The following is a 55470-nucleotide window of genomic DNA, read 5'->3' on the forward strand; positions in this document are numbered from 1 at the left end:
CTTCTCCTGACGCGGCCCGGGCAGTCGGTCTGCTGGGCGGCCTGTTCGTCACGGCGCTGAAATCCATCGCCCCGATTCTGGTCTTCGTGCTGGTGGCCGCCTCGATCGCCAATCATCAGCGGGGCGCCCAGGCGCGGCTGGGACCGATCCTGGTCCTGTATCTGGCCGGTACCTTCGCGGCAGCGGTGGTTGCGGTGGTGGCCAGCTTCATGTTTCCTCTGACCATCCGCCTGCAACTGGGCGAGGTCGCGATCAACCCGCCCGGCGACGTGACCGAAGTCCTGCGCAATCTGCTGCTGAGCGTGGTGGACAACCCCGTGCGCGCGCTGGCCGATGCCAACTACATCGGCATCCTGGCCTGGGCCATCGGTCTTGGGATCGCGCTGCGTCACGCCAACGCATCCACCAGGCATGTCATGGCGGACCTGTCGGTGGGGTTGTCGCATATCGTCAGGGTCGTCATCCGCACGGCCCCGATCGGGATCTTCGGGCTGGTCGCCTCGACCATCGCCGCGACCGGATTCAGCGCGCTGCTTGACTACGCCCGCCTGCTGACGGTGCTGCTGGGCTGCATGCTGTTCGTGGCATTGGTGGTCAACCCGCTGATCGTGTTCCTGCGGCTGCGGATCAATCCCTATCCGCTGGTCTTCACCTGTCTGCGCGAATCCGGCGTGACGGCTTTCTTCACGCGCAGCTCGGCGGCCAACATCCCGGTCAACATGGCCCTGTGCCGCAAGCTGGGCCTGGATGAGGACACTTATTCCGTATCCATTCCCCTGGGCGCCACCATCAACATGGCCGGTGCCGCTGTCACCATCACGGTGCTGACGCTGGCGGCGGTCAACACCCTGGGAATCGCCGTGGACTTGCCCACGGCGCTGCTGCTGAGCCTCGTGGCGGCGGTCTGCGCCTGCGGGGCGTCCGGCGTGGCCGGCGGGTCGTTGTTGCTGATCCCGGTGGCCTGCAGCCTGTTCGGCATTTCCAACGACCTGGCGATGCAGGTCGTCGGGGTGGGCTTCATCATCGGCGTGCTGCAGGATTCCGCCGAGACGGCGTTGAATTCCTCGACCGACGTGGTGTTCACGGCCGCGGGGGCAGGCCTCCCTCGGTCCAGCGCTCGATGAGGGGCCAGAGGGCTTCCGGAGAGTCGGCGATGGCGTCGGCGCCCCAGCGGGCCGGGTCGTCCAGCGAGCAATAGCCGTAAGCGGCGGCCACGGTCGCCATGCCGGCCGACTGGCCGGCCACGATGTCGCGTTCGTCGTCGCCGATGTAGATGCAGCGTTCGGGTGCGACGCCGGCCTGGCGGGCGGCGTGCAGCAGCGGCTCCGGATGCGGCTTGGTGTGGGGCGTGGTGTCACCGCCCACCGTCACCAGACAACGTTCCTGCAGGCCCAGGTGGCGCACGATGGGCAAGGCCAGCGATTCGACCTTGTTGGTCACGATGCCCCAGCCGTAGGCCTGGCCGCCCAGCAGATCCAGCAGTTCCGGAATGCCCGGGAACAGCCGGGTGCGCACCAGCATGGCTTCGGCGTAATCGCGCAGAAATTGTTGGCGCACGGCTTCGTATTCCCCGGACCGGGCGTCGAGATCCAGGGCGGCCTTCAGCAGACCGCGCGCGCCGTGCGAGGCATGCGGACGCAGGGCTTCGTAGGGCAGGGGGGGCAGGCCCCGATAGTGGCGCTGGCGGTTGGCGGCGGCGGCCAGATCGGGCGCCGTGTCGGCCAGGGTGCCGTCGAAATCGAACAGGACGAGGCGGCGCATCGTGGTCATTCCGGGCGGCGCGCGGCCATCAGGTAGTTGACGCTGGTGTCTTGCGTCAGGCTGTAGCGCCGGGTCAGCGGCTGGTAGCCCATGCCGGACAGTCCGACGACCTCCAGCCCCGCCCCGCGCGCGGCGGCGGCCAGTTCGCTGGGCGTGATGAAATGTTCGTAGCTGTGCGTGCCGCGCGGCAGCATGCGCATGACGTATTCCGCCGCCACGATGGCCAGCAGGAAAGATTTCGGATTGCGGTTCAGCGTGGAGAAACAGACCAGGCCGCCCGGGCGGACCAGCCGGGCGCAGGCGCCGACGACCGAAGCCGGGTCGGGCACGTGCTCCAGCAGCTCCATGCAGGTGACCAGGTCGAACCGGCCGGCCTGATGTTGCGCGTAGTCCTCCGCGCTGACGCATTCGTACTGGACCTGGACACCCGACTCGTGGCCGTGCAGACGTGCGATCTTCAGGGACTCCTTGGCCAGATCGATGCCCGTGACCTGGGCGCCTTCGGTCGCCATGGCTTCGGCCAGCAGGCCGCCACCGCAGCCGACATCCAGCGCCCGCAGGCCGTCCAGCGAGCCGGCCTGGGCACGGATCCAGTCCAGGCGCAGGGGATTGATGTCGTGCAGGGTCTTCAGTTCGCCTTGGGGATCCCACCAACTGGAGGCGAAGGCGCTGAATTTGTCGAGTTCCGCCGGGTCGGCGTTGGCTGCGTGCATGGGGCGGGCTCCAGGGGATCCAGAAATGAATAGGGCTCCGTTGAACGGAGCCCTATTGTAGCCGCCGAGCGATGTGCGCGGCGGCCTCGTGCGGCCAGCGGAATTACTTGCGGGTACCGACGATTTCGATTTCCACGCGGCGGTTCTGAGCGCGGCCCTGGCGGGTCTTGTTGGACGCGACAGGTTGCAGTTCGCCCTTGCCTTCGGCGTAGATGCGGTCGGCCGGCACGCCCTTGCTGATCAGGTATTGCTTGACCGTGTTGGCGCGACGCTCGGACAGCTTCTGGTTGTAGGCTTCGGTGCCGATGGAGTCGGTGTGACCGGTGGCGATGACCGTTTCCAGATTGACCGAGCCGGCTTGCTGGGCGACTTGATCCAGCACCTGCTTGCCTTCGGGCTTCAGGGTGGCCTTGTCGAAGTCGAAGAACGTGTCGGCGTTCAGGACGACCTTGCTGGCGGTCGGGGCGACGACGGGGGCTTCGGCGACGGGCTTGCCGCAGCCTTCGGCGGCAGTGGCCGGCGTCCAGAAGGCATCACGCCAGCAGTTCTGGCCGCTCGCGTCCTTCCAGACGTGGCCGTCCACGTTGGTCCAGTTGTCGGAGGCCGAAGCGGTGCCGACGGCGGTCATGGCAGCGATGGCGAGTCCAATAGCGATTTTGGAGGGTTTATTCATGTTTCTCCTCGTTTGAGCATGATGCTTGAAAGTGACCGCAGCGAACCCCCGCCGCATATCGAAAGAACGCTTCCAGTATAGCAATGTCGAGTTGGAATGCTCAGAGTTGCGCTGGGTTTCATGCGTGTTAGGCGAAATCTTAAGGCATTTCCCCCGTCGGGTTAAGCACAAATCCCTTCGTGCGCTCTCTAGGGCGTATTTACGCGGATGGATGCGTCCGGGTGTAGGCTTTTTGCAACATCCGCGCCGGGGCGGGGGTGTGCCCCGGGAACCGCCGAGGTTGGAGAGGCCCGCCGTCCAGGTGCGCCCGGGCGCATAGGAGCGCCTGGGCGAATGATAGAATCACCGATTGGCCAGGGTGCCGGATCAACGGGTCATCCGTCGTGCCGGGCGCCGTCCGGTCCAGTCATTCAAGCCTGAAAGGTTTTTCGGATACGCCATGGATTCTTTCGCCAAAGAGACCCTGCCCATTTCGCTCGAAGACGAAATGCGGCGCAGCTACCTGGATTACGCAATGAGCGTGATCGTGGGACGCGCCCTGCCGGACGTGCGCGATGGGCTCAAGCCCGTGCACCGGCGCGTACTGTTCGCCATGCACGAGCTGAACAACGACTGGAACCGCGCCTACAAGAAGTCGGCGCGTATCGTCGGGGACGTGATCGGTAAATACCACCCTCACGGCGATTCCGCGGTGTACGACACCATCGTGCGCATGGCCCAGGACTTTTCGCTGCGCTACATGCTGGTCGATGGCCAGGGCAACTTCGGCTCGATCGATGGCGACAACGCGGCGGCCATGCGTTACACCGAAGTCCGACTGTCGAAAATCGCCCACGAATTGCTGGCCGACATCGACCAGGAAACCGTGGATTTCGGCCCCAATTACGATGGCAGCGAACAGGAGCCCCTGTTGCTGCCGTCGCGTCTGCCGAACCTGCTGGTCAACGGCAGCGCCGGGATCGCGGTGGGCATGGCGACCAACATTCCCCCGCACAACCTGTCCGAGGTCGTCGAGGGCTGCCTGTACTGCCTGCGCAATCCCGATTGCACCATCGACGAACTCATCGAACGCATCCCCGCGCCGGACTTTCCCACCGGCGGCATCATCTACGGCATGGCCGGCGTGCGCGAAGGCTACCGCACCGGGCGCGGGCGGGTGGTCATGCGCGCCAAGGTCCACTTCGAGGACATGGAGCGCGGCAACCGCCAGGCCATCGTCGTCGATGCCATTCCCTATCAGGTGAACAAGAAATCCCTGCAGGAACGCATCGCCGAACTGGTCAACGAAAAGAAGATCGAGGGCATTTCCGACATCCGCGACGAATCGGACAAGGACGGCATGCGCCTGGTCATCGAACTCAAGCGCGGCGAGGTGCCCGAGGTCGTCCTGAACAACCTCTACAAGAATACCCAGCTGCAGGAAACCTTCGGCATGAACATGGTGGCCCTGGTCGACGGCCAGCCACGCCTGCTGAACCTGAAACAGATGGTGCAGTATTTCCTCCAGCACCGTCGCGAAGTCGTCACACGGCGCACCATCTTCCAACTGCGCAAGGCCCGAGAGCGCGGCCACGTGCTGGAAGGCCTGGCGGTGGCCCTGGCCAACATCGACGATTTCATCGCCATCATCAAGGCCGCACCCACCCCGCCGGTGGCGCGCCAGGCCCTGATGGACCGCAGCTGGGATTCCTCCCTGGTGCGCGAAATGCTCGAACGCGCCGACGCCAACATCGCTTCGGGCGGGCGCGCGGCCTATCGTCCGGAAGGGCTGGATGCGCATTTCGGCCTGCAGGCCGACGGCCAGTACCGCCTGTCGGAAGTCCAGGCCCAGGAAATCCTGAACATGCGCCTGCAGCGCCTGACCGGGCTGGAGCAGGACAAGATCGTCGGCGAATACCGCGAGATCATGGACACCATCGCCGACCTGCTGGACATTCTGGCGCGTCCGGAACGGGTCACCGCGATCATCGGCGACGAGCTGCAGGCGATCCGCGTGGAATTCTCCAACGCCAACAACGACCGGCGCCGTTCGGAAATCGAATACAACGCCACGGAACTGGAAACGGAAGACCTCATCACCCCCATGGACATGGTGGTGACCTTGTCGCGCAGCGGTTACATCAAGAGCCAGCCGTTGTCTGAATACAGGTCGCAAAAGCGCGGCGGCCGCGGCAAACAGGCCACCGCCACCAAGGAAGACGACTGGATAGACCAGCTCTTCATCGCCAATACGCACGACTACCTGTTGTGTTTCTCCGACCGGGGGCGCGTCTACTGGCTCAAGGTCTGGGAAGTGCCCCAGGGTTCGCGCAATTCGCGCGGCCGGCCCATCGTCAACATGTTCCCGCTGGTCGACGGCGAGACCATCACGGTGGTGCTGTCGGTCAAGGCCTTCAGTGACGATCACTTCGTCTTCATGGCCACCTCGCGCGGGACGGTCAAGAAGACTCCGCTGTCGGATTTCTCCAATCCCCGAAAGGCCGGCATCATCGCCGTCGGCCTGGACGAGGGCGATTTCCTGATCGGCGCCGAACTGACCGACGGCCAGCACGATGTGATGCTGTTCTCCGACGCCGGCAAGGCCGTGCGTTTCGACGAGAACGACGTGCGTCCGATGGGGCGCACGGCGCGCGGCGTGCGCGGCATGTCGCTCGAGGACGGCCAGGCCGTGATCGCCCTGCTGGTGGCGGAAGACGAGACCCAGAGCGTGTTGACGGCCACCGAAAACGGGTACGGCAAGCGCACGCCCATCGTCGAATACACGCGTCATGGGCGCGGCACCAAGGGCATGATCGCCATTCAGACCTCGGCGCGCAACGGCAAGGTCGTCAGCGCCGTGCTGGTGCAGCCCGAGGACGAGATCATGCTCATCACCACCGGCGGCGTGCTGGTGCGCACGCGGGTCTCCGAGATCCGCGAGATGGGACGCGCCACCCAGGGGGTCACACTCATCAACGTGGACGAGGACAGTCTGTTGTCCGGTGTGCGCCGCGTGGTCGAAAGCGATGCCGACGAAACGGAAGAAGAGGCGGCCGGCGCCGCCGTTGAATCGCCGGACGGCGGATCCGCTCCGGCATCCGATGACCCGGCCGGTTCGTCCACAGACGAGGATCAAGCATGAACCGTCCCTGGAATTTCGCCGCGGGTCCATCCACCCTTCCCCTCGAAGTCCTGCGGCAGGCCGCCGCCGAAATGTGCGACTGGGGCGGCAGCGGCACCTCCGTCATGGAAATGAGTCATCGCGGCAAGCACTACAGCCGCATCCGCGACGAGGCCGAGGCCGATCTGCGCACCCTGTTGTCTGTGCCGGACGACTTCGAGGTGCTCTTCATGCAGGGTGGCGCCTCGGCCCAGAACGCCATCGTGCCGCTGAACCTGATCGGCCGCGCCGGCCTGGGCCGGGCGGACTATGTGCTGAGCGGCCACTGGGCGCGCAAGTCCTTCAACGAGGCCGCGCGTTACGGCGACATCTCCGTCGCCGCCACGGCCGAATCCGATGGCGTGATCGATGGCCGTTCCTACGGCCCCTGGTGCTGGCTGCCCGACCATACCGAATGGCGGGTCCGCCGCGACGCGGCTTACCTGCACCTGTGCGCCAACGAGACCATCGGTGGGGTCGAGCAGGCCGACATGCCCGATATGGCCGCCCTGGGAGCGCCCGATGTGCCGCTGGTGGCCGACATGTCGTCCAACATTCTGTCGCGTCCCATCGATTTTTCACGTGTCGGCATGGTCTACGCCGGCGCACAGAAGAACGCCGGGCCGGCGGGGGTGACGCTGACGTTCGTCCGCAAGGATCTGATCGGCCATGCGTTGCCCTATTGCCCGTCGGTGTTCGACTACGCCAACGTGGCCGGCGCCCAATCCATGTTCAATACGCCGCCCACCTATGCGATCTATGTGGCGGGGCTGGTCTTCAAGTGGCTGCTGCGCCAGGGCGGGGTGGCGGAGATGGACGCCGCCAGCGAACGCAAGTCGCGCGCCCTGTACGATTATCTCGATGGTTCGTCCCTGTACGAAAATCGCATCGCTCCGGCGTGCCGTTCACGCATGAACATTCCGTTCTTCCTGCGCGACGAGTCGCTGAACGCCGCTTTCCTGGCCGAGTCCGAGGCCGCCGGGCTGCTGGCGCTGAAGGGCCACAAGGCCGTGGGCGGCATGCGGGCGTCGCTGTACAACGCCATGCCCATGGAAGGCGTGCAGGCCCTGATCGATTTCCTCAAGGATTTCGAGGCCCGCCATGGCGGATGATACCCTCCAGGCGCGGCTGGAGCCCCTGCGCGAACGCATCGATGCGCTGGATACGCGCATCCTGGACTTGCTCAACCAGCGCGCACAGGCGGCCCTGGAGGTCGGCGAGATCAAGAAGGCCTTCGACGCCGCCGGTCCGATCCTCAAGCCCGAGCGCGAAGCCCTGATCATCCGGCGGCTGCAGTCGGACAATCCCGGGCCGATCCCCGAAGAGGCCGTCGGCGCCATCTGGCGCCAGATCATCTCCACCTGTCGCGGGCTGGAAAGTGTGTTGACCGCCGCTTTCCTGGGGCCGCAGGGCTCGTTCTCCGAGCAGGCGGCCTACGAGCATTTCGGCCATGCCATCAACGGCCTGCGCTGTGAATCATTCGACGAAGTCTTCCGCGCCGTCGAGGCCGGCCAGGCGGACGTCGGCATGGTTCCGGTGGAAAACTCCACCGAGGGCGCGGTCAACCGCAGCCTGGACCTGCTGCTGAATTCCTCGCTGAAGGTTCTGGGCGAGCGCACCATCCGCATCCACCATAATCTGCTCACGTTGACCGGCGGGCTGGAAGGCGTCACCCGGGTGCTGGGCCATCCTCAGGCCCTGGCGCAGTGCCAGGCCTGGCTCAGCCGCAATCATCCCGGGCTGGAACGCCTGCCGGTGGCCAGCAACGCCCAGGCGGCGCGCATGGCCTCGGAAGACCCCGCCTGTGCGGCGATCGCCGGCGACGCCGCCGCCGCCGCCTGGGGGCTGAGCGCCGTGGCCAGCGGAATCCAGGACGATCCGCAGAACCAGACGCGCTTTGTGGCCGTCGGGCCGCGCGACGCCGGTCCCACCGGCCGCGACAAGACCAGCCTGGTGCTGGCGGTGCCGAATCGCGCCGGCGCGGTCTACGACATGCTGGCGCCGCTGTCCCGGCACGGCGTGTCCATGACGCGCCTCGAGTCGCGGCCCGCCCGCACCGGGCAATGGGAATACTATTTCTACGTCGATCTGCTGGGCCACCGGGACGATGAACCCGTCGCCCAGGCCCTGGCCGAACTGCGTCAGCAGGTCGCCTTCTTCAAGGTGCTGGGCTCCTATCCCCGGCAATGAGGTCCGTTTCCATGACAGACATCCCGGCGCCCGCCCACATCCGGGCCATCGCCCCCTACCAGGCCGGCAAGCCGATCGAGGAACTCGCCCGTGAATACGGGCTGGATCCCGAGGGCATCATCAAGCTGGCTTCCAATGAGAACCCGCTGGGCTGCTCCGATCGCGTGCGCGCCGCGCTCGCCGAGGCCGCCGGCGCGCTGCACGGCCGTTACCCGGACGCCAATGGCTTCGACCTGAAGGAGGTGCTGGCGGCGCGTCACGGAGTGCAGGCGAACTGGATCACGCTGGGCAACGGGTCCAACGACTTGCTGGAACTCGCTTCCCTGGCCCTGCTGGACGAAGGGACGTCGGCCGTTTACGCGCAGCACGCTTTCGTGGTCTACCGCCTCAGCACCCAGGCCCGGGGTGCCCGCCACCTGATGGTGCCGGCGCGCGATTACGGTCACGATCTGGACGCCATGCTGGCGGCGATCGCCGACGATACGCGTCTGGTGTTCATCGCCAATCCGAACAATCCCACCGGCACTCATCTGTCGGGCCCTCGCGTGCGAGCCTTTCTGGAATCCGTCCGGGCCCGGCACGGGGACCGCGTCGCCGTACTGCTCGACGAGGCCTACGACGAATATCTGGACCCCGAAGAGCGCGCGGACAGCACGCAATGGGTGCGCGAATTCCCCAATCTGATCGTCACTCGCACTTTTTCCAAGGCCTATGGCCTGGCCGGGCTGCGGGTCGGGTATGCGTTGGCGCAGCCGGCGCTCACGGACTTGCTCAACCGGGTGCGCCAGCCCTTCAACGTCAACGTCCTGGCCCAGATCGCCGCGCGTGTCGCTCTGGACGACACCGACTTCCTGGCCCGGACCTATGCCCTGAACCGGGCCGGCCGGGTGCAATTGCAGGACGGTTTCGCCGCCCTGGGCCTGGATTTCGTGCCCAGTCACACGAATTTCGTGCTGGTGCGTGTGGGCGACGCCGCGCGCGTGAACGGCGAACTCCTGCGCCGGGGCGTCATCGTGCGGCCGGTGGCCGGCGACGGCTTGCCGGAACACCTCCGGGTCAGCATCGGCCTGCCCGAGGAAAACGCCCGCTTCCTCGACGCCCTGAAGGCCGTGCTGCAAGGATGAGCGAGCCTGGCTCTCCATTGGTCCGCGTTCTGGCCGTTGTTGGCACGGGGCTGATCGGCGGTTCGTTCGCGGCGGCCCTGCGCCGGGTGGGGCAGGTGGGCCGGGTACTGGGGGTCGGCCGCAATCCGGTCTCGCTGCAACGCGCGCGCGAACTGGGGCTGATCGACGAGGTTGCCGGTCTTGATCAAGCGGCGGCCGAGGCCGACCTGATTTTCCTCGCCACGCCGGTGGGCGCCATGGCACCGATGCTCCGTGAGCTGGCGCCCCGGTTGCGGCCCGATACCCTGGTCACGGACGCCGGCAGCACCAAGGCCGATGTGGCCGCCTTGGCGCGTGACATTCTGGATGAACGCTGCGCGCAGTTCATCCCCGGCCACCCCATCGCCGGATCGGAAATGACCGGACCCGAGGCGGCCGACCCCATGCTGTATCACGGCCGCAAGGTCGTGCTGACCCCGTTCGAGGATACCCCCGGCCTGTTGCTGCATCGCCTGATCCGGATATGGGAAGCCTGCGGCGCACGCCTGTCGTTGATGACACCCGAGGCCCACGACCGGGCGTTGGCGGCCGTCAGCCACGTGCCGCATTTCCTGGCGTCCGCCTACATGGCCGGGGTCGTCCGGGCCGAGGACGCCGATACGCGTCTGAGCCTGGCCGGCACGGGGTTCCGGGACTTCACCCGGATCGCGGCGGGTTCCGCCGAGGTCTGGCGCGACATTTTTCTTTCCAACCGGGCGGCGGTGCTGCGCGAACTGGACGATTTCGACCAGGCGCTGCGGCTGTTGCGGGCAACCCTTGAAGGTGATCCCGACCCTGCCGCGCTCGAAGCCCTGCTCGAACAGGCGGCGCTCGCCCGCCGGTTCTGGGGCGGCAGGAGCCAGATGCAATGAATACGATCGCCGCCGACGCGCGCGAACCCTCCCTGCGGCTGGAGCCGGCCGCGCATGCGCGCGGCACGGTGACGCTGCCAGGCTCCAAGAGCATTTCCAACCGTGCGCTGTTGCTGGCGGCGCTGTCCGAAGGGACGACCGAACTGGACGGTTTGCTGGATTCCGACGACACGCGGGTCATGCGCGCGGCTCTGCAGGCCCTGGGCCTGGATCTGCGTGAGGCCGGCGCGGGCGGGGTGAGCCTGGACGGCGCCGCCGACTGGCCGCAAAAACGAGCCGACCTGTTTCTTGGCAACGCCGGCACGGCCTTCCGGCCGCTGACGGCCGTCCTGGCGATGATGGGCGGCGACTATCGGCTGTCCGGCGTGCCCCGCATGCACGAGCGGCCCATCGGCGACCTGGTCGATGCGCTGCGCGGCCTGGGCTGCGAGATCGAGTACGAGGGACAGGACGGCTATCCGCCGTTGCGTATCGGCGGGGGATGCCTGGAAGTGCGCCGGCCCATCCGGGTGCGCGGGTCCGTGTCCAGCCAGTTCCTGACGGCGCTGCTGATGGCTGCGCCGATCGCCGCCCGGCGTACCGGCCGCGATGTGGTCATCGAACTGGACGGTCCGCTGATCTCCAGGCCATACATCCTGATCACGCTGAACCTGATGGAACGCTTCGGCGTCCGGGTGCGGCGCGAGGGCTGGGAACGTTTCACCATCCCGGCCGACGCGCGTTACCGCGCCCCGGGCCGCTACCGCGTCGAAGGCGACGCCTCGTCCGCCTCGTACTTCCTGGGGCTGGGCGCCATCGCGGGCGGTCCGGTCCGCATCGAAGGCGTCGGCGGCGACAGCATCCAGGGCGATGTGGCCTTCGCCGAAGTGGTCGAGGCCATGGGTGCCCGGATAGAACGCGAGGCCGACGCCCTGGTGGTGCGGGGCCGCGTGGTGGCCGAGGGGGAACGGCTCAGGGCCTTCGACCGGGACTTCAACCTGATTCCCGACGCCGCCATGACCGCCGCCGTGCTGGCCTTGTACGCCGACGGCCCCTGCCGGCTGCGCAACATCGCCAGTTGGCGTGTCAAGGAAACAGACCGCATCGACGCCATGCACGCCGAACTCGCCCGCCTGGGTGCGCGCGTGGAGTCCGACGTCGACAGCCTGACCGTGCATCCTCTGCCGGCCGACGGCTGGCGTGCCGCCGAAATCCGCACCTACGACGACCATCGCATGGCGATGTGTTTCTCGCTGGCGGCCTTCGGGCCCGTGCCGGTGACCATCCTGGACCCGGGCTGCGTCAGCAAGACCTATCCGGACTATTTCAAGGACTTCCGCCGCCTGCTCGGGGCGGCCCTGGGCGCGAGACCCGCGCCGGTCATTACCATCGATGGCCCGACGGCCTCGGGCAAGGGCACGATCGCCCTGCGTGTGGCGCGGGCACTGGGTTGGCACGCCCTGGACAGCGGCGCGCTTTACCGCCTGACCGCCCTGGCGGTGCTGCGCGAGGGGGGCGACGGGGCCGACGAGGCGCAGGCGGCCAGGCTGGCACGCCACCTGGACGTGCGTTTCGAGGGGGAGGCCATCCTCATGAACGGCGAGGATGTCGGCGGTCTGATACGACAGGAAGAAGTCGGCAACCTGGCCTCGCGCGTGGCCGCCTGGCCGGCGGTGCGCGAGGCGCTGCTGGCGCGCCAGCGGGACTTTTGCCGGGAGCCGGGGCTGGTGGCCGACGGACGCGACATGGGTACCGTGGTCTTCCCCGACGCCCCCCTGAAGATCTTTCTCGACGCGGACGTCGAGGTGCGGGCGCGGCGGCGCCATAAGCAGTTGAAGGACAAGGGTTTTTCTGCTAATCTAGACGACCTTTTGCAAGACCTGCGGGCGCGCGATGCGCGAGACCGGGGCCGGGCGCATGCGCCGCTTGTCGCGGCGGCGGATGCGGTCACCGTGGATTCGTCCCGTCAAGGGATCGATGACGTGGTGCGACAAGTGCTGGATCTCTGGTCCGCACACGGGCCTGCCTGACGGGGCGCCGATTCCGGCGTTTCTTTCGGACGGGATGTTTTTTCACTCCGCCGGGCGTTTTGCCTGGCGTGTCATGATTGCCCCTCGGGGCGTATGGATCTATCGTTCATGTCCACCCTTACCACTGAAGCCGCCCTGGGCGGCGAAAGCTTCGCTGATCTGTTTGCCGCCAGCATCAAGGATCAGAACATGCGTTCCGGCGAAGTCATCTCCGCCGAAGTCGTGCGCGTCGACCACAATTTCGTCGTGGTCAACGCCGGTCTCAAGTCCGAAGCTTACATCCCCCTCGAAGAATTCCTGAACGACCAGGGCGACCTGGAAGTGCAAGGCGGCGATTTCGTCTCCGTCGCCATCGATTCCCTGGAAAACGGCTACGGCGACACCATTCTGTCGCGCGACCGCGCCAAGCGCCTGTCGGCCTGGCTGCAACTGGAACAGGCACTGGAATCCGGTGAACTGGTCAACGGCACCATCACCGGCAAGGTCAAGGGCGGCCTGACGGTCATGACCAACGGCATCCGCGCCTTCCTGCCGGGTTCGCTGGTCGACCTGCGTCCCGTCAAGGACACGACCCCCTACGAAGGCAAGACCCTCGAATTCAAGGTCATCAAGCTCGACCGCAAGCGCAACAACGTCGTGCTGTCGCGCCGCGCCGTGCTCGAGGCCAGCATGGGCGAGGAACGCGAAAAGCTGCTCGAAACCCTGCGCGAAGGCGCCATCATCAAGGGTATCGTCAAGAACATCACCGACTACGGCGCGTTCGTGGATCTGGGCGGCATCGACGGCCTGCTGCACATCACCGACATGGCCTGGCGCCGTGTCCGCCACCCGTCCGAAGTGCTGCAGGTGGGCCAGGAAATCGAAGCCAAGGTCCTCAAGTTCGACCAGGAAAAATCCCGTGTCTCGCTGGGCGTCAAGCAACTGGGCGAAGATCCCTGGATCGGCCTGGGGCGCCGCTACCCGCAGGGCACCCGCCTGTTCGGCAAGGTCACCAACCTCACCGACTACGGCGCGTTCGTCGAAGTCGAAGCCGGCATCGAGGGTCTGGTGCACGTCTCCGAAATGGACTGGACCAACAAGAACGTCGATCCGCGCAAGGTCGTGACCCTGGGCGAGGAAGTCGAAGTCATGGTCCTGGAAATCGACGAGGACCGCCGCCGCATCTCGCTGGGCATGAAGCAGTGCCGCCCGAACCCCTGGGAGGATTTCGCCTCCAACTTCAAGCGCGGCGACAAGGTCCACGGCGCCATCAAGTCGATCACCGACTTCGGCGTGTTCGTCGGCCTGCCCGGCGGCATCGACGGCCTGGTCCATCTGTCCGACATCTCCTGGTCCGAGACCGGCGAAGAGGCCGTGCGCAACTTCAAGAAGGGCGACGAGATCGACGCCGTGGTCCTGGGCATCGACACCGACAAGGAACGCATCTCCCTGGGTGTCAAGCAGCTCGAAGGCGATCCGTTCAACAACTTCGTGGCCACCTATGACAAGGGCGCCGTCCTGTCGGGCACCGTGAAGTCCGTCGAACCCAAGGGCGCCGTCGTGACGCTGTCCGTGGACGTCGAAGGCTACCTGCGCGCTTCGGAAATCTCCGCCGGCCGCGTCGAGGACGCCACTACGGTCCTGAACGCCGGCGACCAGGTCGAAACCATGATCATCAACATCGACCGCAAGGCGCGTTCGATCCAGTTGTCGATCAAGGCGCGCGACAATGCCGAAACGGCTGAAACCATCCAGCGCATGACCGAAGCCAGCGCCTCCTCGGGCACCACCAATCTGGGCGCCCTGTTGAAGGCCAAGCTCGACCAGCACCGCGACGAGTGATGCCCGGCCTGACCAAGTCCGAACTTATCGCCATGTTGGCGGGGCGCTATCCGCAGTTGGCGGCCCGCGACATGGACTTTGCGGTCAAGACGGTCCTGGATGCGATGGCCGATGCGCTGGCCCAGGGCCAGCGCATCGAAATCCGTGGCTTTGGCAGCTTTTCCCTTTCGCGGCGCCAGCCGCGTGTGGGCCGCAATCCGAAGTCCGGTGAAAAAGTGCATGTGCCGGCCAAGTTGGTGCCGCACTTCAAGCCGGGCAAGGAATTGCGTGAACGCGTGGATCAGGGGCCCGACGGCGGTGACGCCGACGAGCCCGCCACCGTGGCCGATCTGTATCACGCCAGGATGATGGACTGAGTCGCGTCATCGCCAGTAAAAAACAAGCGGGGCCTCTTTGGAGGCCCCGCTTGTTTTTGGCGGCGGGACCGTCGTGTGTCGTATGGCGGTGCGGTCTCAGGCCTGGCCGGTGGCGAGGCTGACCGGAATTTTCAGGTAATGCACGCCGTTGGATTCGGCCTTGGGCAAACGGCCGGCGCGGATGTTGACCTGGATGGCGGGCAGCAGCAGCGTGGGTGCCGGCAATGAGGCGTCGCGTTGTCGGCGCATCTCGACGAATGCCTCGATACCGATGCCGTCGTGCACGTGCACGTTGTCGTGGCGCTGTCGCGCCACGGTCGACTCCCAGGCGTATGCGGTGCGCCCGGGGGCCTTGTAGTCATGGCACATGAACAGGCGCGTGTGCGGCGGCAGCTCGAGCAGGCGTCGAATCGAACGGTAGAGTGTCCGCGCGTCTCCGCCCGGGAAATCGGCGCGTGCGGTCCCGTAGTCCGGCATGAACAGGGTGTCTCCGACGAACACGGCGTCGCCGATGCGATAGGACACGCAAGCCGGTGTATGGCCGGGCGTGTGCAGCACCTCGACGGGCAGCGAGCCGAGGTCGAAGATATCGCCATCCTGAAACAATCGGTCGAATTCGCTGCCGTCTCCCGGTACGTCGTCCAGATTGAAGACGGGGCGAAAGATCCGCTGCACGTCACGGATGCGCTCGCCGATGGCCACGGTCGCATGCGTCCGCGTCTTGAGGTAAGGGGCCGCGCTCAGGTGGTCGGCATGCGCATGTGTTTCGAGAACCCAGGTGATTCGCAGCTTGCGCGTGCGGGCGGCGGCCAGGATGCGGTCTGCCGAAGCCGTGGTGGCCTTGCCGCTGGCATGATCGTAATCCAGTACCGGATCGATGATGGCCGCCTGGCAGGTCTGGGGGTCGGAAACCAGATAGCTGACCGTGTGGGTGGCTTCGTCGAAGAAGGCTTGAATGTCGGCGCAGGAAGGCATGGCGTGCCCATGTAAGGTTGCGGCATTTCGCGGATGAGTCAGTGTATGCCAAAGCGGTGCACGTTGATTCCGCCGCCCGTGGCCCGCGCGCCACGGGCGGCGCGAGGGCGCTTTCCGTTTACAATGAACGGATTGCCCCAAGGAGCTTGTCGCATGCGCTATCTGGTCTGGATTCTGCGGCTGGTGATCTTTGTCATCGTGCTGCTTTTCGCCCTGAAGAACACGGCCCCGGTGGACGTCGGCCTGTTCGCCGATCACGTCCTCAGACAGATCCCGCTGATCGTCGTGATGTTGACCGCCTTCGTCCTGGGGGTGGCCTTCGGACTGCTCGTGGCGGCCACGTCCATACTGCGCCGCCACCGCGAAATCAATCGCCTGCGGCGCGAGCTCGCCCGCGCCCAGGACGCCCTGGATCATCCGCAGAGCGCATCCGCCCCGGTGATTCCCGAAACCGTCGCGCCACTGGCGCCCCTGTGATTTTTCTGGAGCCGTCGTGGATTTCGAGCCCTGGTGGCTGATCATCGTCCCGGTGCTGTTCGGCCTGGGCTGGCTGGCGGCGCGCTTCGACTTCCGCCAGATTCTGTCGGAAACCCGGGCGCTGCCCGATTCCTACTTCAAGGGCCTGAATTTCCTGCTCAACGAGCAGCCCGACCGTGCCATCGACGCTTTCATCGAGGTCGCCAAGCTCGATCCGGAAACCACCGAGCTGCATTTCGCCCTGGGCAGCCTGTTTCGCCGCCGGGGCGAAATCGAGCGTGCCATCCGTGTGCACCAGAGCCTGCTCTCGCGCGAGGATCTGCCCCTGTCGGATCGCGAAAATGCCCAACTGGCCCTGGCACAGGATTTCCTCAAGGCCGGCATGCTGGACCGTGCCGAACAAGGGTTCCAGGCGGTGCTGCGGACGCGCCACGTGCTGGAGGCCCTGCGCGCCCTGGTCCGCATCCATGAGTCCGAGCACGACTGGGACAAGGCCATCGACACGGTCCAGCAGTTGCGTGGCCGCACCGACGAGCCCGTCCCCCAGTTGGCGCACTATCACTGCGAGCGGGCCCAGGCGTGGATGGAATCCAGGACGCCGGACTTCGACGCCGCAGCCCAGGCGCTGGACGCCGCCGAGAACGCCGCTCGCCAGAATGGCGCCACCCCGGCCTCCGAGACCCGCGTGCGCATGCTGCGCGCCCGCTGGGCGGCCCTGCGCGGCGACCTGGAGTCCCAGCGTGCCCAGCTCCAGGACGTCCTGTCCACGGCGCCCGAATTCTCAGGCCTGGTCGCCCAGCCGTTGCTTGACTGTCATGCGGCCCTGGGGCGCGCTCCAGAAGGCCTGTCGCTGCTGCGCGACCAGTATGCCCGGCTGCCGACGCTCGACCTGTTCAACGTGATCTTCCGGGCGCTGCGCTTGACGGAGGGCGCCGTGCCGGCCTGGGCCTTCGCCCGCCAGGCGTTGCGCGCCCATCCCTCGCTGCTGGGGCTGGACCGCCTGCTCGAAGTCGAACTCGGCCAAGGTGCGGAAAATCTGCCGGATGAGCCCCTGGTGCCGGGCGCCGACCTGGGCCTGCTTCGCAGCATGATCCACAAGCACACCCAGCGCCTGGACCGCTACGCCTGCGGACAGTGCGGCTTCGAAGCCCGGCGCTATTACTGGCAGTGTCCGGGCTGCAACGCCTGGGAAACCTATCGGCCCCGTCGCCTGGAGGAAATTCGATGACGCCATTCCCGGCCCGGGCGGCCGCCGCCGCCCGGATCCTCGTCGCCGGAGACATCATGCTGGACCGCTACTGGTTCGGCGAAGTCGATCGCATCTCGCCCGAGGCACCCGTACCCGTGGTGCGGGTCGCCCGCCGGGAAGATCGCCTGGGCGGCGCGGCCAACGTCGCCCGCAACATCGTCGCGCTGGGCGCCAGCGTGGGCCTGTTGGGCGTGGTCGGCGCCGACGAGGCCGGCGCCCGTGTGCGCGCCCTGGCGCGCGAGGCCGGCGTGCGCGACCATCTGGTCGTGGACGCCGAGGGCATGGACACCACGCTGAAGATGCGGGTGCTGGGGCGCCAGCAACAGTTGCTGCGGGTCGATTTCGAGCAGGGGCCCGGTGCGCGCGCGCTGGATGCGCTGGACACCGGTCTGGCCGATGTCCTGGCAGACTACGATCTGCTGGTGCTGTCGGATTACGCCAAGGGCGCCCTGTCCCGGGTCGAGCCCATGATCCGGGCAGCCCGCGAGCGCGGCATTCCGGTGCTGGTCGATCCCAAGGGACACCGCTATCCGCGCTATCGGGGAGCTAACCTGGTCACGCCCAATCGCAGCGAAATGCAGGACGCCGTCGGCCGCTGGGATTCCGAGGACGACCTGACGCGCCGGGCCCAGGCCCTGCGCCGGGAACTGGATCTCGAGGCCCTGCTGATTACCCGTTCCGAACAAGGCATGACCCTGTATACCGCCGAAGGCCGCCGGCACGTGGACGCCCAGGCGCACGAAGTCTTCGATGTGTCCGGCGCGGGCGATACCGTGCTGGCCACGCTGGCCGTCGCCCGGGCCGCCGGGCTGGACTGGTTCGATGCCATGACGTGGGCCAACCGCGCCGGTGGGATCGTCGTCGGCAAGCTGGGCACCTCCATCGTTACCGCAGAGGAATTGACATCATGATCGTGGTCACCGGCGCGGCCGGATTCATTGGCAGCAACCTGGTCCGCGGCCTGAACGCGCGCGGCGTCACCGACATCCTGGCGGTCGACGACCTGACCGACGGCGACAAGTTCCTCAATCTGGCCGACCTGGAGATCGCCGACTACCAGCACAAGGACGAGTTCCGCCGCCGCGTCCTGGCGGGCGAACTGCCGCGTCCCGACGCCGTGTTCCACCAGGGCGCCTGCTCCGACACGACGGAGCGCGACGGCCGCTTCATGATGGACAACAACTTCCGGGTCACGCTGGAACTGTTCGAATACTGCCAGGCCCGTGAAGTCCCCTTCCTGTACGCCTCGTCGGCCGCCGTGTACGGGGCTGGCCCGCGCTATGTCGAGGAACCGGCCTGCGAGGCGCCGTTGAACGTCTACGGCTATTCCAAGCTGCTGTTCGACCAGGTCCTGCGCCGTCGCATGGACCGCCTCACGGCCCAGGTCGTGGGCCTGCGCTATTTCAACGTCTACGGTCCGCGCGAACAGCACAAGGGCCGGATGGCGTCGGTGGCCTTTCACAACATGAACCAGTACGCGCGCGAGGGCCACGTGCGGCTGTTCGGCGGCTGGGACGGCTACCCGGACGGCGGCCAGCAGCGGGATTTCATCTTCGTCGACGATGTGGTCAAGGTCAACCTGCACTTCCTGGATCACCCGGAGGTCTCCGGCATCTTCAACTGCGGCACCGGGCGCGCCCAGCCCTTCAACGACGTGGCCCAGACCGTGGTCAACAGCCTGCGTGCGCACCAGGGGCAACCGGCCCTGCCACTGTCCGAACTGGCGGCGGGCGGGCATCTGCGGTACATCCCGTTCCCGGATGATCTGAAGGGCCGCTACCAGAGCCATACCCAGGCCGATCTGACCCGGCTGCGCGCCGCCGGCTATACGGAAACCTTCAGCGACGTGCAAACAGGCGTGGGCGCCTATGTCGGCCGGCTGCTGGAATCGGGGCGACTGACGGTCGGCTGATGTTTTTCCGGACGGACATTCCGGATCAAGACCTCCTCCATTCCCCGTCCTCTCAAGGCATCATGACCGGACCCTCACACCACAGGAGTCGCTCATGAATCCTTTTCTGCACGAGACAGCCGGTCGCCCGGCAGGCGGGTCTTCCGGCGCCATGCGCGTCCTCGCCTCAGTGGCCGGAGCACCGCTCCCGGATCAGGTGGCCGGCCGGGCGCACGCAGCGGCGCGCGACAGGCCGCGCCCGGCGTATCGACGCGGGCGCGGCCTGTCGCGCCTGCTGACGGCGGCCGGCATCGCCGCACTGACCTGGGTCGGCACGGCGGGTGCCGTGGATCTGAACACCGCTACGCTGGATCAGTTGCGGGGGATTCGAGGCATCGGTCCCAAGACCGCCCAGATCATCCTTGACGAACGCGCGCGGGGCGGGCGCTATCTGTCGTTCGCCGACCTGTCGGACCGGGTGCGCGGCATCGGCCCGCGTCGTGCCCAGTCCCTGCAGTCGGCGGGCCTGACCATCGACGGCGGCGGTACGCGCCTGTCAGGGAAGGGTGCAGATGCCCGGGCCGGCGGTCCGGCCGGCTCGCCCAGGGCGCCCTCGACGGGCGGTCGCTGAGTCCCCGCGGCTTGTTTCCGGTGCCGGAATATGCTTATGAAAAGAAGGCATGTTCCGGCCAGGGGGCAAGCCCGGCACTGCGGGTGGGCGGGTGTATGATTTCGTCCATGAAAACCTACCCCACCATCGAAGACATCGTCGGTTCCACGCCTCTGGTGCGGCTGCGGTGGTTGCCAGGCGACGTCGGCGAACCGCGCGGCAACGTGATCCTGGCCAAACTGGAAGGCAACAACCCGGCCGGCTCGGTCAAGGACCGCGCCGCCCTCAGCATGATCCGCCAGGCTGAATTGCGTGGCGACATCCGTCCCGGCGACACCCTGATCGAGGCGACCAGCGGCAACACCGGGATCGCCCTGGCCATGGCGGCCGCCGTGCGCGGCTACCGCATGGTCCTGATCATGCCGGACAACTCGACCCAGGAACGCTGCGCCGCCATGACGGCGTATGGGGCGGAGCTCATCCTGACGCCCGCGCAGGGCGGGGGCATGGAATACGCCCGCGATCTGGCGTTGCGGATGCAGTCCGAAGGCAAGGGCAAGGTCCTGGACCAGTTCTCCAACGCCGACAACCCCCGCGCCCATTACGAGACCACCGGTCCGGAAATCTGGGAGCAGACCGGCGGCGAGGTCACGCACTTCGTCAGCGCCATGGGCACGACCGGCACCATCATGGGGGTGGGCTCGTACCTGCGGGAACGCAATCCAGGCGTGCGCATCATCGGCGCCCAGCCGGCCGAAGGCGCTCATATCCCCGGCATCCGCAAATGGCCGGAAGCCTATCAGCCCAGCATCTACGACCCGGCGGGCGTCGACGCCTTCGAACCCATCACCCAGGAGCAGGCGGAAACTATGGCCCGTCGCCTGGCCGCAGAGGAAGGCATCTTCGGCGGCATTTCCGCCGCTGGCGCGGCCGTGGCCGCGCTGCGCGTGGCCGCCACGGTGCGCGACGCCACGATCGTCTTCATCGTCTGCGACCGGGGCGACCGCTACCTGTCTTCCGGCGTTTTCAACTGAACGCCGCTGCACGCGGCGCCTAGGCCCCCGGTCCGCCGAAGCGGTTCGGGTCGCCGTAACCGATGCGGTCGGCGATCTCGTGCGCCAGGTCCGCCACCGATGCCGCGTAGAAATAGCTGCGGTTGTAGTGGGTGATGGCGAAGAAATTGGGTGTGGCGCAGCGTACATCGTGGGTGCCGCGGATTTCGTCGCGCAGGTCGATCACCCCCAGCGCCTGAGTCTGCCAGGCCTGGCCGGCGCCAGGCCGCGCACGGGCGCCGGAGGCTTTCAGCGTGGCCCAGTCGCTTGCCGGTTTCAGCCCGTCCTGGGCCAGACGCTCGGCGCCGGCGGGCAGGGCCACAGGCGCGAAGACCGGCACGTTGCGTACCCAGCCGTGGGCCTCAAGGAACGCCGCCACCGAGGCGATGGCGTCGTCCGTATTGCCGGCCAGATCCACGCGGCCGTCGCCGTCGCCGTCCACCGCATAGCGCATCAGACTGCCCGGCATGAACTGCGGCAGCCCCATGGCGCCCGCGAACGAGCCTTCCACGATGCGCGCGTCCAGTTTCCCCTGGTGGTCCAGCACGATCAGATCGGCCAGTTGCTCGCGGAACATTGCCTGACGCTCCGGCCTGTTCGGATCGGGGTAACGGAATCCCAGCGTGGTCAGGGTGTCCAGCACCCGGTGATCGCCGGTGTAGCGGCCGTAAACGGTTTCGATGCCGATGATGGCGACGATGATCGAGGGCGGCACGCCTGTCCGGGCGCTGGCCCGGTCGATCGCGGCCTGGTGTGTCCGCCAGAAGGAGACGCCCTCGCGGATGCGCACCGCGTCGACATGGCGCTGGCGGTAGCTGTTCCAGGCGCGGCGGATGCGGCCCGTGCGTGCCGGCGGCGCCATCAGGCGGGCCGCCGTGGCGTTGTAGCGGGCCTCGGCCAGCAGGGCCTCGACATCTTGCAAGGGGATGTGGTTCGCCCGGGCGGTTTCCCGGGCGAACGTCCGCACTTCCGGCAGCAGTCCGCCATCGGGGCCGAGGAAATCTCCCCGCACTGGCGGTGTTCTGCTAGAATTAATACGATCGTTTGAAACAATCGTTTGATTTGTTGCGCCCGCAAGGGCGGCGGCGGGCGGCTCGGAACCGCTATGGCTGCTGGCGCAGCCGGATATAAAAAGCGACGCTACGGCAACTTGCAAAATACGGGTTGGTCTGAACATAATCGCCCTTATGGAGACACTCTATATTACCCATCCAGACTGCCGACTGCATGAGATGGGGGCCTGGCACCCCGAATGCCCTCAACGCCTGGATGCGGTGGCCGATCAGTTGACCGCCAACGGCTTGATGGACTTCCTGTCTCATCGCACGGCGCGCCCCGCCGGCCCCGAGGACGTGCTGCGGGTGCACACGCCGGAATACCTTGCGTTTCTGCGCCAGCACATTCCGGCGCACGGTTATTTCCCGCTGGATCCGGACACGATCATGAATCCGGACACCCTGCGGGCGGCCTGGGCGGCGGCCGGCGCGGGTCTGACGGCCCTGGACGAGATCATGGCCGGCCATGCGCAGACCGCCTTTTGCGCCATCCGCCCGCCGGGACATCATGCCTGTCCCGAAAAAGCCATGGGGTTCTGCTTCTTCAACAATATCGCCATCGCGGCCCGCTACGCTCTGGACCATTACGGGCTGTCGCGCGTCGCCATCGTGGATTTCGACGTGCATCATGGCAACGGGACGGAAGAGGTCTTCCTGAAAGAGTCCCGGGTCATGATGTGCAGTTTTTATCAATACCCCTTGTTCCCGGATACCCGTCATGAGGACCTGGGGCCGAATATGCTCAATATTCCGGTCGATGCGTATTCCGGCGGCGACGTGATCCGCGATCTCGTGTCGAAATACTGGCTGCCGGCGTTGAGCGGCTTCCGGCCCGAGCTGATCCTGGTGTCCGCGGGCTTCGATGCCCATCGCGAGGACGACATGGGCAGCCTGAAACTGGTCGAGGCGGACTATGCCTGGATCACCGAACGTCTGGTCGAGGTCGCGGCCGAATCCGCCCAGGGGCGGATCGTCAGCTTTCTCGAAGGCGGTTATGACCTGTCCGCCCTGGGGCGCAGCGCGGTGGCGCATGTGCGGGCGCTGGGCGGTTACTGATGGGGCCGCGCACGATGCGATTCATCGTCGGACGTGGCCGTCCTGTTTTCTTTTCATTCTGGAGTATGCTCGATGAAGGTCCTGGTACCGGTCAAGCGCGTGGTTGACTACAACGTCAAGGTACGCGTCAAATCCGATCACACTGGCGTGGACATCGCCAACGTGAAGATGTCGATGAATCCGTTCGACGAGATTGCCGTCGAAGAGGCCACCCGGCTGAAGGAAAAGGGCGCGGCCACGGAGATCGTGGCGGTGTCGTGCGGGGTGGCGCAATGCCAGGAGACGCTGCGCACGGCCATGGCGATTGGCGCGGACCGCGGCATTCTGGTGCAGAGCGATGCCGAGCTGCAGCCGCTGGCGGTGGCCAAGCTGCTCAAGGCGCTGGCCGACAAGGAACAGCCGGGCCTGGTGATTCTGGGCAAGCAGGCGATCGACGACGACGCGAACCAGACCGGGCAGATGCTGGCCGCGCTGCTGGACTGGCCGCAGGCGACCAATGCCAGCCAGGTCGAGGTCCAGGGTGACCGGGTGCAGGTCACCCGCGAGGTCGACGGCGGTCTGGAGACGCTGAGCCTGTCGCTGCCGGCGATCATCACGACGGACCTGCGCCTGAACGAGCCGCGCTACGTGACGCTGCCGAACATCATGAAGGCGAAGAAAAAGCCCCTGGAGACGGTCACGCCCGAGGCACTGGGCGTGGACGTGGCGCCGCGCCTGAAGACGCTGAAGGTCGTCGAGCCGCCCAGCCGCTCGGCCGGCGTGATCGTGCCCGATGTGGCGACCCTGGTGGACAAACTCAAGAACGAAGCGAAGGTGGTGTAAATGAGCATTCTGGTGATAGCCGAACATGACAACGCCCGGCTGGGTGCGGCGACCCGCAACGTGGTGGCCGCGGCGGCGGCGATCGGTGGCGAAGTGCACGTGCTGGTGGCGGGCGGCGGGGCGCGCGCCGTGGCCGAAGAGGCGGCCCAGGTGGCCTCTGTGAGCAAGGTGCTGCTGGCCGACGGCCCGTCGCTGGCCGAGGGGCTGGCCGAGAACCTGGCCGCGCAGGTGCTGGCGGTGGCCGGAGGCCACAGCCACATTCTGTTCGCCGCCACGGCGTCTGGCAAGAACGTTGCGCCGCGCGTGGCGGCCCGGCTGGATGTGGCGCAGATCTCGGACATCGTGGCGGTGGAGTCGGCCGACACGTTCGTGCGCCCGATCTACGCGGGCAACGCGCTGGCGACGGTGCAGTCGGCCGACGCGACCCAGGTCATCACGGTGCGCACGACGGCCTTCGATCCGGTGGCGGCCACGGGCGGCTCTGCGGCGATCGAGTCGATCGAGGCGGTGGCCGATGCGGGCAAGTCGCGGTTCGAGGGCCGGGAACTGGCCAAGAGCGACCGCCCGGATCTGACGGCTGCGACGGTGGTGGTGTCGGGCGGCCGCGGGCTGGGCAGCGCGGAGAACTTCAAGATTCTGGATCCGCTGGCCGACAAGCTGGGCGCGGCGCTGGGGGCTTCGCGCGCGGCGGTGGACGCGGGCTATGCGCCCAACGACTGGCAGGTGGGCCAGACGGGCAAGATCGTGGCGCCGCAGTTGTACGTGGCGGTGGGGATCTCCGGGGCGATCCAGCATCTGGCGGGGATGAAGGACTCGAAGGTGATCGTGGCGATCAACAAGGACGCCGAGGCGCCGATCTTCGGGGTGGCCGATTACGGCCTGGTGGCCGACCTGTTCCAGGCTGTGCCCGAACTCGTCCAGGCCCTCTAGGTCTGAGCTGACCGACATCGAGAGGGCCTTTTTTGCCGCCGGGCCGTCCCAAGGCAAAAAGCGCCCCCTCGGGGGGCGGCAAGCTGAAAGCGCGGCGTGGGGGCCTTTTTTGCCGCCGGGCCGTCCCAAGGCAAAAAGCGCCCCCTCGGGGGGCGGCAAGCTGAAAGCGCGGCGTGGGGGCCTTTTTTGCCGCCGGGCCGTCCCAAGGCAAAAAGCGCCCCCTCGGGGGGCGGCAAGCTGAAAGCGCGGCGTGGGGGCCTTTTTAGGATCCGCGTCGCTTCATGCGGGGGGCCATCCCCCCGCGCATCATGGGAATTGCGATGACATACCAGGTTCCTACCCAGGATATCCGTTTCATTCTGCGCGAATTGGCCGACCTGAAGGGCGTGCTGGCGCTGCCGGGCTTCGAGGAAGTCTCCGAGGACCTCGTCGATGCCGTGCTCGAGGAAAACGCGCGTTTCGTCGAACAGGAGATCGCGCCACTGAATCGCGCGGGCGACACCGAGCCGGCCCGCTGGAGCGAGGAGGGCGTGCGTACCACGCCCGGTTTCAAGGCGGCTTTCCAGGCTTTCGCGCAGGGCGGCTGGCAGGGCCTGCCGCACGAGGCCGAGTTCGGCGGCCAGGGCTTGCCCAAGCTGGTCGCCGCACCGGTCACGGAAAGCATCAACGCCGGCAACCTGGCCTTTTCCCTGTGCCCGTTGCTGACCGACGGGGTGATCGAGGCCCTGTCCATGGTGGGCTCGGACGAGCAGAAAGCCCGTTTCATTCCGCCCCTGCTGGAAGGCCGCTGGACCGGTACCATGAACCTGACCGAGCCGCAGGCAGGCTCCGATCTGGCGCTGCTCAAGTCCCGGGCCGTGCGTCAGGACGACGGCAGCTACCGCATCACCGGCCAGAAGATCTTCATCACGTATGGGGATCACGACATGGCGGAAAACATCATCCACCTGGTGCTGGCGCGCACGCCGGACGCGCCCAAGGGCGTCAAGGGCATCTCCTTGTTCATCGTGCCCAAGTTCCTGGTCGGGGACGACGGGGGCCTGGGCGCCCGCAACGACGTGGTGTGCGCGTCCCTCGAACACAAGCTCGGCATCCATGGCAGCCCGACCGCGGTGCTGCTGTATGGCTCGGGCCAGGGCGAGGCGGGCGAGGGCGGCGCGATCGGCTACCTGATCGGCGAGGAAAACCGTGGCCTGGAATATATGTTCATCATGATGAACGCGGCGCGCTACGCGGTCGGCCTGCAGGGCGTGGCGGTGTCCGAACGCGCGCTGCAACACGCGGCGGCCTACGCGGCCGAGCGCATCCAGGGCAATGCCCTGGAAGGCTCTCCGGGGCCGGTGCCCATTGTCCGCCACCCCGACGTGGCGCGCATGCTGGGGATCATGCGCGGCCTGACCGAAGGCGCGCGCGCGGTGGCTTACGTGGCGGCCGGCTACCGGGACAAGGCGGCCCATCTGGCGGACGAGGCGGAACGCGCCCGCTGCAAGGCTGCGTATGAATACTTCGTGCCCATCGTCAAGGCGTTCTCCACCGAGTCTTCCGTCGAAGTCGCCTCCCTGGGCGTGCAGGTGCATGGCGGCATGGGTTTCATCGAAGAGACCGGCGCGGCCCAGTACTACCGCGACGCCCGCATCCTGCCCATCTATGAGGGCACCACGGCCATCCAGGCCAATGACTTCATCGGTCGCAAGCTCGCACGCGACGGCGGCGCCGTGGCGCGCGAGCAGATCGCCGGGATGCGCGACACGGCGGCTACTCTGCGGGGGGGCGGCGGCGTGCATGCCGAAGCCCTGAGGATGATCGGCGAGCGCCTGGAGACGGCGGCCGGCGCCTACGAGTCGGCGCTGGCTTTCGTGCTGGAGCACATTCGCGATGACGTCCGGGGCGTCTTCACGGGCAGCGTGCCGTGCCTGATGCTGGCCGGGACGGCGCATGCGGGCTGGCAACTGGGTCGCGCGGCCCTGGCGGCCGCCGCCGCCATCGACGCGGGTTCGACCGATGCCTTCCATCCGAACAAGATCGCCACGGCCGTGCAGTATGCCGCCCACGTGCTGCCGCGCGCATTGGCGCTGGAGTCCGCCATCCGGGACGGCGGGCTGGCCGATCGCTATGTGCGTCAAGCACGGATATAGACATAACTATCGGATATTTCAATAGCGGTTTATATTCTGCAAGAATCTTTAGTGTTTAAAGCGCCGCCCGGATCGTCCGGGCGGCGGTCACTTGAAACAGGAGCTATCGATGGCCACTCTGCGTCTGGGCGACACCGCCCCCGATTTCGAACAGGAATCCTCCCTGGGGAAAATCAAGTTCTACGAGTTTCTCGGCGACAGCTGGGGTGTCCTGTTCTCCCATCCGGCCGATTTCACACCGGTGTGCACCACCGAACTGGGCTACACCTCGATCTTGTCGGGCGAGTTCGCCAAGCGCGGCGCCAAGGTGATCGCCGTGTCGGTCGACGGCAAGCAGTCCCACCTGGACTGGATCAAGGACATCAACGACACCCAGAAGACCAACGTCCAGTACCCGATCCTGGCCGATGAGGACCGCAAGGTCGCGACCCTCTACGACATGATCCATCCGAACGCCAGCACCACCGCCACGGTGCGCTCGGTGTTCGTCATCGACCCGCACAAGAAGATCCGTCTGATCCTGACCTATCCCGCCAGCACGGGGCGCAACTTCGATGAGATCCTGCGCGCCCTGGACTCCCTGCAGCTGACCGACAATTACAGTGTCGCCACCCCGGTGAACTGGAAACAGGGCGAGGACGTCATCATCGTCCCGTCGCTCAAGGATCCGGCCGTCCTGAAGGAAAAATTCCCCAAGGGCTACACCGAGATCCGCCCCTATCTGCGCATCACGCCGCAGCCGGATCGCTGATCCCGGCGAATCGGATCCCGGGCGCCGGCGTGGGGGGTACCATACCCTCCATGGAACACATCAACGCAAGGGAATGGCTGCGGACGCTGGTGGCCTTCGACACGACCAGCCGGAATTCCAACCTCGGGATGATCGAGGCGATCCGCGACGCATTGGCCGCGCAGGGCGTCGCGTCCGAACTGACCTATGCGCCGGAAGGCGGAAAGGCCAATCTGTTCGCCACACTGCCCGCCCATGATGGCGCCGTGCAAGGCGGGATCATCCTGTCCGGACACACCGATGTCGTGCCGGTGGATGGACAGGACTGGGACTCGGATCCGTTCTGTCTCACTGAAAAGGACGGCAGGCTTTACGGCCGGGGGACGGCGGACATGAAGGGCTATATCGCGGTCGCCCTGGCCCTCGTGCCCGAATTCCTGGCACTGAAGCGCGCCAAACCCCTGCATCTGGCCTTTTCGTACGATGAGGAGGTCGGCTGCCTGGGGGCGCCCGTCATGCTGGAGGCGCTCAAGCGGCGCGGTCTGCGAGCCGAGGGCTGCGTGGTGGGCGAACCCACCGGGATGCGGGTGGTGGTCGCGCACAAGGGCATGAATCTGTATCGTTGCCGGGTGCATGGCAAGGCGGCGCATTCTTCGTTGACGCCTCGCGGCTGCAACGCCATCGAATACGCCGCCCGCCTGATCTGCCGGGTGCGGGACCTGGCGGACGAGTTCCGGTCCCGCGGCCCTTATGACGATTGCTTCGATGTGCCCTTCACCACGATGGGCACCAATCTGATCGCCGGTGGGATTGCAGTGAACACCATTCCGGACGCCTGCGAATTCAGCTACGAATTCCGCAACCTGCCCGGTATGTCGCCGGATGAGATCCAGGGGAGGATCGAGGCGTACATTCAGGATGATCTTTTGCCCAGGATGCGGCGGGATCATGACGCGGCGCGCATCGAAATCGAAGCCATGCCGGCGGCGGTCCCTTCTCTGGAGGCGTCCGAGCGCGATGCGGTCACCCGGCTGGCGCGCGCCTTGACCGGCGACCGGGGGACGGCCAAAGTCAGCTACGGCACCGAGGGCGGGCAATTCCAGAACGCCGGCATCCCCGCGGTGATCTGCGGCCCCGGCCATATCGAGCAGGCGCATCGGGCCGACGAGTTCATCGAAATCGCGCAACTGGACGCCTGCGAGGCTTTCCTGCGCAGGCTGGCGGGTTCGCTGGCGGGTTGATTCCGGGCTTACAGGATGCGGCGCCCATGCGGGGTGTCGATGTGCGCGGCCAGCCGCACCGGGTCGCCGGGTCCGGCCTGGCGCACAGCGACCGGGGCTTCCAGTTCCAGCGATGACAACAGGCGGGAAATCCGTTCCGGATCCGGGTGAAAAATCTCGAGCAGGGCGAGGGCGCATCCCTTGTCCTCCATCCGTGCGGCCGGATGCGCATCGGCATGCCATTGGATGAGTGCGGGGGCGGCGCCTTCCAGGGGTACGGAACCATCGGCGGGAATGGTGATGAGCCAGTCGAGCGCGCTCCGGCGCATGGGTTCGAGATCGCCCAGGGGTTCCGAAGCGGCCGCTGCCGAGGCCTGGATATCGGTGCTGCGCACGACCCAGGCGGAGAGGGCTGGGAGCGCATGGGGGGCGAGCGTGTCGAGCCCGAACCAGCGCGGCCGGCCGGGCGACCGGGCCGCCGGGTTGGGGGCGATCACCTCCAGATACATGGACTTGCCCAGACGCAGCAGCCGGTTGTGGGTCGCCATGCGCGGATGTTCGCCGCCGCGCTGCGTCTCGACGCCAAGCGTGTCGGCGACGAGTGCGGCGCCGGCTTCCAGCGAAAAGGCGGTGATGGCGATGTGGTCCAGAAAGGTGCGCGGCATGGGGCGGCTCCGGTGAAAAATGTACTTTAAGCCGTTTGCGGCGATGGATCTCATCTTGCGTAGATCACTGTTTCTTTGTACAGTATTCATGAGTACTGTATAAAACAACAGTTCCGGCGGTCTTCGAGCCGGGCGCCCTTGGGAGATACGACATGGCTGGATCGATGACTTTGAACGAGGCGTGGGCTTGGGCCGGCGCGCGTGGCCGCCCCGGGCGTGCTGCAAGGACCCTGGGTGTCCGGCGGGTCGTGGGGCGGCCGACCCGCCGGACGCGGCGCCCGGCGGGGGCGGGCGGCACCGGTCGGCCGGGCGGCTGTCATGGTGCATCGGCCCAGCGCGGGCCTGCGGATCGGCTGGCGCCGCCTGGCGGCGCTGGCGGGCGATGTCCTTATGGTCCTGGCCTGGGCCGCCATGGTTCCCGGCATGATGTGGCTGGGGGCGGTGGCGGGCTTCTGATATAATCCTCGGTTTGCATCCTCTGGACCGGCATTATCAATACCTCCACGCCCGGTGCCCATGATGCCCTGGAGCCCATCTTGAACCTGATCGAAACCCTCGAAAAAGAAGAAATCGCGCGCCTGTCCGAAGGCCGCACCATCCCCGAATTCGCCCCTGGCGACACGGTCATCGTGAGCGTCAACGTGGTCGAGGGCTCGCGCAAGCGTGCCCAGGCCTATGAAGGCGTGGTCATCGCTCGCCGCAATCGCGGCCTGAACTCCGCCTTCACCGTGCGCAAGATCTCGTCGGGCGAAGCCGTCGAACGGACTTTCCAGTTGTATTCGCCGCAGATCGCCTCGATCGAAGTCAAGCGTCGCGGTGACGTCCGCCGTGCTAAACTGTATTATCTGCGCAACCTGACGGGCAAGGCCGCTCGCATCAAGGAAAAACTGGTTCGCAAGGCCGTCTGATCACGGCATCGCGGATAGATCCAAGGGCACCCGTTCGGGTGCCCTTGTTTTTTTGGTCCTCGGAATTTCATGTCGAATCGGATGCCGTCCCCGGACAGGAGTCGTATCGCGGGTTTCGATCCCCAGATCCAGCCTGTCCTGCCCAGCGAGCCCCTGCCGCTCTTGCCGCCGGATTGCCTCTGTCTGGACGCCATCCGCCAGGCTTTCCGGCAACCGGTCGATTGGCAGGTGGAACCGCTGTTCGCCCAGGCTTTCGTGCCGGGCGGCGATTCCTACGCCCGGGCGCGCCAGGCCGCGGTCCTCATGCCGCTGGTTCAGCGCAAAACCGGTCTGAATGTGCTGTTCACGCGCCGCGCCGATCATCTGCATCATCATGCCGGCCAGATCAGCTTTCCAGGCGGGCGCATCGAATCCACCGATAGCGGGCCGGTGGCGGCCGCTATCCGCGAGACCCACGAGGAGATCGGCGTCGAACAGCGCTTCGTCCAGGTCATCGGCATGCAGCCGACGCTGCTGACCACGACGCAATTCCTGATGACGCCCGTGGTCGGCGAACTGCTGCCCGGCTTTCGCCTCCGGCCAGACGAGGCCGAGGTCGCCGAGGTCTTCGAGGTGCCCCTCGCGGTCCTGATGGATCCCGGTCTGCACGTGCTGCATCGCATGGAGACCTCGCTGGGTCATGGGCGCTGTTATTTCGCCATTCGCTGGCAGTCCCATTTCATCTGGGGCGCCACGGCGATCCTGATCCGCAACTTCTACCATTTCCTGGCTGCCGCGCGAGGTATCAGGACGCCGGACGCAGGGGACGGCGTGCGCGTGGTTCCCTAGCGGGCCGGCAGGATGGGAGGGGTATTCCTGTTCTTGATCAGCACCGCCAGGAACCTGGCGGGCCGGGTGGCGCTGGCGTTGCGGCCGACGGTATGGATATCGTCCGGGCCTTCGTGAAAGGCCTGGCCAGGGCGCAGAACCGTCTCGGCGCCTCCGCGCACGCCCATCACGATTTCCCCTTCCAGGACGTAGATCAGGCCGTGGGCGTCGTGCCGGTGAACGGGATCGACCCCGCCGGGCGGATATTCCACCAGCAGCATCAGGGCTTCCTTGCCCGGCATGTCGGGCAGATCCTGTTTCATGACCTGAGTGACGATCGGGCCGGGCGGAGGCGCCGGCGGCGGCTCGGCCGCAGATGCGCCGCAGGCCAGGCAAAGGAGCGCCGCGAAAATCTTCGGATGGGGCATGGTTGTTCCTCGGTGATGGTCAGGGGGGGCTTCAGGCGATGGCGAGACCGCCGTCGACACGTAGGATCTGGCCGGTGATCCAGACGGACCCGGGCGTGGCCAGCGACACGATCCAGGGCGCGATGTCCTCGGGCTCGCCACGCCTTCCCATGGGGATCCTGGCGCGCTCGTCGGCCTTGACTGCTTCGATCTGTTCGATGGTGAGTAGCATCCGGTCTTCCAGAAAACGGGTCTCGGTCGGTCCGGCGGCGACCGCGTTGACGCGGATGCCGTCCGCCGCGAACTCCAGCGCCCAGCAGCGTGTCATGTGTTCCAGGGCGGCCTTGCTGGCGGCGTAGTGCGAGAGCCCGGCGGCGGCCTTGCGGCCGAAGGTGCTGGACACATTGACGATGGCGCCGGCGGCCGCCTTGAGGTGGGGCAGGGCGGCGCGCGTCAGCAGCGAGGGGCCGATGACGTTGGTGGCGAAGATCGCGGCGATCCGGTCGGCGCCGGCCTGCGACAGCGGCAGGATGGCGCCGGCGCCCGCGTTGTTGACCAGGACGTCCAGCCGCCCCCAGCGCTGGATGGTGGTGGCGATGGTGCGTTCCGCGTCCGCTTCGCTGGCCGCGTCCGCGACGATGTAGTCGATGCCCGGCGTGTGCCGGGCGGCGGCCGCCAGACGGGCCTCGTTCCGTCCGGTGATGACGGCGCGGGTGCCTGCGGCGGCGAAGGCCCTGGCCGCCGCCAGGCCGATGCCGGCGCCTCCGCCGGTGATGAGTGCGATCCGTGGCATGGTTGTCTGCATGGGATCCTCTATCAGCGGACCGGCGCTGCCCGGGTCGACAGCCAGGTTTCCAGGGACAGGGTCCCGAGCCTGGCCTGCGCGCCGGGCATCAGGGTCGTGTCATCGATCCGGTCGCCGAAATACGGTGCGTCGTCGTCCTGGATGATCTTCGTCGCGGCCTGTGCCGGGCGCGTCTTGCGCAGCAGGTCGGTCAGGCGCAACGGCGCGGGGCCGGCGACTTCGCGCATGCCGTTCAGAGGCGGCTCCGTGGCGACCCGGGCAAGCGCCTCGGCGACGTCGTCCGCGGCCATCGGCTGCAACAGGGCGGCGGGCGCGCGGATGGCACCGCTCCGCGTGAAGGATTGGGCGATGGCGTCCAGGAATTCGAAGAACTGTGTTGCCCGGACGATCGTGTAGGGGAGCCCGCCGTCCGCGATCAGGGCTTCCTGGGCAATCTTGGCGCGGAAGTAGCCGCTTTCGGGCAGACGTTCGGAACCGACCACGGACAGCGCGACGTAGTGGCGGATGCCGGCGGCCCGGCCGGCGCGCAGCAGGTTGCCGGTGGAAGCGCGGAAGAACGCCATCACGGCGTCTTCCTCGAAAGAGGGGGCATTGGTGACGTCGATCAGGACCTCGGCGCCTGCCAGCGCCCGGTCCAGGCCTTCGCCGGTCACCGAGTTCACGCCCGAGGAGGGCGCGGCGGCCAGCACGGCGTGGCCCGCTTGCTCCAGGCGCGCCGAGAGCTTGCGGCCGATGAGGCCGGTACCGCCGATAATGACGATGTTCATCAGGGTTCCTTGCATGGGAATGAAACGGGGAGGGCGCCCGCCCTCCCGGGGATCGAAGCGGGAGGGCCGCATTCAGTCGATCGCTTGCGCGGGGATGGGCGCGCTCATGCCGATGGCCATCCGGTTCCAGGCGTTGATCGCGGCGATCCCCCAGCACAACGCCACGATTTCCTGTTCGTCGAACTCGGCCTGGAGCGCCGCGAAGTCGGCGTCCCGGTCGCTGTGCCGGTCGGCCAGGCGGGTCATGGTCTCGGCCCAGTTCAGCGCCGCCCGTTCGCGGGCGCTGTACAGTCCGGCCTCGCGCCAGGTCGAGAGGCTGTTGATGCGTTGCCAGGTCTCGCCGTGCTTGCGCAGGTCGCGCGCGTGCATGTCCACGCAGAAGGCGCAGCCGTTGATCTGCGAGACGCGGGTCTGGACCAGATCCGTCAGGATCGGCCCCAGGGTGGAGCTGGAGAGGGTGGCGTTGACGCCGGCCATGGCCTTGTAGGTCTTGGGCGCGATGTCCGTCCAGTTCAGGCGGGGGTGCGACATGGAATCACCTCGAGTGGGAAGTTGAAGGGTTCACACTCAAGACGGACGGCGATGCCGTCTTGTGACGGCATCGGTCAACCAGGGGGCGTTTTTTGACTTGGGATGGCCCGGCGGCAAAAAAGGCCCCCACGCCGCGCTTTCAGCTTGCTGCCCCCCGAGGGGGCGCTTTTTGCCTTGGGACGGCCCGGCGGCAAAAAAAATTTCATTCCAGCGTCTCGGCGCCGGCTGCCGGGTCAGGGTTGTACGCTCAGTTCGCGGCCCAGGACTTGCGCCAGCCGCGCGAGCTTGTCGGGATTGCGCTGCGCGTGGATGCGGGTGATGCGCGCGCCGTCGGTTTCCAGATATTGCACCGATTCCAGTTTGTCGTCGATGAAGCGCAGCAGCCGCCATTGGCCTTCGGCGAGGGCGATCTCGCAGCGCACCCGGCCGCGGAAGCGCAGGCAGGTCGCCAGGTAGAGCTGCGCGATGCGCTGCCCGCCCAGCAGCGGCACGCCGAAGCTGGCGACCTTGCCGCCGCCGTCGCCGACCAGTTGGGCGTCGGCCGCCAGCACTGACTTGAGCGCCGTGAAGTCGCCCGTCGAGGCGGCCTGGGCGAAGGCCTGGAGCAGGCTTCGTTGCGTCTCGGGATCCACGGTCGCCGGCTTGCGTTCGTCTTTCAACCGGGCCCGGGCGCGGTGCACCAACTGGCGGCAGGCGGCCTCGGTCCGCTCCAGCACCCGGGCGATCTCGTCGTAGCCTTCGTCGAACACATCCCGCAGCAGAAAGGCCGCGCGCGCCTCGGGCGAGAGCCGTTCCAGCACAGCCAGCAGGGCGTAGGAGACGTCGTGCGAGCGTTCCAGCGCTTGTTCGGGCGAGGGTGCGGGATCGGCCAGGTCCGTCAGATCCGGCTCCGGGAGCCAGGCGCCGACATAGTGTTCCCGCTGGATTCTGGCCGCCCGGAGCCGGTCGATGGACAGCCGGGTCGTGACCGAGACCAGCCAGGCCTCGACGTTGGCCAAAGCGCTCCGGTCGGCCGCGTGCCATTTGAGCCAGACGTCCTGAACGATGTCTTCGGCCTCGGCCCAGGAGCCGAGCATGCGGTAGGCGACGCGCTGCAGGCGGGGACGGTGGAGATTGAAAGCGAGGGTCGTATCGTGCATATCGGCATCCAGACGATCGATGTCCTCATTTTGTGACAAACCCGGCCATCGGGCCAGGGGCGGGAAGGGAAATGAAGGGCGGTGTCCGCGCGATGCGTGTGAACAGGTCCTAGTACCGCCGGGCCGCTTCGTTTTCCGCCAGGATGCGCATGTACAGGGCATGGCGTTCGGCGCGGATATTGCCGTGCTCGACGGCCGCCAGCACGCCGCAGCCCGGTTCGTGCCGGTGTGTGCAGTTGTAGAAGCGGCATGTCTCGATCGGCGCGGCGAATTCCGGAAAACCCTGTTCGATGTCGTGGGCGCTCAGATGCTGCAGGCCGAAGGCCTGGAAGCCGGGCGAATCGATCAGGCCGCCGCCGTCTCGCAGGGGGTAGAGCTGCGTGCGGGTGGTCGTGTGGCGACCGGTGCCCAGCGCCTCGGAATGCGCCTGGGTCGCCGCCAGCGCATCCGGCACCAGCGCATTGAGCAGCGTGGACTTGCCCATGCCGCTCTGGCCCAGCAGCAGTGTGAGACGGTCGTGCAGCAGGGGGCTCAGCCGGGTGCGGACCTGGTCCGTGTCCAGGGCGCTGAGCGTGATGACGGGTGTGCCCAGGGATTCCACGGTCGCCAGCCTCGCGCGGGCGGCGCCGGCGCCGGGCAGGTCGGCCTTGTTCAGCACAATGAGGGCCGGCACCCCGGCGCTGGCGGCCGCCACCAGGGCTCGTCCGGTCAGGTCGTCGGAAAATTCGGGTTCCGGCGCCAGCACCAGCAGCAACTGGTCGATGTTGGCGGCGAACTGTTTGCTGCGCTGGGCGTCGGAGCGGTAGAACAGGTTGCGGCGCGGCAGGATGTCGAGAATGACGCCTTCCTGGCGGCCTTCGGGCCTGACGCGCACCCGGTCGCCCACGGCCGGACCGGACTTCTTGCCCCGTGTGTAGCATTGGCGCCTGCCGTCGCCGTCGATCTCGACGTCGTAGTGGCGTCCGTGGGAGGCGACGACGCGGCCTTCCAGCGCGGCGGGTTCAGCCATCGCGCAGGTGCGCAATCCGCACGGGGGCCGGCGGGTGGCTGTCGTACCAGGCTGAATGGACCGGGTCCGGCGTCAGCGTGGCGGCGTTATCGTCATAGAGCTTGACCAGCGCGCTGGCCAGAGGCGCCGCGCCGCATTGTCGTATCGCGTAGCGGTCGGCCTGGAACTCGTCGCGGCGCGACAGCAGGCTGGCGATGGGCGTGGACCAGAACGTCAGTACCGGCAGGGCCAGCATGAACAGCACCAGGGCCAGCCCGTCGTTGGGCCGGCCCAGTTGCGGGATGACGCCCAGGCCGGTGTAGAACCAGAGCTGGGTGGACAGCCAGGCCAGCAGGTGCAGCAGCACGCCGGCCGTCACGAAACTGATGACGATGCGCCGCAGGATGTGGCGGTGGGCGAAGTGGCCCAGCTCGTGCGCCAGGACGGCTTCGACTTCGTCGGCGTTCAGGCGTGCCAGCAGGGTGTCGAAGAACACGATGCGGCGATGGCGGCCGAAGCCGGTGAAATAGGCGTTGCCATGAGCGGAGCGTCGCGACCCGTCCATGACGAACAGGCCCGACAGGCTGAAATGACAGCGTTTGGCCAGGGCATGGATGCGCTGGCCGAGTTCGGGGTCGTCCAGCGGTGTGAAGCGGTTGAACAGCGGGGCGATGAAGCTGGGGTACAGCCACAGGACCAGCAGATTGAAGCCGACCCAGACGCCCCAGGCCCACCAGGCCCAGTCGGTGCCGGCCGAGCGCATGATCCACAGGATGGCGGCCAGCAGCGGGATGCCCAGCGCCAGCGTGACGGCCAGCATCTTGAGGGCGTCGGTGACGAAGAGGCGCGGCGTCATGCGGTTGAAGCCGAAACGGGCCTCCAGGCGGAAGGTGCGCCACGCGGAAAAAACCAGTCCGACGGCGCCCAGCAGGGCCAGCACGGCGCCCACCAGGGCCATCTGGCGCCAGAGTTCGGATTCGATGAGGCGGCCCAGGGCCAGGTCCAGGGCCTGCAGGCCGCCAAGCAGGGTCAGGCCCAGCAGCACGGCGGCCTCGACGATGCGCTCGATCATGGACAGCTGGCAGCGGGCCACGGTGTAGTCGGCGGCGCGCTGGTGGCTGTGCAGGCCGACCCGGTCGGCGAATGCCGGTGGGACCGCGTCGCGATGGGCGAGCACATGGCGGATCTGGCGGCGCGCCAGCCAGTAGCGCAGGAGCAGGTCGCCCAGCAGGCAGGCGAGAAACAGAAAGGTCAGCATGTCCGTCCGGCCAATGTGCGAAAATCGGTGCTTTGCAAGCAAAGGATTATAGGATATGGCCGCAAACGATCAGCGCCTGATCTGGCTGGACATGGAAATGTCGGGCCTGGACCCCGAAAAAGAGCGCATCCTGGAAATCGCCATGGTCGTGACCGAACCCGACCTGACGCCGGTGGCGCAGGCGCCGGTCCTGGTGATCCACCAGGACGACGCCGTGCTGGACGGCATGGACAAATGGAACCAGTCCACCCACGGCAAGAGCGGCCTGATCGACAAGGTCAAGGCCTCGACTCTGACCGAATCCGCGGCCGAAGACGTCCTGCTGGCTTTCCTGGCGCCGCTGGTGCCGGCCGGCAAGTCGCCGATGTGCGGCAACACCATCGGCCAGGACCGCCGCTTCATGGTGAAATACATGCCCAGGCTGGAAGCCTACTTCCATTACCGCAATCTGGATGTCAGCACGCTGAAAGAACTGTCCCTGCGCTGGAAACCCGAGGTCTACCGCAGCTTCGTCAAGGCCAGCAAGCACGAGGCCCTGGCCGACATCCAGGAATCGATCGACGAGCTCAAGCACTACCGGGAACATTTCATCCGCTTGTGACCCGCGCCGGGCCGTCCGACGCGGCCCCGGGCGCGCTTCGCCCTCGCTGTTTCTTCGGAGTCCTTCGTGTCCACAGGAGCCATCGCCGGTATCGGCACCGACCTGCTGCGGGTCGAGCGCATCGAGCGCATCCACGCGCGGCATGGCGACCGTTTCGTCCGCCGCATCCTGGGGCCTGAAGAGCAGGTCGTGCACCAGCGCCGCCAGGCGCGCGACCCGCGCCGGGGCATCCTTTACCTGGCGACCCGTTTCGCGGCCAAGGAGGCTTTTTCCAAGGCCATCGGACTGGGCATCCACATGCCCATGACCTGGTCGCGGGCGCAGATCCTGAACCGCCCCGGTGGCGCCCCCGAAATCCGCCTGTCCGGCCCTCTGGCCGACTGGTACGCGGTCCGCTTCGGCCAGGCGCACGTGTCCATGACCGATGAGACCGACATGGTGGCGGCCTTCGTCGTGATCGAGGCGCTGCCCCCCGGGCCGCACTCCAAGGAAGATATCGCATGACCTTGTCACAGAATACGCATTCGGGCGGCCGCGCCGCCATGCCTCCGGGACCCGTTATGGTCGATGTGGCCGGATTGGAACTGACCGACGTCGAGCGCACCCGTTTGCGCCATCCCCTGGTCGGGGGCGTGATCCTGTTCGCGCGCAATTTCTCCGCTCGGGCCCAGCTCGCCGCCCTGTGCGACGCGATCCACAGCGTGCGCGACGAACCCCTGCTGATCGCCGTGGACCATGAAGGCGGCCGGGTGCAGCGTTTCCGCACCGACGGCTTTACTCCGCTGCCGGCGATGCGGGTCTTCGGCCAGTGGTACGACCGCGATCCCCAGGCCGCCCTGCATGCGGCCACCGAGACCGGCTTCGTGCTGGCCAGCGAATTGCGGGCCTGCGGCGTGGATTTCAGCTTCACGCCGGTGCTGGACCTGGATTACGGGGTCAGCCAGGTGATCGGCAACCGGGCGCTGCACGAGGATCCGGCCGCCGTAGCCCTGCTGGCCCGCGCGCTGGTCCAGGGGCTGTCCCAGGCGGGTATGGCGGCCTGCGGCAAGCATTTCCCAGGCCATGGCGCGGTGGCGGCCGATTCCCATCTGGCGATTCCCGTGGACGAGCGGCCGCTGGACGAGATCCTGGACGCGGACGCGGCGCCGTACCGCTGGCTGGGCGACCTGGCGTTGCCGGCCGTCATGCCGGCCCATGTCATCTATCCCCAGGTGGCGCCCGAGCCGGCGGGATTCTCGCGCCGCTGGGTCACCGACATCCTGCGCGGCCAGTTCGAGTACGACGGCGTGGTGTTCTCGGACGACCTCACCATGGAAGGCGCGAGCGTGGCCGGCGACATCCGTGCCCGGGCGCTGGCCGCGCTGGACGCGGGCTGCGACATGGTGCTGGTCTGCAATCGCCCCGACCTGGCCGATGAGCTGCTGGCATCGCTGGCGGACCGTCCCCTGGATCCCCAGGCCGTGCGCCGCATCCGGCGGCTGATGCCGTCCCTGCCCGCGCCCGACTGGACGGGGCTGCTGTCCGATCCGAGATATCTCCGTGCCCGAAGCCTTCGATCTGAAAACCTTTCTGTCTGACCTGCCGCATCTGCCGGGAGTCTATCGCCACATCGACGAACAGGGCGAGGTTCTGTACGTCGGCAAGGCGCGCGACCTGAAGCGGCGCGTCAGTTCGTATTTCCAGAAGTCCGGCCACGGCCCGCGCATCGAGCACATGCTGGCGCGCGTGGCGCGCACCGAGATTACGGTCACACGCACCGAGGCCGAGGCCCTGATCCTGGAAAACAACCTGATCAAGCGCCTCAAGCCCCGCTACAACATTCTGTTCAGGGACGACAAGTCCTACCCCTATCTGCACATCACCGCGCACGAGGCCCCGCGCATTGTGTACTACCGGGGCAGCACGCACGGCCCGGGCCGGTTTTTCGGCCCCTATCCCAACTCCTGGGCGGTGCGCGAGACCATCCAGATCCTGCAGAAAGTCTTTCGCCTGCGCACTTGCGAGGACAGCGTCTACGCCCACCGCACGCGCCCGTGCCTGCTGCACCAGATCGGCCGTTGCTCGGCGCCCTGCGTGAACCTGATCCCGCTGGAGGACTACAAGGCCGATGTCGAGCGCGCCATCCGCTTCCTGGAGGGTCGGGCGAGCGAGGTGCTGGAGGACATCGAGCGGCGCATGACCGCCGCTGCCGGGCAACAGGATTTCGAGCAGGCCGCCGCGCTGCGCGACCAGATGCGTGCGCTGGCCAAAGTCCTGCAGCAGCAGACCATGGAACAGGTGGGCGACGACAGTGTCGACATCATCGTGGTGGAACAGGCGGGTGGCCGGGTGTGCGTCAATCTGGCGATGGTGCGGGCCGGTCGGCATCTGGGCGACAAGCCCCTGTTCCCCACCCAGGCGCAGGACGAGTCCGCCGGGGACGTGTTGAGCGCCTTCGTGGCCCAGCACTACGCCGACAACCCGGCTCCTCCCGTGCTGGTGTGCTCCCACCCCCTGTCCGATCCCGATCTGGCGCCGCTGCTGGCCGAACAGCATGGCCATCGCATCCGCGTGTTGACCCGTCCCCAGGGCGCGCGCCGCGCCTGGCTGGAACAGGCGCAGCGCAACGCCCGGATGGCGCTGGCGCAGCGCCTGTCCGAGTCCAGCGCGCGCGAGGCGCGCACGCGGGCGCTGGCCGTGGAACTGGACCTGGATACCGATGATGAGTCGCTCGACGCCCTGCATATCGAGTGTTTCGACATCAGTCACACGGCGGGCGAAGCCACCCAGGCGTCCTGTGTGGTGTACCGCCATCATGCCATGCAGTCCTCGTTGTACCGGCGCTTCAACATCGCCGGCATCGAGCCGGGCGACGACTACGCCGCCATGCGTCAGGCGCTGACGCGGCGCTACGCGCGGGTGGCCGACGGCGAGGCGGAAATGCCCGATGTGGTGCTGATCGACGGCGGCGAGGGCCAGGTTGGTGTCGCGCGCCAGGTTTTCGTCGAGCTGGGGCTGGACGTCAGCCGCATCGTCGGCGTGAAGAAAGGCGACCACCGCAAGGTCGGCCTGGAGACCCTGGTTTTCGTCGACGGCCGGCCTTCGGTGGCGCTGGGGGTCGAATCCGCCGCCCTGATGCTGGTGGCGCAGATCCGCGACGAGGCCCACCGCTTTGCCATCACCGGCATGCGCGCCCGGCGGGCCAAGGCCCGCAACATCTCGCGTCTGGAAGACATCGAGGGTGTGGGCAAGCAGCGGCGCCAGAATCTGCTGGCGCGCTTCGGCGGTTTCACCGGTGTGGTGGATGCCAGCATCGACGAATTGCGCAGCGTCGAGGGCATTTCGGAGGCGCTGGCCGAGCGCATCTACCATGCCCTGAGATAGGGGCGCCCGCGACCCGCCCTCTCTCGGAGGCCGGTGCGCGGCCGTGACGCGGGGATGGGCCGGATGCGCGGGCGGCGGGCGGTTCCTTGCGGTAGTATTACGTTTATCATGCCGCTCAATATCCCCATCGCCCTGACCTGGCTGCGCATCGCCATGATCCCCCTGATCGTGGGCCTGTACTATCTGCCCGATGCCTGGACCGCGTCGGGCTGGCGCGATTGCGCGGCGGCCATCGCCTTCATCGTGGCCGCCGTCACCGACTGGCTCGATGGCTGGCTGGCGCGGCGCTGGAACCAGACTTCCGCCTTCGGCGCCTTCCTGGACCCCGTCGCAGACAAACTGATGGTGGTGGCGGCGTTGTTGATCCTGCTGAATCTGGGACGCGTCGATCTGCTGATCGCCTTGGTCATCATCGGTCGTGAACTGACCATTTCCGCCTTGCGCGAATGGATGGCGAAGATCGGCGCCAGCAGCAGCGTGGCCGTGCACCGATTGGGCAAATTCAAGACCGCCGCGCAGATGGTCGCCATTCCCTGCCTGTTGTACTGGCAGCCCCTGGAAGGCCTCTCCACCCGCATCGTGGGCGAAATCCTGATCATCGTCGCGGCCATCCTCACGGTCTGGTCGATGTGCTACTACCTGAAAAAGGCCTGGCCGGAGATCCGCGACCGGGCATGAACGTCGCGGTCCTACTGCCGCAGCGTCCGTACCTGTCCGATGTCGGTGGGCTGGAAATTCGCCCGCCAGGGATTGATATCCAGCCCGCCGCGCCGGGTGTAGCGCGCGTAGACCAGCAGTTCCTCCGGCGCGCAGCGCGCCATGATTTCCCCGTAGATCTTTTCCACGCACAGTTCGTGGAATTCCTGGTGCCGGCGCAACGACACGACGTAGCGCAGCAGCCCGGCGTGGTCGATGCGCGGGCCCGCGTAGCGGATCTGCAGGCTGGCCCAGTCCGGTTGCCCGGTGACCGGGCAATTTGATTTCAGCAGTTCGGATACCAGGATCTCGCGCACGAACGGCGCGGGCTCCGACAGGACCAGGCGGTCGGGACTCGGTGTCTGGCCGGGTTCGAAATCCAGGTCCTGGTCGTCGATGGAGGTGCCGCGCAGCGGCGCACAACTCAGTTCGAAGGCCGGCCGCACCGACAGGATTTCCACGTGCACGGGCTTGCCGCAAGCGCGGGACAGGTCCGTGTGCAGGCGTTGGCGGACGATGTCCGCATAGTCGAAGCGTTCCTCGTTGTAGCTGTTCAGATAGAGCTTGAGCGACTTGGATTCGATCAGGCTGGGACTGTCCATGGGCACGGTGAAGCGGCCGATCGCCACGACCGGCTTGCCTTTGGCGTTCAGCCAGGACAGTTCGTAGGCGTTCCAGATATCGGCGCCATGGGCCGCCTGGGGCAGGTCCAGCCCGGCGCGCGTCTCGGCGCGGGCGATCGGAAACAGCAAGGCCGGGTCGTAACGCGTCGGGCCCGGGGTGGCGCGTCCCAGCGGGCTGGCGGAAAGGGCATCGGGATTCATGCGCTCATTTTACTGCCGCGATCAACAAGCCCGACGCAAGATTTCATATGATGGCATTTTCATTCCACGATATGAAAAATAAATGTTGCACCGCATGCCGAGCATTTTCATGGTCAGAAATTTGATTTCATAACATGGAATATATATACCAATTAATTGATTTTAATAATAAAAATTTTCTGTCTTATATAAGATAGAAGTCATGTGTGCGATGCATCATCGGCGTAGACTGTCTTTCATCGATGACCGGTTTTTTCTTCTTTCAGGAGCACCATCATGACTTCCCGCGAAACCGAAGTGCGCAACCTTCAACGCAGCTGGGCCGAGGACGCCCGCTGGCAAGGCATCAAGCGGGGCTACGGCGCCGACGAAGTGGTGCGGCTGCGCGGCTCCGTGGTGGTGGAGCACACCCTGGCACGTCGCGGCGCCGAGCGGCTGTGGGATCTGCTGCACACGGAAGACTTCGTCAACGCGCTGGGCGCGCTCACCGGCAACCAGGCCATGCAGCAGGTGAAGGCCGGCCTGAAGGCCATCTACCTGTCTGGCTGGCAAGTGGCGGGCGATGCCAACATCGCCGGTGAAATGTACCCCGACCAGTCGCTGTACCCGGCCAATTCCGTGCCCAGCGTGGTCAAGCGCATCAACAATACCCTGACGCGTTGCGACCAGATCCAGTGGATGGAAGGCAAGAATCCGGGCGACGCCGGCTACGTCGATTATTTCGCCCCGATCGTGGCCGATGCCGAGGCCGGTTTCGGCGGTGTGCTCAACGCCTTCGAGCTGATGAAGTCCATGATCGAGGCGGGGGCCGCCGGCGTGCACTTCGAGGACCAGCTGGCTTCCGTGAAGAAATGCGGCCACATGGGCGGCAAGGTGCTGGTGCCCACCCGTGAGGCTGTGGCCAAGCTGGTGTCGGCCCGCCTAGCGGCCGATGTGCTGAACGTGCCGACCTTGCTGGTGGCGCGCACCGACGCCGAGGCCGCCGACTTGTTGACCAGCAACATTGACGAGAACGACGCGCCCTTCGTCACTGGCGAGCGTACTGTGGAAGGCTTCTACCGTACCCGCGCCGGCCTGGAGCAGGCGATCGCCCGCGGTTTGGCCTACGCGCCTTACGCCGATCTGATCTGGTGCGAGACCTCCACCCCCAACCTGGAATATGCGCGCAAGTTCGCCGAGGCGATCCACCGCCAGTTCCCTGGCAAGATGCTGGCCTACAACTGCTCGCCCTCATTCAACTGGAAGAAGAATCTGGACGACGCGACGGTGGCCAAGTTCCAGCGCGAGCTGGGCGCCATGGGCTACAAGTTCCAGTTCATCACGCTGGCCGGCTTCCATGCCCTGAACTACAGCATGTTCGAACTGGCCCATGGCTATGCCCGCACGCAGATGAGCGCCTTCGTGGAACTGCAGCAGAAGGAATTCGCCGCTGCGGACAAGGGCTTCACCGCCGTCAAGCACCAGCGCGAGGTCGGGGTGGGCTATTTCGACGCCGTGACCCAGACCATCGAGGGCGGCCAGTCGTCCACCACGGCGCTGACCGGCTCGACCGAGGAAGCCCAGTTCGACCAGGCGCACGAGACCCAGGCGGCCTGATCACGACAGAGTGAGAGAGGACGAGGCGGGACAGCCGACAGTCCCTTGAGGACTGTCGGCTGCCAGACGAGTCGGAGCGGCGTGCAAGCCGCGACGTGGGCGAGGCGGAGAAGCGGTCCACTTCGCGGCGTGCAAGCCGCGACGTGGGCGAGGCGGAGAAGCGGTCCACTTCGCGGCGTGCAAGCCGCGACGTGGGCGAGGCGGAGAAGCGGTCCACTTCGCGGCGTGCAAGCCGCGACGTGGGCGAGGCGGAGAAGCGGTCCACTTCGCGGCGTGCAAGCCGCGACGTGGGGGAATGTTTCAAACCGAGAGACATCCCGCGACAGCCGCTGGTCTGGCAGATAGGGAGGAAGTCCCCCTCGGTGTGCTTTCGGGAAGGCTCGCGCCTTCCCGTTTTTTTCGTCCGTGTTTAGGGGCGGGCTTTCAGCCGGACAGGCGCGACCGATGGTGATGCGCAAGCTGCCGCCGGTCTTCCAGTGTGGAGAGCGCCACGGCGATCACGATGCCGATCAGGGCGCCCAGCAGGGTGTCGGCCACCCGCTCTGGCGCGAGGGACGCGTCGGCGGCGGGTGCGGCCAGGTGCGTCATCAACAGCGCCATGGGCGTGACGAGCACCTGCCCGAGCCCGTAGTTCAGGCCGATGACGATTTCGGTGAGGATCTGCAGCAGCGCGAGCATGGCCAGAATCGGCCAGACCGAGGGCTGCTGGGCGAGCAGCAGCCATGCCAACGACGCGCCCGCCATCGTGCCGGCCATGCGTTGCAGGGCACGGTGCATGCTGATGTGGAGGTGGCTGCCCTGCATGACGGCGACGGCTCCCATCGCCGCCCAGGCCGGATGGGCTAGGCCCAGGGCGTGGCTTGCGAAGACGACGACGAGCGCGGCGATCGCGGCGCGTGCCGCCATGAAGCCCAGTTCGCCCAGGGACCGCTCCGGGTCTTGCGGGAAGGGCAGGTCCGGCGTCGGCGGGCGGCGCAGGGCCTCGCTGGCTACGCAGATCAGCCAGGCGGCCAGGGCGGCGATGGCGGTGGCCAGCGTGCGTTCGACGACCTGCGCCAGGTCCAGCGTGTCCGTCATCGCGGCACCGACCGCGAAAATGAAGATCAGCGGACCGGGCGCGCCGAACCGGTGCCGGAAGCAGATCAGCAGGTAGAAGCCGCAGGATGCGGCCAGCAGAACCAGTTGGGCCGCTGGCGGCCAGCCCAGCCAGGCGGTCGCCGACATGGCGAAGACCGCGAAGGTCTGCCAGAACGCGCATTGCAGCACGATCCCCGTGCGGCTGCGTCGCGGCGCGAAGCGCCCGAACAGCGCCACCAACGCGCCCAGCGAGGCAAAACCCACCAGATGCGCCCATGGCGAGCACAGGAACAGTGGCACGCAGAGCGCGGTGGCGAGCGCCGCCTGCAGGCCCGCGAGTGCCGAATTGCGCACCGGGGGCGGCGTGCCCAGCCGGAAGCTTTCCCGGAAGCGGTGTGTGTGCAGCAGGTGGCGCACCGCGTCGCGCCGGCGCGTGGGCAGGGCGGCATGCGCCGGATCATTCATCGTCCGGACATCGTCCATGTCAGCGGGTCTCCGGATGGCGGTGCGTCGTCATGGGCGGCGTTTCTTCGAGCGCTTCGATCCGCTGTTCGATGCGGTCGAAACAGGCCAGCACACCGGCAAGATCCTGGTCGGACAGGCCGGCCAGGAGCGTTCTTTCGCCCTTGCCGAGCTCGTGGCGGATGCGGGCCACCCGGCGTTCACCTTCGGGCGTGAGGCTGACCAGCCTGGCGCGTCCGTCGGTTTCGCAGCGCCGCCGCTCGATCAGGCCCTGGCGTTCGAGGATGTCGAGCACACGGACCAGGCTGGAACCATCGACGCCGACCCGTCGCGCCAGGTTGGTCTGGCTGATTCCGCCGCCCGTTTCGTCCAGATGAATCAGCGGCGCCCAGGTCGCATCGGTGAGCCCGGTCTGCGCGAGGTGCGCGTCGAGCCTTTGGCGCCAGCGCCGGGCGAGCAGAGAAAAACGGATGCCGAAGCGCGCGCGCGGGTCGGACGACGAAGCCTGGGTCGGTTTCTGGTGCATGGGAGCCATATAATTTGATTTGCAAATCAAATTATATGGGCGTGCGAAAAATGGCGCCATCAGCAGAGGCCCGGCCCGGGGCGGGTATTGGTTTTGATCTGCATCAAGGGGAATGGGTGGTCTCATGGCTATAGTTCACCCTATGCGCGCATCCTCCCTTTTCACGCCTCCGCCGAACATGACCGATGCCATGCGCCGCGCCCGGCGGCACATGCTCGCCCGCACGGGCCTGGCCTGGCTGGTGATGATGCAGGTCATGATGCTGGCTTTCCCAGGCTATCTGCGCCACGGCGCGCGCGCGCCCGACGCCCAGCAATCCCTGGAGCAGGCCATCGTGCTGATGAACTGGCTCAGTCTGGTCCTGTGCGTCCCGCTGGTCCTGTACTGCGCCTGGCCGGTCTGGCGCGGCGCCTGCCGCGCCCTGTCGCGCCGGCGCGTCGGCATGGACGTGCCGGTCGCGCTGGGCATCCTCGCCGCGTTCGTGCCCAGCGTCGTCGCCACCTGGCGCAACGCGGGGGAAGTCTATTTCGATTCGGTATCCATGTTCGTGGCCTTTCTGCTGACGGCCCGTTTCCTGGAAACCTGCGCCCGCCAGGCCGTCAGCGGCCAGCCCCACGAAAGCCGGGATGTCGAATTGCTGCGGTCCGCCGACCGGCTGGCCTTCTGGTTCGTCTGCCTCCAGATCCTGCTGGCCGCCGTGGTCGGCCTGTATTGGTGGAATGTTCAGCCGGATCATGCGGTCGCCGTGACAGTGGCCCTGCTGGTCATGAGCTGTCCCTGCGCCATGTCCATGTCGGTGCCGTCCGCCCTGGCGGCCCGCCACGCGGCGCGGCTGCGCGCGGGCGCGGACGGAGTGCGCGACCCGGCGGCGCTGGATCGCGCCATGCGGCGCGTCGCGCGCCAGAACCTTCATGGATCCCTGGCCTGGCACTTGCTGATGGCCCCCTTGGCGGCCTGCGGCTGGGTGCAGCCCTGGGTGGCGGCCATCACCATGTTGCTCTCGTCCCTGGCCGTCGCGGCCAACGCCTGGCGCCTGACGCGCCCGGTGGACGGCGGGGCGGGGGGGCGCCAGGCGGCCGCCCAGCCTGTCTGAGGCCGGCCATGGATGCACTGTTTCTGCTTTTGCCGATTTCCCTGCTGTTCGTCCTGGGGATCGGCGCGGCGTTCTGGTGGGCGATCTTCGCCGGCCAGTTCGACGACACCCGGGATGCGGCCACCGCCATCCTGGACGATGACGATCAGGCCCACCCCGGGGCACATTGACCTATATCAAGGCTGTTTCGGGGCGGGTAAGGGATTATTCAGCTTTTCAAAAATTCACGTCTTAACCTTGTTCTGAGGGGAATGTTTATGGGCACGACCGGTACAGCCGGGGCACCGGCCGAAACCTTCAATTACGGCGTCGTCAGACAGTTCACCATCGCCACGATTTTCTGGGGCGTGGTGGGCATGGCTGTCGGCGTGCTGATCGCATCGCAATTGATCTGGCCGGAACTGAACTTCAACATTCCGTGGCTCAGCTACGGGCGCCTGCGGCCGCTGCACACCAACGGGGTGATTTTCGCCTTCGGCGGCAGTGCCTTGTTCGCCACTTCCTATTACGTCGTGCAGCGCACCTGTCAGGTCCGTCTGTTCTCCGACAAGCTCGCTGCCTTCACTTTCTGGGGCTGGCAGGCCGTGCTGGTCGGAGCCGTGATCACATTGCCTCTGGGTTATACCTCGTCCAAGGAGTACGCCGAGCTCGAATGGCCGATCGACATCCTGATCACCCTGGTCTGGGTGGCCTACGCCATCGTGTTCTTCGGCACCATCGCCAAGCGCCGCGTCCGGCACATCTACGTGGCGAACTGGTTCTTCGGATCCTACATCCTGACGATCGCCATCCTGCACATCTTCAACAACCTGGCACTGCCGGTGTCGTTGTGGAAATCCTATTCCGCCTACGCGGGGGTGCAGGACGCCATGGTGCAGTGGTGGTATGGGCATAATGCCGTGGGCTTCTTCCTGACGACCAGCTTCCTGGGCATGATGTACTACTTCGTCCCCAAGCAGGCGGACCGTCCGATCTATTCCTATCGCCTGTCGATCGTGCACTTCTGGGCGCTGGCCTTCACCTACATGTGGGCCGGTCCGCACCATCTGCTGTACACCTCGCTGCCCGACTGGACCCAGTCGCTGGGCATGGCGTTCTCGCTGATCCTGCTGGCGCCGTCCTGGGGCGGCATGATCAACGGCATCATGACCGTCTCGGGCGCCTGGCACAAACTGCGCACCGATCCGATCCTGAAGTTCCTGGTGGTGGCGCTGTCGTTCTACGGCATGTCGACCTTCGAAGGCTCCATGATGTCCATCCGCACGGTCAACGCGCTGTCGCACTATACCGACTGGACGATCGGCCATGTGCACTCCGGGGCCCTGGGCTGGGTGGCGATGATCACTTTCGGTTCGATGTACTACCTGATCCCGCGTCTCTATGGCCGCGACAGCATGGCACGCCCGGACTTCATCAATCTGCACTTCTGGCTGGCGACGCTGGGGGTGGTGCTGTATATCGCCTCGATGTGGATCGCAGGCGTGATGCAGGGCCTGATGTGGCGCGCCACGGGCGAGGACGGCATGCTGACCTACAGCTTCGTCGAGGCCGTGAAGTCCACTTACCCGTTCTACGTCATCCGCATGATCGGCGGCCTGTTCTTCCTGACGGGCATGGGCCTGATGGCCTGGAACACCTGGCTGACGGTGCGCGGCCAGCCCCGGGTCAATCCGGTGGTGCCCCTGGACAGTCCGGACGCCCGTGCCATTCCCCAATCCGCTGTGCCGGCATCGGCCTAAGGAGTTGACCATGTCTGGTACCAAGAAACGCTTTTCCCATGAAATGTTGGAACGCAATGTCGGCCTGCTGATCGTATTCAGCATCCTGGTGGTGTCGTTCTCCGGCCTGGTGCAGATCATTCCGCTGTTCTTCCAGCATTCCACCACCACGGCGGTCGAGGGCGTCAAGCCCTACGAGGCTCTGCGGCTGGTGGGGCGCGACGTCTATATCCGCGAGGGCTGTGTGGGCTGCCATTCCCAGCAGATCCGCAAGCTGCAGTCCGAGGTCCAGCGCTATGGTCCTTACTCGATCGCCTCGGAGTCCGTCTACGATCATCCCTTCCTGTGGGGTTCCAAGCGCACGGGTCCGGATCTGGCGCGCGTCGGCCAGCGGTATTCCGACGAATGGCACCGCATCCATCTGCGCAATCCGCGCAACGTGGTCAAGGAATCCAACATGCCGGCCTACCCCTGGCTGCAGAAGAACACGGTCGAGGGTGCCGACGTCCAGGCGCGCATGAGGGTCCTGCGCACGCTGGGCGTGCCCTACACGGACGAGGAAATCGCCGCCGCGCCCGAACAGCTCAAGGGCAAGACCGAGGAAGACGCGGTCGTGGCCTACCTGCAGGGCCTGGGCGTGGGCGGCCGCGCCGCCGCGCAGCAATCGATGATCGACGGGGGACGCTGACATGCTCGGCCTCATCAACGGGATCATGACTGTGCTGGCGATAGTGACGTTTGCCGGCATCGTGTGGTGGGCCTGGTCGACACATCGTGCCGAGGCCAATCGCCAGGCCGCGATGCTGCCTTTCGCCCTGCCCGAGGAATATCAGAACGACAAGAACACCGGGGAATCAAATGAGTGATTTCGTCAGCAGTTTCTGGAGCTACTACATCGCGGTCATCGCCCTGGGCGGGATCGTCTGGTGCGTGTATCTGCTGTTTTCCCAGCGCGCCTGGCTCAAGCGCGACGTGGAGCAGGTCGAGGACACCGGCCACGTCTGGGACGGCGACCTGACCGAACTGAACAATCCCGTGCCGCGCTGGTGGACGGTGATGTACCTGGGGCTGTGCATTTTCGCGCTGGGCTACCTGGTGCTGTATCCGGGGCTGGGCAGCTGGAAGGGCACGCTCGGCTTCACGGCCGGACAGCAGGTCCTGCAGGAGCAGGACGCGTTCAACGCGCGCATCCAGCCCGTGTACGAGCGTTTCCGCGACATGCCCATTCCGGACATCGCGCGCGATGAACAGGCCCAGGACATCGGCCAACGGTTGTTCCTGAACAACTGTGCCCAGTGCCACGGCTCGGACGCCAAGGGCGGCCGCGGCTTTCCCAATCTGACCGCGGGCGCCTGGCTGTATGGCGGGTCGCCGGAACAGATCCAGCAGACCATCACGGAAGGCCGTCACGGCGTGATGCCCGCCTGGGGCGCGGCGATCAAGCCCGACGAGGCCTCGGCCATCGCACAGTACGTCCGCTCCCTGTCCGGGCTGGCCCACGATCCGCTGCGCATCAATGCCGGCAAACGCGGGTTCGAGACCTACTGCGTCGCCTGCCACGGTATCGACGGCAAGGGCAACCAGGCCCTGGGCGCGCCCAACCTGACCGACGATGTCTGGCTGTATGGCAGCTCCGAGGCCACCATCGTCGAGACCATCCTGAAAGGCCGCGACAACCAGATGCCCGCCCAGAAACAGCACCTGACGCCCGAGCAGATCCGCCTGCTGACGGCCTGGGTCTGGGGTCGGTCCAACCGCTAACAGGACAGAGGACGCCATGCAGAAGGAACCCCCCCAGCAGGCCGCAGCGCAGACGCCGCGCGACGACCCGGCCTGGCAGCCCGTGCGCAGGATACGCAAGGGCTCGGGGGGCGGGACTTCGCCCCAGGTCGAGAAGGCGCTGGCCGAGGTCCGCTCCAAGATCTATCCCCGGTCCGTCCAGGGGAATTTCGCGCGCATCCGCGTGCTGATGGTGTTTCTGACCCAGTTGGTCTTCTACGGCCTGCCCTGGGTCGAATGGAGCGGTCGCCAGGCCGTGTTGTTCGACCTGGGCGCGCGCAAGTTCTACCTGTTCGGCATGGTGCTGTGGCCTCAGGATGTGATCTACCTGACGGTGCTGCTGGTGCTGTCGGCTTTCGCCTTGTTCCTGTTCACGGCCATGGCGGGGCGCCTGTTCTGCGGCTACGCCTGTCCGCAGACGGTCTATACCGAACTGTTCATGTGGATCGAGGCCAGGGTCGAGGGCGACCGTCTGGCCCGCATCCGCCTGGACGAGCAGCCCTGGAACGCCCGCAAACTGCGCATCAAGGCCACCAAGCATTTCCTGTGGGTGGTCCTGGCCCTGTGGACAGGCTATACCTTCATCGGCTATTTCGCGCCGATCCGCGAACTGGGCGCGCACCTGGTGGCTTTCGACCTCGGCCCCTGGCAGTGGTTCTGGATGTTGTTCTACGCCTTCGCCACCTGGGGCAATGCCGGGTTCATGCGCGAGGCCGTCTGCAAGTACATGTGCCCCTATGCACGCTTCCAGAGCGTGATGGTGGACGATGACACCTTCGTCGTGACCTACGATCACGTGCGCGGCGAGCCGCGCGGCGGGCGCTCGCGCAAGATCGATCACAAGGAAGCCGGCATGGGCGACTGCGTGGACTGCAGCCTGTGCGTGCAGGTCTGTCCGACCGGCATCGATATCCGCGATGGCCTGCAATACATGTGCATTGGCTGCGGGGCCTGCGTCGACGCCTGCGACACGGTGATGGACAAGATGGGCTACGAGCGCGGCCTGATCCGCTACACGTCGGGCAACGCCATCACCGAACGGCTGACCCAGCCGCAGGTGCGTCGCCGCATGCTGCGCCCCCGCGTGCTGGCCTATTCGGCCTTGCTGGGGGCCATCGCCATTGCGTTCGTGTTCTCACTGGCGACGCGCACGACGCTGCGGGTGGACGTGATCCGCGACCGGGGCGCGTTGGGCCGCGAGGTCGCCGGGGGCCTGATCGAGAACGTCTACCGGCTGCAAATCATCAATTCCGACGAAAGCCCGGTCGATCTCGACCTGCGCGCCACGGGGGTGCCGGGCCTGGTCCTGCTGACCGCCGACCAGGGCGTTTCCAGTGTGCGGGTGGAGGGCTCGGCCAACCGGCTGGTCCCGGTGGTGCTGCGCGCGCCGGCCGACGGTCTCAAGCCGGGCCTCTACGACATCCAGTTCGAGACGACCGGCACGCGGGATTCCGGTGAGGCCGCCACGGTGATCGAACAATCCAGTTTCTATGTGCCGAATTGAGTCACGAGGAGAAAACGTCATGACATCGAGAACCCGTGAAACCGAAGCGCTGTCCGAGGGGTTGCCCTGGTGGCGGCACCGCTGGCCCTGGCTGCTGATCCTGGGCCCCGCCCTGGCGGTGGTCGGCTGCGCCATCACCATCGTGCTGGCATTCCAGTCCTACGGAGATCAGGCTATCATCGACGGAGGGGCCCGGCAGGGTCTGGTCGTCACCGCGCCCGCGGCTTCGGCGGCGCAGCGTTGAATTCACTGTTCACCTATGGGAGACAGGCTTTGCACGCACGCAATCTGATGTGGATCCTGTGGCCGTCCTTCCTCATGGCGGGCGCTGCGAGCGCGGTCGTGTTCGCGCTCGTCGACCCCCTCGATGTCGTGTTCCTGGGACATCTGCAGGCGGGCCGCATCACGGTGTACACCGTGGGCTTCTTCATTTTCTGGATCATGGCGGCCCTGTCCAGCGCGCTGACGCTGCGCATCGCGCCGCGCGGGGTCGAACTCGACGAATTCGGCGATCCGGTGGAATAAGGCAAAGGCCCCCGAGAGGGAACGCTTTTTATCTTGGGGCGGACCGGCGGTAAAAAGGGCCTAGCTGCAGTCCGTGCCGGACAATGCCTGCAGGCCGGCCATGTCCAGGATGTGGACTTCGCGCTGCTGGACGCGGATCAGTCCCTCGCGGGCGAAGCGCGAGAACAGCCGGCTGACGGTCTCCAGGGTCAGCCCCAGGAAATTGCCGATTTCCTCGCGGCTCATGCGCAGGATGAATTCATAGGGCGAGTAGCCCAGCACCTGCAGGCGCTGGGACAGGTTCAGCAGGAAGGCCGCCAGGCGCTGTTCCGAGCGCAGGCTGCCCAGCGCCAGCAACAACTGGTGTGAACGGCTGATTTCCTTGCTCATCAGGCGGCGCAACTGGCGTTGCAGCGAAGGCAACTGGGGCGCCAGCCGATCCATTTCGTCCAGCCGGATGATGCAGACCTCGGAGTCTTCCAGGGCGATGACATGGGAGACCTGCTGATCGTTCATCAATCCGTCCAGGCCCAGGACCTCGCCGGGCAGCAGGAAACCGGTAATCTGGACCTGGCCGTTGGCGTCCTCGATCTGGGTCTTGAGCGATCCGGACCGCAGGCCGTAGACGGCGTCGGCGGCATCCCCCTGGCGATACAGCGTGCCGCCCTTGGACAGGCGGAAGCGTTCCTTGATCAGTTCATCCATCTTGACCACGTCCTGTCGCGTCATGCCCAACGGCAGGCAGATGGCATTCAGCATGCAGGTGGAACAACGCGTCGACTCGGGCGCGACGGAAATGCGCCGGGGAGCGTTGGCCCTTCGGATCGGCCCGGAAGATGGAGGGTCAGCCAGCAAAATGGAACCTACCAAAAAAAAAGAGTTTCAGGGAAAGGCCCCTGATCTCATGAGGGATTATAAGTTCTTTGCCGGGACATTTGGGGTCTGCACTATTCATTTCCCGGAATTCGGTCGTGAAACTTGAGGTTTGTCGGCTGTTCCTGAGAATCTTGCGCCCCTTCCGGGGGTGTTGCCGTGAACCAGGTTGACATAGAAATTATCAACCTCCATCATCGAAGCAAGAAATATTTCGTCGTCAAATAAACAGGAAGGGGAAATCATGAGGTTTTTCGATCGATTGCTGGGAGGCGCCTTGCTGTGCGCGGCCAGCCTCGGTCTGGCCGGCGCGGCCTGGGCCGAACACGCCGGCGCGCCGGGCACGGACCAGACGGTGACCTACAAGCCGGACGTCACCTTCACGTTGCGCACGTCGATCTCCGGCGGCAAGCTGGTGTTCATCGGCGATCGCGGTGCGATCGCCGACGCGGTCAACCCGGACCTGAAGGTGCCCGAAGGGGCCGTGGTCCAGATCAATCTGATCAACGGCGACGGCGCCACCCACGACATCGCGGTGCCGGATTTCCATGCGCATTCGGACCAGATCTCGGGCAAGAACGCGGCCACGGCCATCGTGTTCAGGGCATCGAAAAACGGCACTTACGAGTACCTGTGCACCCTGCCGGGCCACAAAGCGGCGGGCATGGTCGGCAAGCTGGTCGTCGGTGAGCCTTCCCAGGAGGCCAGAATCGAGGCGCCGCAGATCGCGCACGATCCGTCCATCGTCGGGACTCCGGTGGGCAAGCGGGGGCCTCAGATGGTGACGGTGGATCTGCTGACCACCGAGGTCGAGGGCCGCCTCGGCGACAACAGCACCTACCGGTTCTGGACCTTCAACAACAAGGTGCCGGGGCCGTTCATCCGGGTGCGGGTCGGCGACACGGTCACGGTCAACGTGTCCAACGCCAAGGACAGCACACACATCCACTCGGTGGACTTCCACGCGGTCACCGGACCGGGCGGCGGGGCCGCCGTGACCCAGGTGCCGCCAGGCCAGACCAAATCCTTTTCCTTCAAGGCGCAGCACCCGGGCCTGTTCGTCTACCATTGCGCCACGCCGATGGTGGCCCAGCACATCACCAACGGCATGTACGGCATGATCCTGGTCGAGCCCGAAGGCGGCCTGCCCAAGGTGGACCGCGAGTTCTACGTCATGCAGGGCGAACTCTATACCGCTCAGGCTCACGGTGGCAGCGGTCTGCAGGAATTCTCGCTGGAAAAACTGCTGGCGGAAAACCCCGAGCACATGATGTTCAATGGTTCCATGGACGCGCTGACCAAGATCTACCATATGGAATCCCGGGTCGGGGATACAGTACGGATCTTCTTCGGCGTGGGCGGTCCGAACCTGACTTCCAGCTTCCACGTCATCGGCGAGGTCTTCGACCGCGTCTACGATCAGGCCTCGCTGACCAGCAAGCCGCTGACCGATGTGCAGACCACGCTGGTGCCCCCGGGCGGGGCCACGATGGTGGAGTTCAAGACCGACTATCCGGGCCGCTACCTGTTGGTGGACCACGCCCTGTCGCGGGTGGAAAAGGGGCTGGCGGGCTTCCTGACCGTCAAGGGCAAGGAAGACCCGGCGATCTTCCACAGCGACGAGCCGGTCGACCCGCATTCGGGACACTGAACGGGGATCGGACGCCGCCTGATTCCGTCTCTCGCAAACGCCCCGACATG

58 protein-coding genes (1 of these 58 running past the window's edge) are annotated in these 55470 nt (G+C 66.4%); 41 read left to right on the forward strand and 17 right to left on the reverse strand.

What is annotated here, in order from left to right; all coding sequences use genetic code 11:
* Nucleotides 1-1124, forward strand: partial view of a serine/threonine transporter SstT gene (gene sstT / locus O4H32_RS08650; RefSeq protein ID WP_269358285.1) — the 3' portion only. The gene continues 109 nt to the left of window position 1, outside the view; only the last 1124 of its 1233 coding nucleotides appear in the window; the start codon falls outside the window, past its left edge; the stop codon is at nt 1122-1124.
* Here the strand turns inward: sstT and O4H32_RS08655 are convergent.
* The 3 genes from O4H32_RS08655 to ompA all read right to left on the reverse strand — a co-directional run bounded on the left by O4H32_RS08655 (nt 1081) and on the right by ompA (nt 3147).
* Entirely contained in the window at nt 1081-1761 is a 681-nt protein-coding gene (locus O4H32_RS08655) for an HAD family hydrolase (RefSeq protein WP_269358287.1), read from the reverse strand. The two genes, sstT and O4H32_RS08655, sit on opposite strands and share 44 nt — an antisense overlap.
* 5 nt (nt 1762-1766) lie before the next feature.
* Nucleotides 1767-2474: a bifunctional 2-polyprenyl-6-hydroxyphenol methylase/3-demethylubiquinol 3-O-methyltransferase UbiG gene (gene ubiG / locus O4H32_RS08660; RefSeq protein ID WP_269358288.1), complete on the reverse strand. Its 708-nt coding sequence runs from the start codon at nt 2472-2474 to the stop codon at nt 1767-1769.
* A 103-nt stretch (nt 2475-2577) separates the two neighbouring features.
* Entirely contained in the window at nt 2578-3147 is a 570-nt protein-coding gene (gene ompA, locus O4H32_RS08665) for an outer membrane protein OmpA (protein ID WP_269358290.1), read from the reverse strand.
* 439 nt (nt 3148-3586) lie between these two features.
* On the opposite strand from ompA, the gene gyrA reads away from it, so the two are divergent.
* The 8 genes from gyrA to O4H32_RS08705 all read left to right on the forward strand — a co-directional run bounded on the left by gyrA (nt 3587) and on the right by O4H32_RS08705 (nt 14676).
* Nucleotides 3587-6268, forward strand: coding sequence for a DNA gyrase subunit A (gyrA, locus tag O4H32_RS08670; protein WP_269358292.1), 2682 nt, complete (start codon nt 3587-3589; stop codon nt 6266-6268).
* The gene (gene serC, locus O4H32_RS08675; RefSeq protein WP_269358294.1) at nt 6265-7398 is read left to right on the forward strand and encodes a 3-phosphoserine/phosphohydroxythreonine transaminase; all 1134 of its coding nucleotides are present in this window, start codon (nt 6265-6267) and stop codon (nt 7396-7398) included. Before gyrA ends, serC begins: the two co-directional genes overlap by 4 nt.
* Entirely contained in the window at nt 7388-8476 is a 1089-nt protein-coding gene (gene pheA, locus O4H32_RS08680) for a prephenate dehydratase (protein WP_269358296.1), read from the forward strand. The genes serC and pheA overlap by 11 nt, the downstream gene beginning before the upstream one ends.
* An 11-nt stretch (nt 8477-8487) precedes the next feature.
* Nucleotides 8488-9600, forward strand: a complete 1113-nt coding sequence (hisC, locus tag O4H32_RS08685; protein ID WP_269358298.1) for a histidinol-phosphate transaminase — start codon at nt 8488-8490, stop codon at nt 9598-9600.
* Nucleotides 9597-10490 carry a prephenate dehydrogenase gene (locus tag O4H32_RS08690; RefSeq protein ID WP_269358300.1) on the forward strand — a complete coding sequence of 298 codons (894 nt, stop codon included), beginning with the start codon at nt 9597-9599 and terminating at the stop codon, nt 10488-10490. Before hisC ends, O4H32_RS08690 begins: the two co-directional genes overlap by 4 nt.
* A complete protein-coding gene (locus O4H32_RS08695) occupies nt 10487-12499 on the forward strand; it encodes a bifunctional 3-phosphoshikimate 1-carboxyvinyltransferase/cytidylate kinase (RefSeq protein WP_269358302.1) in 2013 nt (670 codons plus the stop codon). Before O4H32_RS08690 ends, O4H32_RS08695 begins: the two co-directional genes overlap by 4 nt.
* A gap of 108 nt (nt 12500-12607) precedes the next feature.
* Nucleotides 12608-14320 (forward strand): 30S ribosomal protein S1, encoded by a 1713-nt coding sequence (gene rpsA, locus O4H32_RS08700; protein ID WP_269358304.1) that lies wholly within the window; start codon nt 12608-12610, stop codon nt 14318-14320.
* An 8-nt stretch (nt 14321-14328) separates the two neighbouring features.
* Nucleotides 14329-14676, forward strand: coding sequence for an integration host factor subunit beta (locus O4H32_RS08705; RefSeq protein WP_269358576.1), 348 nt, complete (start codon nt 14329-14331; stop codon nt 14674-14676).
* Nucleotides 14677-14772: 96 nt separating this feature from the next.
* On the opposite strand, the gene O4H32_RS08710 is transcribed toward O4H32_RS08705, so the two are convergent.
* Entirely contained in the window at nt 14773-15651 is an 879-nt protein-coding gene (locus O4H32_RS08710; RefSeq protein WP_269358306.1) for an MBL fold metallo-hydrolase, read from the reverse strand.
* Nucleotides 15652-15804: 153 nt separating this feature from the next.
* Between O4H32_RS08710 and O4H32_RS08715 the strand changes: the two genes are divergently transcribed.
* From O4H32_RS08715 to cysM, 6 genes are all read left to right on the forward strand, one after another.
* On the forward strand, nt 15805-16128 hold the full coding sequence (locus O4H32_RS08715; RefSeq protein WP_269358308.1) for a LapA family protein: 324 nt from the start codon (nt 15805-15807) through the stop codon (nt 16126-16128).
* 16 nt (nt 16129-16144) lie between these two features.
* Nucleotides 16145-17356 carry a lipopolysaccharide assembly protein LapB gene (gene lapB, locus O4H32_RS08720; protein WP_269358310.1) on the forward strand — a complete coding sequence of 404 codons (1212 nt, stop codon included), beginning with the start codon at nt 16145-16147 and terminating at the stop codon, nt 17354-17356.
* On the forward strand, nt 17353-18288 hold the full coding sequence (rfaE1, locus tag O4H32_RS08725) for a D-glycero-beta-D-manno-heptose-7-phosphate kinase (protein WP_269358311.1): 936 nt from the start codon (nt 17353-17355) through the stop codon (nt 18286-18288). Before lapB ends, rfaE1 begins: the two co-directional genes overlap by 4 nt.
* Nucleotides 18285-19289 (forward strand): ADP-glyceromanno-heptose 6-epimerase, encoded by a 1005-nt coding sequence (rfaD, locus tag O4H32_RS08730; RefSeq protein ID WP_269358313.1) that lies wholly within the window; start codon nt 18285-18287, stop codon nt 19287-19289. The genes rfaE1 and rfaD overlap by 4 nt, the downstream gene beginning before the upstream one ends.
* Nucleotides 19290-19383: 94 nt before the next feature.
* Nucleotides 19384-19899, forward strand: a complete 516-nt coding sequence (locus tag O4H32_RS08735) for a ComEA family DNA-binding protein (RefSeq protein WP_269358315.1) — start codon at nt 19384-19386, stop codon at nt 19897-19899.
* Between the two features lie 107 nt (nt 19900-20006).
* Nucleotides 20007-20912 (forward strand): cysteine synthase CysM, encoded by a 906-nt coding sequence (gene cysM, locus O4H32_RS08740; protein ID WP_269358317.1) that lies wholly within the window; start codon nt 20007-20009, stop codon nt 20910-20912.
* 19 nt (nt 20913-20931) lie between these two features.
* On the opposite strand, the gene mltB is transcribed toward cysM, so the two are convergent.
* On the reverse strand, nt 20932-22107 hold the full coding sequence (gene mltB, locus O4H32_RS08745; protein ID WP_269358319.1) for a lytic murein transglycosylase B: 1176 nt from the start codon (nt 22105-22107) through the stop codon (nt 20932-20934).
* Nucleotides 22108-22117: 10 nt separating this feature from the next.
* On the opposite strand from mltB, the gene O4H32_RS08750 reads away from it, so the two are divergent.
* The 6 genes from O4H32_RS08750 to argE all read left to right on the forward strand — a co-directional run bounded on the left by O4H32_RS08750 (nt 22118) and on the right by argE (nt 28899).
* Nucleotides 22118-23041 carry a histone deacetylase family protein gene (locus O4H32_RS08750; protein ID WP_269358321.1) on the forward strand — a complete coding sequence of 308 codons (924 nt, stop codon included), beginning with the start codon at nt 22118-22120 and terminating at the stop codon, nt 23039-23041.
* 72 nt (nt 23042-23113) lie between these two features.
* Nucleotides 23114-23863 carry an electron transfer flavoprotein subunit beta/FixA family protein gene (locus O4H32_RS08755; RefSeq protein ID WP_269358322.1) on the forward strand — a complete coding sequence of 250 codons (750 nt, stop codon included), beginning with the start codon at nt 23114-23116 and terminating at the stop codon, nt 23861-23863.
* Nucleotides 23864-24793: an electron transfer flavoprotein subunit alpha/FixB family protein gene (locus O4H32_RS08760; protein WP_269358324.1), complete on the forward strand. Its 930-nt coding sequence runs from the start codon at nt 23864-23866 to the stop codon at nt 24791-24793.
* Between the two features lie 320 nt (nt 24794-25113).
* On the forward strand, nt 25114-26928 hold the full coding sequence (locus O4H32_RS08765; protein WP_269358327.1) for an acyl-CoA dehydrogenase: 1815 nt from the start codon (nt 25114-25116) through the stop codon (nt 26926-26928).
* 109 nt (nt 26929-27037) lie between these two features.
* Nucleotides 27038-27679, forward strand: a complete 642-nt coding sequence (locus O4H32_RS08770; protein ID WP_269358329.1) for a peroxiredoxin — start codon at nt 27038-27040, stop codon at nt 27677-27679.
* A 59-nt stretch (nt 27680-27738) separates the two neighbouring features.
* Nucleotides 27739-28899 (forward strand): acetylornithine deacetylase, encoded by a 1161-nt coding sequence (gene argE, locus O4H32_RS08775; RefSeq protein WP_269358578.1) that lies wholly within the window; start codon nt 27739-27741, stop codon nt 28897-28899.
* 8 nt (nt 28900-28907) lie between these two features.
* Here the strand turns inward: argE and O4H32_RS08780 are convergent, their stop codons facing one another.
* Nucleotides 28908-29543 carry a VOC family protein gene (locus tag O4H32_RS08780; protein WP_269358331.1) on the reverse strand — a complete coding sequence of 212 codons (636 nt, stop codon included), beginning with the start codon at nt 29541-29543 and terminating at the stop codon, nt 28908-28910.
* Nucleotides 29544-29744: 201 nt separating this feature from the next.
* On the opposite strand from O4H32_RS08780, the gene O4H32_RS08785 reads away from it, so the two are divergent.
* From O4H32_RS08785 to O4H32_RS08795, 3 genes are all read left to right on the forward strand, one after another.
* On the forward strand, nt 29745-29999 hold the full coding sequence (locus tag O4H32_RS08785) for a hypothetical protein (RefSeq protein ID WP_269358332.1): 255 nt from the start codon (nt 29745-29747) through the stop codon (nt 29997-29999).
* A gap of 80 nt (nt 30000-30079) precedes the next feature.
* A complete protein-coding gene (gene rplS, locus O4H32_RS08790; RefSeq protein ID WP_269358334.1) occupies nt 30080-30451 on the forward strand; it encodes a 50S ribosomal protein L19 in 372 nt (123 codons plus the stop codon).
* Nucleotides 30452-30520: 69 nt separating this feature from the next.
* Nucleotides 30521-31279 (forward strand): CoA pyrophosphatase, encoded by a 759-nt coding sequence (locus O4H32_RS08795; RefSeq protein ID WP_269358336.1) that lies wholly within the window; start codon nt 30521-30523, stop codon nt 31277-31279.
* Here the strand turns inward: O4H32_RS08795 and O4H32_RS08800 are convergent.
* From O4H32_RS08800 to O4H32_RS08830, 7 genes are all read right to left on the reverse strand, one after another.
* The gene (locus tag O4H32_RS08800) at nt 31276-31686 is read right to left on the reverse strand and encodes a cupin domain-containing protein (RefSeq protein WP_269358338.1); all 411 of its coding nucleotides are present in this window, start codon (nt 31684-31686) and stop codon (nt 31276-31278) included. The genes O4H32_RS08795 and O4H32_RS08800 overlap by 4 nt on opposite strands.
* Before the next feature lie 31 nt (nt 31687-31717).
* On the reverse strand, nt 31718-32470 hold the full coding sequence (locus O4H32_RS08805) for an SDR family NAD(P)-dependent oxidoreductase (protein WP_269358340.1): 753 nt from the start codon (nt 32468-32470) through the stop codon (nt 31718-31720).
* An 11-nt stretch (nt 32471-32481) separates the two neighbouring features.
* Complete coding sequence (locus O4H32_RS08810; RefSeq protein WP_269358342.1) at nt 32482-33237, reverse strand: SDR family oxidoreductase; 756 nt, start codon at nt 33235-33237, stop codon at nt 32482-32484.
* Between the two features lie 72 nt (nt 33238-33309).
* A complete protein-coding gene (locus O4H32_RS08815; RefSeq protein WP_269358344.1) occupies nt 33310-33768 on the reverse strand; it encodes a carboxymuconolactone decarboxylase family protein in 459 nt (152 codons plus the stop codon).
* A 233-nt stretch (nt 33769-34001) separates the two neighbouring features.
* Nucleotides 34002-34907, reverse strand: coding sequence for an RNA polymerase sigma-70 factor (locus O4H32_RS08820; protein ID WP_269358346.1), 906 nt, complete (start codon nt 34905-34907; stop codon nt 34002-34004).
* 109 nt (nt 34908-35016) lie between these two features.
* A complete protein-coding gene (gene rsgA, locus O4H32_RS08825; RefSeq protein WP_269358348.1) occupies nt 35017-35916 on the reverse strand; it encodes a ribosome small subunit-dependent GTPase A in 900 nt (299 codons plus the stop codon).
* Nucleotides 35909-37153, reverse strand: coding sequence for a M48 family metallopeptidase (locus O4H32_RS08830; RefSeq protein WP_269358351.1), 1245 nt, complete (start codon nt 37151-37153; stop codon nt 35909-35911). The genes rsgA and O4H32_RS08830 overlap by 8 nt, the downstream gene beginning before the upstream one ends.
* A 55-nt stretch (nt 37154-37208) precedes the next feature.
* On the opposite strand from O4H32_RS08830, the gene orn reads away from it, so the two are divergent.
* From orn to pgsA, 5 genes are all read left to right on the forward strand, one after another.
* Nucleotides 37209-37754, forward strand: a complete 546-nt coding sequence (gene orn, locus O4H32_RS08835) for an oligoribonuclease (RefSeq protein WP_269358353.1) — start codon at nt 37209-37211, stop codon at nt 37752-37754.
* 66 nt (nt 37755-37820) lie between these two features.
* Entirely contained in the window at nt 37821-38258 is a 438-nt protein-coding gene (gene acpS / locus O4H32_RS08840; protein ID WP_269358355.1) for a holo-ACP synthase, read from the forward strand.
* The gene (gene nagZ / locus O4H32_RS08845; protein WP_269358357.1) at nt 38255-39331 is read left to right on the forward strand and encodes a beta-N-acetylhexosaminidase; all 1077 of its coding nucleotides are present in this window, start codon (nt 38255-38257) and stop codon (nt 39329-39331) included. The genes acpS and nagZ overlap by 4 nt, the downstream gene beginning before the upstream one ends.
* Nucleotides 39294-41117 carry an excinuclease ABC subunit UvrC gene (uvrC, locus tag O4H32_RS08850; RefSeq protein WP_269358359.1) on the forward strand — a complete coding sequence of 608 codons (1824 nt, stop codon included), beginning with the start codon at nt 39294-39296 and terminating at the stop codon, nt 41115-41117. The genes nagZ and uvrC overlap by 38 nt, the downstream gene beginning before the upstream one ends.
* A gap of 108 nt (nt 41118-41225) precedes the next feature.
* Nucleotides 41226-41795, forward strand: coding sequence for a CDP-diacylglycerol--glycerol-3-phosphate 3-phosphatidyltransferase (gene pgsA / locus O4H32_RS08855; protein WP_269358360.1), 570 nt, complete (start codon nt 41226-41228; stop codon nt 41793-41795).
* Between the two features lie 11 nt (nt 41796-41806).
* Here the strand turns inward: pgsA and queF are convergent, their stop codons facing one another.
* Nucleotides 41807-42637 (reverse strand): NADPH-dependent 7-cyano-7-deazaguanine reductase QueF, encoded by an 831-nt coding sequence (queF, locus tag O4H32_RS08860; RefSeq protein WP_269358363.1) that lies wholly within the window; start codon nt 42635-42637, stop codon nt 41807-41809.
* Nucleotides 42638-42913: 276 nt separating this feature from the next.
* Between queF and aceA the strand changes: the two genes are divergently transcribed.
* Entirely contained in the window at nt 42914-44233 is a 1320-nt protein-coding gene (gene aceA, locus O4H32_RS08865) for an isocitrate lyase (RefSeq protein WP_269358365.1), read from the forward strand.
* Between the two features lie 423 nt (nt 44234-44656).
* Here aceA and O4H32_RS08870 read toward each other — a convergent pair whose 3' ends face one another.
* On the reverse strand, nt 44657-45793 hold the full coding sequence (locus O4H32_RS08870; protein WP_269358367.1) for an FUSC family protein: 1137 nt from the start codon (nt 45791-45793) through the stop codon (nt 44657-44659).
* A 1-nt stretch (nt 45794) separates the two neighbouring features.
* Nucleotides 45795-46298, reverse strand: a complete 504-nt coding sequence (locus tag O4H32_RS08875) for a MarR family winged helix-turn-helix transcriptional regulator (protein ID WP_269358369.1) — start codon at nt 46296-46298, stop codon at nt 45795-45797.
* Between the two features lie 178 nt (nt 46299-46476).
* Between O4H32_RS08875 and O4H32_RS08880 the strand changes: the two genes are divergently transcribed.
* The 9 genes from O4H32_RS08880 to O4H32_RS08920 all read left to right on the forward strand — a co-directional run bounded on the left by O4H32_RS08880 (nt 46477) and on the right by O4H32_RS08920 (nt 52917).
* Nucleotides 46477-47391 carry a P-type ATPase actuator domain-containing protein gene (locus O4H32_RS08880; RefSeq protein ID WP_407932637.1) on the forward strand — a complete coding sequence of 305 codons (915 nt, stop codon included), beginning with the start codon at nt 46477-46479 and terminating at the stop codon, nt 47389-47391.
* A gap of 8 nt (nt 47392-47399) precedes the next feature.
* On the forward strand, nt 47400-47561 hold the full coding sequence (ccoS, locus tag O4H32_RS08885) for a cbb3-type cytochrome oxidase assembly protein CcoS (protein WP_269358372.1): 162 nt from the start codon (nt 47400-47402) through the stop codon (nt 47559-47561).
* An 87-nt stretch (nt 47562-47648) separates the two neighbouring features.
* Nucleotides 47649-49130 (forward strand): cytochrome-c oxidase, cbb3-type subunit I, encoded by a 1482-nt coding sequence (gene ccoN, locus O4H32_RS08890; protein ID WP_269358374.1) that lies wholly within the window; start codon nt 47649-47651, stop codon nt 49128-49130.
* A 10-nt stretch (nt 49131-49140) separates the two neighbouring features.
* Complete coding sequence (gene ccoO / locus O4H32_RS08895; protein WP_269358376.1) at nt 49141-49797, forward strand: cytochrome-c oxidase, cbb3-type subunit II; 657 nt, start codon at nt 49141-49143, stop codon at nt 49795-49797.
* A 1-nt stretch (nt 49798) separates the two neighbouring features.
* The gene (locus O4H32_RS08900) at nt 49799-49975 is read left to right on the forward strand and encodes a cbb3-type cytochrome oxidase subunit 3 (protein WP_269358378.1); all 177 of its coding nucleotides are present in this window, start codon (nt 49799-49801) and stop codon (nt 49973-49975) included.
* Entirely contained in the window at nt 49968-50870 is a 903-nt protein-coding gene (ccoP, locus tag O4H32_RS08905; protein WP_269358379.1) for a cytochrome-c oxidase, cbb3-type subunit III, read from the forward strand. The genes O4H32_RS08900 and ccoP overlap by 8 nt, the downstream gene beginning before the upstream one ends.
* Before the next feature lie 16 nt (nt 50871-50886).
* A complete protein-coding gene (ccoG, locus tag O4H32_RS08910) occupies nt 50887-52392 on the forward strand; it encodes a cytochrome c oxidase accessory protein CcoG (RefSeq protein WP_269358381.1) in 1506 nt (501 codons plus the stop codon).
* 19 nt (nt 52393-52411) lie between these two features.
* A complete protein-coding gene (locus O4H32_RS08915) occupies nt 52412-52636 on the forward strand; it encodes a hypothetical protein (RefSeq protein ID WP_269358382.1) in 225 nt (74 codons plus the stop codon).
* Nucleotides 52637-52683: 47 nt separating this feature from the next.
* The gene (locus O4H32_RS08920) at nt 52684-52917 is read left to right on the forward strand and encodes a hypothetical protein (protein ID WP_407932641.1); all 234 of its coding nucleotides are present in this window, start codon (nt 52684-52686) and stop codon (nt 52915-52917) included.
* 60 nt (nt 52918-52977) lie between these two features.
* Here O4H32_RS08920 and O4H32_RS08925 read toward each other — a convergent pair whose 3' ends face one another.
* On the reverse strand, nt 52978-53655 hold the full coding sequence (locus tag O4H32_RS08925; protein WP_269358386.1) for a helix-turn-helix domain-containing protein: 678 nt from the start codon (nt 53653-53655) through the stop codon (nt 52978-52980).
* Between O4H32_RS08925 and O4H32_RS08930 the strand changes: the two genes are divergently transcribed.
* Together O4H32_RS08930 and nirK are read left to right on the forward strand one after the other, a co-directional pair.
* Nucleotides 53654-53878 carry a hypothetical protein gene (locus O4H32_RS08930; protein WP_269358388.1) on the forward strand — a complete coding sequence of 75 codons (225 nt, stop codon included), beginning with the start codon at nt 53654-53656 and terminating at the stop codon, nt 53876-53878. The genes O4H32_RS08925 and O4H32_RS08930 overlap by 2 nt on opposite strands.
* 135 nt (nt 53879-54013) lie before the next feature.
* On the forward strand, nt 54014-55420 hold the full coding sequence (nirK, locus tag O4H32_RS08935; protein ID WP_269358390.1) for a copper-containing nitrite reductase: 1407 nt from the start codon (nt 54014-54016) through the stop codon (nt 55418-55420).
* Nucleotides 55421-55470 lie beyond the last annotated feature (50 nt).

This window comes from Castellaniella denitrificans, from assembly GCF_027214045.1.
In the GTDB taxonomy this organism is placed as follows: domain Bacteria; phylum Pseudomonadota; class Gammaproteobacteria; order Burkholderiales; family Burkholderiaceae_B; genus Castellaniella; species Castellaniella denitrificans_A.

Bases quoted from the DNA above. Each gene is read 5' to 3' on its own strand.
- ccoN (WP_269358374.1), top strand. From the start codon at position 47,649: ATGGGCACGACCGGTACAGCCGGGGCACCGGCCGAAACCTTCAATTAC.
- O4H32_RS08820 (WP_269358346.1), bottom strand. From the start codon at position 34,907: ATGCACGATACGACCCTCGCTTTCAATCTCCACCGTCCCCGCCTGCAG.
- gyrA (WP_269358292.1), top strand. From the start codon at position 3,587: ATGGATTCTTTCGCCAAAGAGACCCTGCCCATTTCGCTCGAAGACGAA.
- mltB (WP_269358319.1), bottom strand. From the start codon at position 22,107: ATGTTCAGACCAACCCGTATTTTGCAAGTTGCCGTAGCGTCGCTTTTT.
- aceA (WP_269358365.1), top strand. From the start codon at position 42,914: ATGACTTCCCGCGAAACCGAAGTGCGCAACCTTCAACGCAGCTGGGCC.
- O4H32_RS08770 (WP_269358329.1), top strand. From the start codon at position 27,038: ATGGCCACTCTGCGTCTGGGCGACACCGCCCCCGATTTCGAACAGGAA.
- O4H32_RS08920 (WP_407932641.1), top strand. From the start codon at position 52,684: ATGTGGATCCTGTGGCCGTCCTTCCTCATGGCGGGCGCTGCGAGCGCG.
- rfaE1 (WP_269358311.1), top strand. From the start codon at position 17,353: ATGACGCCATTCCCGGCCCGGGCGGCCGCCGCCGCCCGGATCCTCGTC.
- O4H32_RS08690 (WP_269358300.1), top strand. From the start codon at position 9,597: ATGAGCGAGCCTGGCTCTCCATTGGTCCGCGTTCTGGCCGTTGTTGGC.
- O4H32_RS08900 (WP_269358378.1), top strand. From the start codon at position 49,799: ATGCTCGGCCTCATCAACGGGATCATGACTGTGCTGGCGATAGTGACG.
- ccoS (WP_269358372.1), top strand. From the start codon at position 47,400: ATGGATGCACTGTTTCTGCTTTTGCCGATTTCCCTGCTGTTCGTCCTG.
- nirK (WP_269358390.1), top strand. From the start codon at position 54,014: ATGAGGTTTTTCGATCGATTGCTGGGAGGCGCCTTGCTGTGCGCGGCC.
- nagZ (WP_269358357.1), top strand. From the start codon at position 38,255: ATGACCTTGTCACAGAATACGCATTCGGGCGGCCGCGCCGCCATGCCT.
- O4H32_RS08795 (WP_269358336.1), top strand. From the start codon at position 30,521: ATGTCGAATCGGATGCCGTCCCCGGACAGGAGTCGTATCGCGGGTTTC.
- cysM (WP_269358317.1), top strand. From the start codon at position 20,007: ATGAAAACCTACCCCACCATCGAAGACATCGTCGGTTCCACGCCTCTG.
- orn (WP_269358353.1), top strand. From the start codon at position 37,209: ATGGCCGCAAACGATCAGCGCCTGATCTGGCTGGACATGGAAATGTCG.
- hisC (WP_269358298.1), top strand. From the start codon at position 8,488: ATGACAGACATCCCGGCGCCCGCCCACATCCGGGCCATCGCCCCCTAC.
- O4H32_RS08830 (WP_269358351.1), bottom strand. From the start codon at position 37,153: ATGCTGACCTTTCTGTTTCTCGCCTGCCTGCTGGGCGACCTGCTCCTG.
- pheA (WP_269358296.1), top strand. From the start codon at position 7,388: ATGGCGGATGATACCCTCCAGGCGCGGCTGGAGCCCCTGCGCGAACGC.
- serC (WP_269358294.1), top strand. From the start codon at position 6,265: ATGAACCGTCCCTGGAATTTCGCCGCGGGTCCATCCACCCTTCCCCTC.
- queF (WP_269358363.1), bottom strand. From the start codon at position 42,637: ATGAATCCCGATGCCCTTTCCGCCAGCCCGCTGGGACGCGCCACCCCG.
- ompA (WP_269358290.1), bottom strand. From the start codon at position 3,147: ATGAATAAACCCTCCAAAATCGCTATTGGACTCGCCATCGCTGCCATG.
- O4H32_RS08880 (WP_407932637.1), top strand. From the start codon at position 46,477: ATGACCGATGCCATGCGCCGCGCCCGGCGGCACATGCTCGCCCGCACG.
- rsgA (WP_269358348.1), bottom strand. From the start codon at position 35,916: ATGGCTGAACCCGCCGCGCTGGAAGGCCGCGTCGTCGCCTCCCACGGA.
- ccoO (WP_269358376.1), top strand. From the start codon at position 49,141: ATGTCTGGTACCAAGAAACGCTTTTCCCATGAAATGTTGGAACGCAAT.
- O4H32_RS08870 (WP_269358367.1), bottom strand. From the start codon at position 45,793: ATGGACGATGTCCGGACGATGAATGATCCGGCGCATGCCGCCCTGCCC.
- ubiG (WP_269358288.1), bottom strand. From the start codon at position 2,474: ATGCACGCAGCCAACGCCGACCCGGCGGAACTCGACAAATTCAGCGCC.
- O4H32_RS08875 (WP_269358369.1), bottom strand. From the start codon at position 46,298: ATGCACCAGAAACCGACCCAGGCTTCGTCGTCCGACCCGCGCGCGCGC.
- ccoG (WP_269358381.1), top strand. From the start codon at position 50,887: ATGCAGAAGGAACCCCCCCAGCAGGCCGCAGCGCAGACGCCGCGCGAC.
- O4H32_RS08930 (WP_269358388.1), top strand. From the start codon at position 53,654: ATGCAGGTGGAACAACGCGTCGACTCGGGCGCGACGGAAATGCGCCGG.
- O4H32_RS08695 (WP_269358302.1), top strand. From the start codon at position 10,487: ATGAATACGATCGCCGCCGACGCGCGCGAACCCTCCCTGCGGCTGGAG.
- O4H32_RS08655 (WP_269358287.1), bottom strand. From the start codon at position 1,761: ATGCGCCGCCTCGTCCTGTTCGATTTCGACGGCACCCTGGCCGACACG.
- O4H32_RS08755 (WP_269358322.1), top strand. From the start codon at position 23,114: ATGAAGGTCCTGGTACCGGTCAAGCGCGTGGTTGACTACAACGTCAAG.
- O4H32_RS08925 (WP_269358386.1), bottom strand. From the start codon at position 53,655: ATGCTGAATGCCATCTGCCTGCCGTTGGGCATGACGCGACAGGACGTG.
- O4H32_RS08760 (WP_269358324.1), top strand. From the start codon at position 23,864: ATGAGCATTCTGGTGATAGCCGAACATGACAACGCCCGGCTGGGTGCG.
- ccoP (WP_269358379.1), top strand. From the start codon at position 49,968: ATGAGTGATTTCGTCAGCAGTTTCTGGAGCTACTACATCGCGGTCATC.
- rpsA (WP_269358304.1), top strand. From the start codon at position 12,608: ATGTCCACCCTTACCACTGAAGCCGCCCTGGGCGGCGAAAGCTTCGCT.
- rfaD (WP_269358313.1), top strand. From the start codon at position 18,285: ATGATCGTGGTCACCGGCGCGGCCGGATTCATTGGCAGCAACCTGGTC.
- O4H32_RS08780 (WP_269358331.1), bottom strand. From the start codon at position 29,543: ATGCCGCGCACCTTTCTGGACCACATCGCCATCACCGCCTTTTCGCTG.
- O4H32_RS08750 (WP_269358321.1), top strand. From the start codon at position 22,118: ATGGAGACACTCTATATTACCCATCCAGACTGCCGACTGCATGAGATG.
- O4H32_RS08710 (WP_269358306.1), bottom strand. From the start codon at position 15,651: ATGCCTTCCTGCGCCGACATTCAAGCCTTCTTCGACGAAGCCACCCAC.
- O4H32_RS08915 (WP_269358382.1), top strand. From the start codon at position 52,412: ATGACATCGAGAACCCGTGAAACCGAAGCGCTGTCCGAGGGGTTGCCC.
- O4H32_RS08715 (WP_269358308.1), top strand. From the start codon at position 15,805: ATGCGCTATCTGGTCTGGATTCTGCGGCTGGTGATCTTTGTCATCGTG.
- O4H32_RS08765 (WP_269358327.1), top strand. From the start codon at position 25,114: ATGACATACCAGGTTCCTACCCAGGATATCCGTTTCATTCTGCGCGAA.
- O4H32_RS08735 (WP_269358315.1), top strand. From the start codon at position 19,384: ATGAATCCTTTTCTGCACGAGACAGCCGGTCGCCCGGCAGGCGGGTCT.
- O4H32_RS08805 (WP_269358340.1), bottom strand. From the start codon at position 32,470: ATGCAGACAACCATGCCACGGATCGCACTCATCACCGGCGGAGGCGCC.
- pgsA (WP_269358360.1), top strand. From the start codon at position 41,226: ATGCCGCTCAATATCCCCATCGCCCTGACCTGGCTGCGCATCGCCATG.
- O4H32_RS08815 (WP_269358344.1), bottom strand. From the start codon at position 33,768: ATGTCGCACCCCCGCCTGAACTGGACGGACATCGCGCCCAAGACCTAC.
- O4H32_RS08810 (WP_269358342.1), bottom strand. From the start codon at position 33,237: ATGAACATCGTCATTATCGGCGGTACCGGCCTCATCGGCCGCAAGCTC.
- O4H32_RS08800 (WP_269358338.1), bottom strand. From the start codon at position 31,686: ATGCCCCATCCGAAGATTTTCGCGGCGCTCCTTTGCCTGGCCTGCGGC.